Raw genomic sequence first — 57,671 nt, 5'->3', positions numbered from 1 at the left:
CGGCCACTCGGCGGGGGCGCCCGGGAGCTCGGCCATCTCGGTGGGGAGCTTTGTGGGGTCGGTGACTCGCTGGTCGACGATGTCGGCCACCCAGTGCTGGGTCTGGCCTATGTGGGCTACCAGGTCGGTGACGGTCCACTCGGGGGCGGTCGGCACGGGGGCTCCGGGGCCTGCCTTGACGGCCGAGGCGGCCAGGCGGTTGGTGTGGTCGACGATGGCTTGACGGGCACGTTCGGGGGTCAGCTCGGACATGGGATCGGCCTCTCAGGGAATCGCTGTTTTCTGGCTGACTCCGCGAGGCGCTCGAACTCATCGGTCTCGGTCAGAAACGGCCGTCCGAGGTGAACGGGCCCACCTTCGACGGGAGGGTCAAGCCGGCGATCGACAGGGCGGTCAGCAGGTCCAGCAGCTCGCGGCGGGTCAGGGCGCCAGGCGTCGCGGGCTCGGGATGGGGCACGTCCAGGGCCCGGGCGGCTTCCACGGCCCGGGTGGCGATGGCGGCCTCGATCGCCCACAGGCGGTGGGCCCGCATGGCCAGGTGGGCCGACGCCGTCAGCTCGCTGTGCAGGCGGAGCAGGCGGCGGAGGTCGGCCGCCAGCTGCTGGATGGGCGGGCCCATCGGCTGCGGCGGTGGCGGGTGGAGGACGCGCCAGCGGTCCGCCACGGCGCCGCACCATCGTGGGGCGTAGACCACCGCGGCGCCGATCAAAGTGGGGGCGGCGACTATCAGCGCCAGCTTTCCCAGGTCGAGGGCGGACACGTTTCGACGATCCGCCCGGGGCGGGGTGAGCGTCAAGGCGATAACAGTCAGCGCGAAATGTGTTGGAAGGACGACTCTCGATCTGCGGGGAACGCGCTACTTCTAGCGGGTTTCCGGAAGCTCGGGGCCCCACCATCGTGGCTATGGAACTTCCGCTGATCGGCCGCGACGGTGAGATCGAGCGTTTCGCGGCCCTGCTGCGCCGGGCCGCGCCGGGACGTCCCACGGTTCTGATACTCGACGGGCCGCCGGAGATCGGGTGCGGCCGTCTCCTGCGGGAGCTCGCGGTGGCCGGGCGGCGCCTCGGCGCGGCCGTGGCCACCTCGCCCGACCGGATCGTGCTGGTGCGCGACCGGGAGGCGCTGCGGCCGGGCACGGCCGACCCGCACTTCCCCGAACGGCTCGCCGCGTCGGCGCCCGTGCTGGTGGTCACGGCGCGGCAGCCCGTGCTCGCGACCACGCCGGCCGAGGTGCACCGGGTGGTGCTGGCCCCGCTCGGGCGGGCCGACGTCCGGCGGCTGATCGCGGCCCGGCTGGGCGGCCCGCCCGGCGACCGCCTGCTCGACCTGGCCCGGGTCGCGGCGGGCCGCCCGGGCGCGATCCTCGACCTGATCGCCGGCCTGCACGAGGAGAGGCTGATCGGAAGGCCGCACGACGAAAGGCTGACCGCGGGGCCACGCGAGCGAAGGCCGCGCGAGCAAGGGCTGCGTGAACAAACGCCAAGCGAGCAAAGGCCGCGCGAGGAAAGGCCGCACGCCGGGACGCGTGAGGAAGGGCTGATCGACGTCCTGCCGGGGCGGCTGCCCGAGCGGACCCGGGCGCGGCTCGCCCACCGCGTGGCCACCCTGTCGGCGTCGGCTCGGCATCTGGTTCAGGCGGCGACGGCCGTACGGTCGCCGGTCTCGCCGGCCCGGCTCAGTGAGCTGCTCGGTGGCAGCGTCGTCGCGCTTCTGCCGGACGTCGAGGAGGCGCTCGACTCGGGGCTGCTCGTGCCCGCCGGTGACGCGCTGGCGTTCAGCCACGAGCTGGTGCGGGCGGTCGTCGAGGCGTCGATGCCGCATGCCGTGGTCGCGGCGCTGCGGCACGAGCAGGGGCACCATCGGCCGCGCGTGGCCCGGCCACCGGCCGGCGCCGGATCCGCTGCGGCGACCCGGGCCGTGGCGCCGCATCCGCGGACGAGCCCGCGCACCGCCGACTGGAGTCTGCTCAGCGAGCGGGAGCTGGAGATCGCCGAGCTGGTCGGGCTGGCCCTGACCAACCAGCAGATCGCCAGCCGGCTCGGCCGCTCGCCGCACACCGTGAACTATCACCTGCGGCAGATCTTCCGGAAGTTCGGGCTCGCGTCGCGGGTGGAGCTGGTCTCGCTGCTCCGCCTGCGGGAGCAGCCGGAGTTGCGCGCCGACGCCGGCTAGGGCCCCGGACGGTACAGCCAGTCGAGGGCCCCGGCCGGCGCCGCCGCCAGCTCCCGGTCGCGCCGCCGCTGGTCCGGGCCGTCGGGCAGGTGATAGGAGACCAGGCCCGCGCGGGACATCGCGAACACCTTCCCGACCCGGGGACGGCGCGCCGCCTCGAAACGGGCGAAGGCGTCCGGGTGGCGCAGACACTGGGCCAGCGCGACCGCGTCCTCGATGGCCTGCCCCGCGCCCTGCGCCACGAACGGCAGCATCGGATGGGCCGCGTCGCCGATCAGGACAACCCGGCCACTGTGCCAACGCGGCATCGGCGCCCGGTCCCGCAAGGAATGCGCGACGAAACCACCGCCGGCCACCAGGCGGCGGGGCTCGGCATGCCACTCGGCGAAGCCGTCTTCGAGCCCCGCGCCGTCGTCGGGGACCACCGCCACCACGTTGACGCCCGTGCCGATCGGGTAGGCGACCAGGTGGCGGTCAGGTCCCAGCCACACCACCACCCGGTCGAGGTCCGCGGGCACGACCGCCCGGTACGCCAAGTAGCCGCTCTCCCGGGGCGGATCGCCGGCGATGGCGGTCCGGACCGCCGAGTTCAGGCCGTCGGCGCCGATCACCACATCGGCGTCCAGGTCACCGGCCGAGCACACCGGCGCGCCGAGGCGGACGGTGGTGGTGGCCAGCGCGGCGATCAGGTCGCCCCGCCGCATCGTGCAGTACGGGGTGACGTACCGCTGAAGGCCGATCCTGGAGATCACCGAGTCGTCGCGCCAGCGGCGCAGCTCCCGGTAGGCCGGCCGCGCCGCCGACGCGAACATACGCTCGTCCAGCAGGGCGGCCGCGTTGGGCGAGATCTGGATGCCGTACCCCTCGTACGGGAGAGCCGCCTGCCGTTCGTACACCGTGACGCGGGAGAAGCCCTCCCGCCGCAGGGCGGCGGCGGCCGCGAGGCCACCGACCCCCGCGCCGACGACGGCGATGTCAGTAGTAGCGCAGCGCACGGTCCCAGTCCTCACCCGAGGCGAACACGCTGCGCGGCTTCATGATCTCCGGAGGCGCGGTCAGCGCCGCCACCGGCACGAGCGTCCCTGGCGGCACCGCCTCGACCAGCGCCTCCGCCGGAAGAGCGGCCGTCAGATCACGAACTGCCGCGTACCGGTAGCGGGCGGGCACCTCGATCTGGACGTACAACCCCCGCTCGGACTGACGGGCGCGCCAGAACATCACCCCGTACGAGATCGGCAGCCGGAACACCGCCTCCTCGAGCTCGCCCTGGAGATGTCCGCGCCCCAGCACCCGGACGACCGGCAGCTCCGAGCCGCACGGGCATTCGCCGTGGGCGACCTCCACCCGGTCGCCGATGTGATAGCGCAGCAGCGGCATCGCCTCGCGGGCCAGCATCGTCACGACCAGCTCCCCGGCGCCGTCCGCCGCGCAACGGCCGGTCGTGGGGTCGTACACCTCGAAAATGGCCCGATCGGCCCAGAGATGAAGCCGCCCGTGCGGGCATTCGCCCGCGAGGCCGCCGGTCTCGCTCGAGCCGTACTCCTGCACGACCGGCACCCGCCAGATCTCCGAGATCCTTCGCCGCCGGGCCGGTCCCAGCGGCTCACCCGCCACCAGCATCGCCCGCAGCGCCGGGAACCCGCGCAGGCCCGCCTGAGCGGCCGCCGCCGCCCACAGCAGCGTGTCGGTCGGGAGGGACCAGGTCAGGGTGACGTCCAGGTCGTGCATCAACTTCACGACCTTGCTGTACGGCGTGGCGAGCGACCGGTTGTCGGCGGGAACCACGGTCGCCCCGCGGGCCAGCGCCGCCGCGTGCGCGACGTGCCCGGTCAGCATGAGGGCGTACGGCGTACGGACCATGAACGTGTCGTCCGGCTCGATGCCGACCCGCACCCGCGCGTACCGCTCGATCAGGTCCTCCCAGTCACCCTTCGTGTAGTAGGAGGCCGTCGGCGTTCCCGTGGTCCCGCTCGACTCGTGATAGGTCGCCAGCCGCGACCGGTCCACCGCGAGCATCCCGAACGGATAGGCGTCGCGCAGGTCCGCCTTGGTGGTCAGCGGATAGGCGGCCAGCTCGGACCGGTTCGCCGGCACCCCGTCGCGCCGCGTGCGGTAGAACGGCGACCTCGCCGCCGCCGCCAGCGTGGCCGGCAGCAGCGAGTCCTGGATCTTCAGCAGGTCAGAGCTCATGGCACAGCTCGTCGATCGGGTAGCCCACGTGCCGTTCCCGGCCGGGCAGATAGCCGAGGACCTCGTCGCCCGGTTTCAGCTCGGTGGAGTTGAGCACCGCGCCGCCCGGCCCGAGCACCCGCACGTGCCAGTCGTCCTGCACGATCAGGTTGACCCGCTCGCCGGTGGGCGCCACCGCCTCGATGGACAGCAGCGGCCGGGTCTCGATCTTCACCCGGCCCACCGTCACCGGCCGGGTGCGGCCGTCGGCCCGTACGGCCAGGACCGTCGCCCCCGCCTCGAGCTCGCACAGATAGCGGGTGCGCTCGTGGTCGGCCAGCGTGTACGACATGATCGCCCCGGCGTTGACCCGGAACGGGCGCATCGGCATGTACGGCAGCGGGTGCGTCTCGCTGACACAGAGGATCAGCCCTTGCGAGCGGGAGCCGACCAGGATCCCCTCGTCCTGGTTGAGATAGGAGCACGTGTCCACGCAGGCCCGCTCGCCCGAGCCGCTGTGCCGCACGCCGGTGACGGTCAGGGTGACCAGGTCGATCTCGGGCGAGCTGCGCCGCACCACCTCGGTGAGCTTGGTGGCGTCGCCGGGCCCGCCCGGGCGCAGCAGCACGCCGTCGGGACCGCGTTCGAGCACGGTCAGGTGGACCGAGGCCTCGTCGATGTCGCCGACCTCGGTGATGATGCGGCCCAGCGAGCCGTCGGCCGCGGCCAGCACGATCTCGAGCGGGATGTGGGTGGGGTCGTGGAAGCGCAGCACCGTGATCTCGTCGGTCCGCACCCGCTCGCAGGCCAGGTCGAGACTGGCGGCGTCGGTGACGTCGACCCGGCTCCCGAACCGCACACCCGGGCGGTCCTGATGCCGGGTGGGATCGGTCAGCACGAGGTCGGCGTTGCCGAGGTCGCCGGGCAGGCCGGCGCCGGCCACGGCCAGCACCCGGGTGACGGTCGGCGGCAGATCGGCCAGGTCGGCCGGATCGTCCGCCACGATCGCCTCGAAACGCAGGTGGACCGCCTCCTCGGCCGCCTCGCGCCGCCACGGCCCGGCCCCGCGCAGGTCCAGCCAGCATTCGCGTCCCCGGCTCATCGGGCCACCGCCGGAGTCCGGTCGTGCACGACGGCGGCCAGCCGGCGCAGCATGGCGCCCGGGTCGGCCGCCGTGAACACGAGCCGTCCCACCGCCACCCCGGCCGCGCCCGCGCGCATCGCCGCGGCCATCCGGCCCAGCGTCGCGTCCCCGGCCGGATCGGGCGCTCCCCCGGCCGCCAGCACCGGCACCGCCGCCCCCGAGATGATCCGGGCCGCCGCCACCGGGTCGTCCGGCAGCGCGGTCTTGACCAGGTCGGCGCCCATCTCGGCGGCGACCGCCACGGCGTGCGCGACCAGCTCGGGCGAACGGCCGTCGCGGACCGCGGGCCCGCGCACGTACATCATCGCCAGCAGCGGCAGCGACCACCGGTCGCACTCCCCGGCCACGGCGGCCAGGTGGGCGATCTGCGCCGCCTCGGTGCGCGAGGCCGCGTTGACGTGCACGCTGACCGCGTCGGCGCCGAGCCGCAGCGCCTCCTCGACGGAGGCCACCGGATATTTCGCGTCCGGGTCGGCCGCCATGCGGGTGCTCGCGTTCAGCTGCACGATCAGCGACAGGTCGTGGAACCGGGCCGGCCGGATCCGGCGGGCGGCGCCCTTGTGGACCACCACCCCGTCCGCGCCGTGCTCGGCCAGCTGGGCGACGAGCGCGTCCAGGTCGCCGTCGGAGCGCAGCGGGCCGGCGCCGACCGCGTGGTCGAGCGGCACCAGCAGGAGGCCGGAGCCACCCCGGCGGCCGAGGTGCCCCAGCCTCAGCCGCCGCCCGAAGGATTCGTTTCCGTACATCGCGGAACCCCCCTGATCAGGTTTTTCTGACGCCCGGAAGCTATCGGCGGCCGGTCGCGGCCCGACACTGCTCGACCGGGTGGCACCCCGGCGGGTGCGGCGAAATCGCAGGTCGGCTCGCTTCGTGGCCATTGACCTAGCCGAATGGGTAGTTGACCCGCGACGGGTACCCGCGCCCGATGCGCCGGGCACCGCTTCGTGGTACGTATGAGGCGCGATGAGGACCCCCGACATGATCCGGCGACTGGTCGGCCGGGAAGCCGAGGTCGAGTCGCTGACCCGGCTCATGGACGACACCGCGGCCGGCGCCGGCGGCTGCCACGTGGTGACCGGCGCCCCCGGCATCGGCAAATCGGCGCTGCTGCACGCGGCGGCCCGGCTGGCCGCCGAGCGCGGCATCGCGGTCGCCGCCCGCGAGGCGTTCCGGCTCGACCAGGCGGCGCCGCTGGTCACCCTGGCCGGCGCGCTGCGCGAGTGCCGGCCCCCGTCACCCGCGTTCGCCTGGCTGACCCGGCAGGAGCCGGCCGACCCGCTGCGCGCGCTCCAGCGGCTGCGGGCGTCGCTGGAGGAGGCGGCCGGCGAGCGGCCCCTGCTGATCGTCATCGACGACGCGCAGTGGATGGACGAGCTGAGCGCGCTCGCCGTCCGCGAGCTGATCCCGGCCCTGGCCTCCTCACCGGTGCGCTGGCTGTTCGCGCACCGGCCGCCGTCACCCGACGACGGCGAGACCCCCGGTCACCAGCTCATGAGCTGGTTGCGGCGCGAGGGCGTACGGCCGGCGCGTCTCGGTCTTCTGAATGAGAAGGCCATCGCCGAGCTCAGCGAGGACGTGGTCGGCGCCGAGGTCGACAACACCGTGGTGGCGCTCGCCGCCTCGTGCCTGGGCAATCCGCTAAAGACCGAGCAGCTGCTCAAGGCCCTGGTCGCGACCCGGCAGCTGGTGGTGGCCGACGACGTCGGCTCGGTGGTCGGCGACGACCTGCCGTCCAGCTTCGTCGACTCGGTGCGGGAGAACGTCGAGACGCTGCCCGACCAGGCGGCCTGGCTGCTGCGCTCGGCGTCGGTGCTGGCCCGCCCGTTCACCTTCGACGAGGCGGCCCGGCTGACCGGGCACAAGCCGGTCGAGCTCTATCCGCTGATCGACGAGGTGATGCCCGACTTCCTGGTCGAGGACGCCGGCGGCGGCCTGGCCTTCGCACACGACCTGGTCCGGCAGGCTGTCTACAACACCCTGCCCCGCACCATGCGCGAGCAGCTGCACCGCGAGGCGGCCACGCTCGACCGGCCGGCCCTGGAGGTGGCCGAACACCAGCTGCGCAGCGGCCGTTCCGGCGCGGCCGGCGCGGTCCACATGGTCCGTTCGATGGCCCGCGAGATCGCCCGGGTCGCGCCCGGCGCCGCGGCCGACGTCATGCTGCGCGCGCTGGCCGCGGCCGAGCCGGGCGATCCGGGCCGGCCCGCGCTGATCGCCGACACCGTCGGGCTGCTCGCCGCCGCGGCGCGCCTCGGCGAGGCCCGCGAGCTGGGTGGTGAGGCGCTCGGCGCCGGCCTCGACGCCGAGACCGAGGCGCTGCTGCTGCTCGGCCTGGCCGAGGCCTGCAAGCACGGCGGCCTCAACGAGATGACCGTCCGGTACGCCGATCAGGCGCTGCGGCACGCGGGCATCTCGCTCTCCGTTCAAGCCCGGCTTCATGCCGTACGGGCCCACGCGCTCTGCTATCTCGGTGAGCTGGCCCGGGCCGACGAGTCCGGCGCCCGCTCCGACGAGCTCGGCCGGCGCGGCGGGGCGTACGGGGCCGCGGTGTTCGGCCTGGCCGGGCGCAGCCTGGTCGCCTTCACCGAGGGACGGCTCGGCGATTCCCTGGCCCACGCGCGCGCCGCGACCGCGCTGGCCGACGAGGCGGGCGGCGAGGCGGCCCAGCGCCATCCGCGCATCTGGCTCGGCGGGGCGCTGACCGTGCTCGACGAGTTCGACGAGGCCGAGCAGGTCATCCGCGACGGGCGCCGCGAGTCCGACCGCTCCGGCTCGTCCTGGGCCGAGCCTCTCTGGCATTACTTCCAGACCTCTCTGCTGTACGCCCGTGGGCGCCTCGAGGAGGCGGCGGTCGAGGCCGAGTCGGGCCTCACGGTGGCCGAACGGCACAACGCCCACGCCCTGGCCATGCCGCTGCTGGGCATGCTCATGCGGATCTCCGTGCTCCGCGGCGACCTGCGGGCGGCGCAGGACCACCTCGACCATGTACGCCGGTTGGCCGACGGCGGCGTGACGGCCGTGCCCGAGGACGTGCTGTGGGCCGAGGCCGTGCTGATGGACGCCCGCGGCGACACCCCGGCCGCGTTCGCCCTGCTCGGCGACTTCTACCGGGAGCTGCCCGAGCGGCCCGCCCTGCTCGCCAACGACCCGGCGGCGGCGGCCGGACTGGTCCGCATCGCCCGCGAGGCCGGCCACCCGGACGAGGCCGCCACCGCCGTGCGGGCGGCCGAGCGGCTGGCCGCACGCAACCCCGGCTCGCGCGCGGCCGCGGCCGCCGCCGACCACGCCGGCGGTGTCCTGACCGGAAGCCTGGACAAACTCCTGGCCGCGGCCGGCCGGTACCGCGAGGTCGGCCGGCCGCTCGCCCTGGCCGCCGCGCTCGAGGACGCCGCGATGCTGGCGCCCTCCCCCGACCGGGCCTGGTGCGAGGAGGCGCTGGCCCTGCTGACCGCGGCCGGCGCCGACCGGGCCCGCCGCCGCATCGAGGACATGCTCGGCACGTGGGTGGCCCCGGCGCCGGCCGAGACCTGCCTCCCCCAGCTCACCCCGGCCGAGCGCAAGGTGGCGCTCGAGGTCGGCAAGGGCAGCACGAACATCACGATCGCGGAGACCCTCTTCATCTCCCGGCACACCGTGGACGCGCATCTGCGCAACATCTTCACCAAGCTCGGCATCCGGCGGCGGGTCGAGCTCGCCACCCTCGTCGCCCAGGAGTGCGGCGCCCGAACCACGTGAACACGTGATGTACGGACGACCCGTGCGGCCGAGGATGGCGGTGTAACCCGCCCATCACCCCCACCGCCAAGGGGACGCCGATGCCGACAGCCGCGTTCCGGACGCCGGTGCTCGTGGCCGGAGCCGGTGTCACCGGCTCGCTCACCGCACTGGAGCTGGCCCACCACGGTGTGCCCAGCATGGTCGTGGAGCGCTCCGGCGGTCCACCCCGGATCCTCGAGCCGTTGCTGGTCAACGGGCGCAACATGGAGCTGCTGCGCCGGCTCGGCCTGTCCGGCGGCCTGCGCCCGGCCGGCGTCGACCCGGACGGCCCGGTCGACGTGGTCTGGGCCCGCGGCGTCGACCGGGAGCCGCTGCTGGTGTGGCGGCTGCCCTCGGTCACCGAGCTGCGCGGCTCGTACGCGGCCTCCGCCGACGGCACCGACCCGATCGAGCCGTACCTGCTGATCGCGGGCTCCCGGCTGGCCGGGCGGCTGCGCCGGGCCCTGGACCACCCGCTGATCGACCTGCGCTCGCGCTGGACGCTCACCGACCTGCGCAGCGAGCAGGACTGCGTGGTCGCCACCGCGATCGACGCCGAGTCCGGCAAGCGGCACGTGATCGAGGCCGCCTACCTGGCCGGATGCGACGGCGCGGGCAGCACGGTGCGCCGCTGCGCCGGCCTGGAGATGGAGGAGCTGGGCACGGCCGCGACCTATCTGACCGTGGCCTTCCGCAGCCCCGAGGTGGCGGCCCGATGGCCGCATCCGTCGGCGGTGATCACCGGCGGCAGCACCCTGCTGACCGGGCACGACGGCGACCTCTGCGTCGCACACCTGCCGCTGGCCGAGGGCGACGAGGCCGCCGTGGCCGACCCGGCCGGGCTGCTCGCGCGGCGGCTCGGGCTGCCCGGCGAGCCGCCGGAGATCTGCGGGGTCGTGCAGCGGGCGGGCACCCCGTCGGTCGCCCGCGCCTATCGCCGTGGCCGCGTCTTCCTGGCCGGGCAGGCCGCCCACCAGGCCGAACCGCCCGGCAACGACGTCGACACGTGCATCGGCGACGCCGTCGACCTGGGCTGGCGGCTGGCCGCGGCCGTGCACGGCTGGGCCGGCGAGCATCTGCTGGCCGGCTATCAGGCCGAGCGCCGCCGGCAGGCCCTGCTCGACCGGGAGCTGGGCCGCCGGGCGGGACAGACCCGCAGCCGGTTCCAGCGGCTGGTGGCCTCGGGCGCCGACCGGGAGGTGCTCGTGGAGATCCTGCGGCAGGAGGCGCCGCAGGTCGACGCGGCCGGCACCGGCCCGGCCGGCATGACCGGTGCTCCCGGGTTCCGCCCGCCCGCCTTCCGGCTGGCCGGCGGGGAGCAGTTCTTCGACCGCCTCGGCCCGCAGCTCACCCTGGTCGACCTCACCGACGACCAGGGCGGCTGGCCGCTGATCACGGCGGCCAGGGCCCGGGGCGTGCCGATACGGCACCTGCCGATGGCCGGGGCGCCGATGCCGGCCGCGTGGTGCGGGCGGCTCGTGCTGATCCGGCCCGACCAGCAGGTGGCCTGGCGCGCCGACGGGCCGCCGCCCGACTGCGACGGCGTGCTCGACGAAGTGACGGGCGTACGACACCAGTTATACGAGAACGCGTGATGCGAGGGCCGGATCACTCCGGCGACGCTCGACATCTCCCAGCGGATCAGGGATGGGACAGAGGGACGATGTCAACAACGATCATCGACGACCTGGGGCAGACCACAATCGCCGGCTGGTACACCCGGCTCGCCGACAACCCCTGCCCCCGGCGCAACCACTGGCAGACGAAAATCATCTACTACGAGGCCGTGGCCGAGCTCCTGGCCGGCCGGCCGGAACGCCCGCTGACCTGGAAGACGATCGTCGGCGCGGCCCGCCCGCGCGGCTGCCGCAGCACGTTCTACGAGGTCACCGGCGTGCGCGCCCGGCACGCCATGGTCGGCGAGCTGATCGCCGAGGGCAGCATGCGCTCCATCGAGATCGCCATGCGCTATCAGCGGCCCGACCCGGTCGAGCAGCTCATCGACGAGACGAAGGTGTGGTCGTTCTGGCCGTACCGCCAGCATTTCGCCGAGCGCGCCTCCGACCCGGGCGACTCGCCCGAGCCGGTGCTGCCCTCGCTGCGCGAGGCGCTGCTGGCCTGGGCCGGCCTGCACCCGGCGCTGGCCGCCGCCAACTCCTATCGCCCGCCCGCCTGCGCGGTCGAGGACCTGGCCGTGCTGCACCGGGGACGGCTGGCCGCCACCCGGGCCGAGAGCCGGCTGACAGAGGTTCTCCGCCACGCCTGGTGAGGCCATTATGGACTCATGGCCGACCGGTTCCCGAGGCGCACCGGCACATGGCCGCCCGGCACGTTCCTGGGCGGCCTCGCGCCGGCCGCCGCCGACGAGCTGCTCGGCCTGAGCGCGCGGCACCGCTACGAGAGCGGCCGGCCGATCCTGCGCGAGGGGGCCCTCGGGTCGCACGTGGTGGTCCTCGAGAGCGGCTTCGTCAAGGTGACCACGGCCGACTTCGGGACGCTGCTCGGCATCCGGCTGCCCGGCGAACTGGTCGGCGAGATCGGCGCCCTGACCGGCAGCCCCCGCAACGCGACGGTCACCGCCTGCGGCACCGTCCACGCGGGCGTGGTCACCAAGGCTGCCTTCGAGGACTTCCTGCGCCGCCACCCGGCGGCCTCGACACTGGTCATGGCGATGATCGCGCGCCAGCTGACCTGGGCCAACCGGCGGCGCAGCGACTTCACGGCGTTCCCGGCGCCGGTCCGGCTGGCCCGCCTGCTGGTCGAGATCGCCGAGACGTGCGGGCGGGACCGGCCCGGCGGCGGCGTCGAGATCGCGGTGCCGCTGAGCCGCCCCGAGCTGGCCGCGATGATCGCGGCCTCGCGGGCGACGGTGCAGAACGCCGTGCAGGAGCTGCGGACGGCCGGGCTGATCGCCACCGCCTATCGGCGGATCGTCGTGCTCGACCTCGCGGCGCTCGCGGCCTTTCCCACTATCGCGTGCGGCCCCGGGGAACCAGGCGCGTGATCGGCATCGGCGGGGACGGCAGGGGCTCGCCGTCGTAGCCGCGCACCTCGCCGAAGCGGGGCGTGCGGTCGGCCCAGTCGGCGCGCATCTGCACGATCTCGTCGTGGTCGCGGGCGACGAAGTTCCACCACATCACCAGGCGCTCCTCGAAGGGCTCACCGCCGAGCAGGAGCAGGCGCGACGCCGACGACGTGGCCAGTGGCAGTGACCGGCGGCCCTCACCGGCGTACAGCAATGGGCCTGGCTTGAGGGTTGTCGCGTCGACCGTGGGAGCGCCGTCGAGGGTGAGGAGCGCGTATTCGAAGGTGGGATCGAGGGGCAGGTCGATCTCGGTCCCGGCCTCGAGGGTGAGCTCGGCCCCGATCAAAGGCGTGTGAGTGGCGGCCGGAGAGGTCACGCCCTCGAAGGAGCCCATGAGGACGGTCGCGGTGAGACCGTCGCGGGAGACGACGGGAAGGTCGGCGTGGTGGGCGAAGGCCGGGGCCATGTCCCGTACGGAGGAGGGCAGCGCGACCCAGAGCTGCACGCCGTGCAGGATCGGCGAGTGGACAGCCGGGGTCTCCTCGGAGTGGGCGATGCCGCGGCCGGCGGTCATCAGATTGAGCTGGCCGGGGCGGATCTCCTGCACCGAGCCGAGGATGTCGCGGTGGAGCACCTCGCCCTGGAGCAGCCAGGTGACGGTCTGCAGGCCGGTGTGCGGATGAGGGGCGACACGCATGCCGGGCCCGCCGGAGATGTCGACCGGGCCGTACGCGTCGAGGAAGCACCAGGCGCCGACCATGCGGCGGCCTTTGGCGGGCAGCAGGCGGGTGACGGCGAAGCCGCGGGGGCCGCCGAGCGCTACGGGTGTGCCTTCGAGCAGTTCGCTCATGGACCGAGTTTAAATGCGTGACGGCGGTGGGGCGCGCTCCCACCGCCGTCACTCCCGGCCACGCCGCGCAAAAGTTCCCTCACACCGTCATGGGGGGCAAGTCGGTGTGAGAGCCCTGGGTCAGCGCGGTGGCGACCGTTGGAAACGGGGGCGTGGTCGCCGGCCGGGGAGTTGGAGGTCCGTCTGTGTTGCTCCTCCACCGTGACATTCCGTAGCACCAAGATCCGTGGAAAGCCATCGTGGCCTTCGCCACTTTGTTACCTGTGGGTAGCTCTAAAGGGGTCCTCAATACGTGTTTAAGAATGACTTAAGTTGAGCGATCTCCTTTGAACCACATCGCGAGGTTCTCCGTACTCTCCCTCGACGAACCACGCCCCGAGCCTCGGGGAGCGCTCCCGGGGGCGGTAGCGCTGTTCGCAAATCCGTGGTTAACCTTCCACATCCACCGCGTGGGAGGGGACGATCCGGGCACGCGTGACAGACGGGGGGCAGCATGCCGCGAGGGGTCGCCTCATGAGTTTCGAGGACGACGAATATTGGGACGAGGAGTACTCCGAATACTCCCTCGTTCCGAACGCGGCTGTGGTTCAAGAGCGTCCCTTCGTACGCCGGACCGGCCCCGAGCCGGTCATCCCGACCAAGCGCGCCGGCGAGGACGGCACGCCGGTCGACGAGCTGGCGGCCCGCCGCCAGCGCCGGGCGGGCGGCAGCGCCTTCGACACCAAGCGGCCGAGCTGGCTCGACGACCCGGAGTTCTCCCCGGTCGACACGTCCCAGCCCAACCTGGCCGGCGACGACTTCGACGACGTCGACTTCAACCGCCCCGAGCTGGGCGCCGACTTCGAGAACCCGGAGTTCCCGATCGCCGACGGCGGCGCCCGCCGGCGCGAGACGGCGCTGCACGACGACATCGACGAGCCGTTCGACCACCGCGACCTGGTGGCCTACGGCCACGGTCCGGAGCCGGGCGCCGTGACGGTCGGCTGGGACGAGGACTACGAGGAGCCGGCGGCCGAGCGCCGCCCCGGAAGCCGCTGGCGGCGGCTGGCGGGGAAGGCGAGCTCCAAGGCCGCTCCGGCGGACGGCCGCAAGAGGGGCCGGGCCCGGCCTGCGGGGGAGCCCGCTGACCGGCCCGCGTCTGACCGGCCCGCGTCTGACCGGCCCGCGTCTGACCGGCCCGTCTCCGATCGCACCGTTTCGGATCGGCCCGCCTCCGACCGGCCTGCTTCTGGCCAGCCCGCTTCTGGTCGGCCGGCTTCTGGCCAGCCCGCTTCTGGTCGGCCTGCTTCTGGCCGGCCCGCTCCTGGCCGCGGTGATGGCGCGCCGGTCGATCGCGGGACGGCCTCGCCCTACCCGGACCCGCGCGGCCCCGGCGGGGATCGGCGCGGACCGGCCCCGCGCCCGGCCCCGCCGGGCGACATGCGGCCCGCGGCCAGCGGACGTGCCCGCGTGCCGGAAGCGCCCGGCGACCCGATGGACCTTTACCGCCGCCCCGACCAGGAGCGCCCACGGCGCGCCCCAGACGATCACCGTCCCCGCCCCGCGGACTCCTTCGAGGACGACCGGCGCCGCTCTTACGACTCGTACGACGAGCGCTACACCCCCGGCTTCCCCACCGACGAACGTGGGCGCCGCACCGGCGAGCGCACCGCCATGATCTGGGACGAGCCGCCGCGCCGCGACGACGACCCGCGCGACCGCCGCCGCTCCCCCGAGGACGACTACCGCGGCCCTTCCCGCCGTCGCGGCGACCGTGTCAGCTACGACCTCGACGCCCGTTTCGAGCTCGACGAGCGCTACCCCGCCGACCAGTACCCGGCCGACGACCCGCGCGACCAGCGCCGCCGCCCCGCCGACTACAACGACCGCCGCCAGTCCCCCGCCTACGACGACCGCCGGGCCACCGCCTACGACGACCGCCAGGCCCCCGATTACGACCGCAGTCGGCCTCCCGTCTACGACGACCGCGGCCACGCTGCCGTATACGACGACCGCGGCCACGCTGCCGTATACGACGACCGCGGCCACGCTGCCGTATACGACGACCGCGACCAGGCTGCCGTATACGACGACCGGGGCCAGGCTGCCGTATACGAGGACCGCGACCAGGTCTCGGGTTACGACGACCGCGGCCAGGCGGCTTTCTACGATCAGGCGCCGGACCGCTTCCCAGCCGAGATCCACGACGAGCGGCGCCCGGCCGACGCGTACGACGAGCGGCGCCCGGCCGACGCGTACGAGGGTCGCCGTCCCGACGCGTACGACGAGCGCCGCCCCTGGCCCGCCGACCGCGACCCGCTGGACGAGCGCTGGCCGGTCGAGGCCGCCGACGCCCAGACCTGGGCCACGGACGAGCCCGCCGCCCGGCCCCCGCGCACCATCGACGGCGAGATCCTCGACGAGCGCCCCGCCCGCACGATCGACGGCGAGATCGTCGCCGAACGCCACCGGCCCACCGCCGAGCCGACCCCGGAGCCCGAGCAGCAGGAGGCTTCCCGCGTCCCGGCCACAGCCGCGACCGCCGACCTGCGGCCCACCGAGCAGGACGAGCCCCAGCCCGTCCCCGCCCAGCCCGTCCCCGCCCAGCCCGTCCCCGCCCAGGCTGTCCCGGCCCAGGCTGTCCCGGCCCAGCCCGAGCCGGCACCGCACCGGCCGGAGCCCGGGGCCCAGGCGCCCAGCGACGACCCGGCCTCGACCGAGCAGGACGAGGCCCCACGAGTCATCAGCAAGGCAGCCCCGCCCACGCCCCCGAAGGTGATCGGCAAGGAAGCACCGCCGCCCACCCCGCGCGTGGTCAAGGCCGACCCACCCACGGCCCCTCGCGTCGTAGGCACCCACGCCCCGACCCCCGCCGCGCGTGTAGTCACCCCCGCCCCCGCTGCCCCGCCGCCCCCGCCGGCCCACGCACAGCCCACCGCCCCCCAGCAGCCCGCGGCCTCCCACCAGGTGCCCGCAGCCGCCCAGCCGCAGAACCACCAGCAGCCTGCCGCCGCCCAGCAGCCAAATCACCAGCAGCCTGCCGCCGCCCAGCAGCCAAATCACCAGCAGCCCGCGGCAGCCCAGCAGCAGAACCACCAGCAACCCACGGCCACCCAACCGCCGAACCATCAGCAACCGACGGCTGCGCAGGCCGGGGCCCACGCTCGACCCGAAGCCGGCCGGCCGGCGCCGGACACGCGGCAGACGACCGTCCAGCAGCCTCCTACGGTTGCCGCAGCTCCGCCGACCGCCCAGCCGCACACGGGCCGCGCCGCAGCCGAGACCAGCGGCCCTTCGTCGCCGCAGCCGAACGTGGACAGCGCCAGGCCCAACGCCACCGGGCCGACGCCGAACTCCGCGACAGTTCCGACGCAGCCCGTGCGCCCCACCGACCACAGCGCCGACGGCTCGCACGGCCAGCGCGACTCACACAGTCCGCTTCCTCCGCTCCAGGCTCCCCCGACTCCGGGCCAGGCCGCTTCCGCTCAGCCCGCCGCCCAGAACCGGCCCGCCGGTGGCGGTTCCCCCGCAACCACGAACCCCCGCCTGGGCACCCCGCCACAGCACCAAGCCGGCGGCGGCTCCCCCGCAACCACGAACTCCCGCCTGGGCATCCCACCGCGGCAAGGCGGCTCCCCCGCAACCACGAACCCTCGGCTGGGCATCCCGCCGCAGCAGCAGGGTGGCGGTTCGCCCGCGACCACGAACTCCCGCCTGGGCCTCCCGCCGCAGGACGGTTCGGGCGCGCCTTTCGACGGCGCCCGGGGCTACAGCTCGCAGGACCACCGTCCTCGCCGAAGCCCGCGGACCGCCCACGTCACTCTGTCGGAGTCCGACGGGCCGTGGTCGATGGTCGCCGACCAGGCTCCCCCGCCCTCCCTGCCGACGACCGGCCTCACGCCGCCGATCTCCCCCGCGGCCCCACGCCCGTCGTCCGACCACCTCCACCCGGCACCGCCGGCCGCCCCGGCGGCCTCGTTCCCCGGCGCCGCACAAAATCCGCAGGCCCCGGCTCCCCAAAGCCGCGCCCCGCAGACTCATCCCGCTCCTGGCGCGGTCCCGCAGGCCTACGCCGGTCCCGGACCGGTCCCGCAAGCTCACTCCGCCCCCGGCGCCGTCCCGCCGGCTTACGCTGGTCCCGGCGCAGTCCCACAAGCTCACTCCGCCCCCAGCGCTGCCCCGCAGGCCTACGCTGGTCCCGGTCCGGTGCCGCCGCCGTACCCGGCGACCGTGCCCAATGCCGCGCCGCAGCAACAGCCCCAGCGCGACGTGTCGGAGCAGTCTCACAGCGGTTCGCCCGAGCAGGCCCGGCCGGTGCATGGCGTTACCGAGCCGAGGACGGCCCACCCGTCGCAAGGTGTCCCGCAGCAGCAGGCCGCGCCTCAGCAGACGGGCGCTCCGCGGCAGCCCGCTGACGCACCGCGAACCATGCCCGGCGCTCTGCCGGTCCAGTCACCTCAGCCTCAGACGCGGCCGCAGGAAGGGGCGCCGCAGGCCTACAGCCAGCCCAGTCCCGCGCCACGGCACGGGCCCGCGTCTTCGAACTCGAGCACCGCCGGCCCTCAGAACTACGCCCAGCCCGCCGCCACTCCGCACCCGCAACAGGGTCCGGCCACGCAACAGAGCCCACCACAGCAGCGGCCCGCCACACAGCAGGGCGCACCGCAGCAGGGCGCGCCGCAGCAGAGCCCGGCTACGCAAAGCGGCGCACCGCAGCACGCCGCGCCGCAGCAGGGTCCGGCCACGCAGCGCGCTGTACACCAACAAGACCCGGCCACCCAGCACGGCGCGCACCGGCCGGGAGCGGCCCGCGACGCCGGGCAGTTCCAGGGGCAGCCCGGCGAAACCTCGCAAACTGGGGCACCAGCCGGGGCCTCGCCCTGGGCACCGCCGAACACCACGCCGCCGTCAGCGAGGCCTCAAGGGTTTGCGGACACGCCCGTGCCTGGTGGCCCTATCGCGCCGACGTCCGCGCCGCCCGGTATCGGGGATCAGCCGGTGGACCATCGGCTCGGGTCGCCGGGTGCGCCGAGCGGTCCGCTGCCGTCCGTTCCGAGTACGCCCGCCGCGTGGCCTCCGCCGCCGTCCTCCTACGCCCAGAGTCCCGCCAGGTCCGGCCAACCGGTGCCCGGTCAGACAGGGCCGGGTCAGACGCCACCCGGCCACGCAGCGCAGAGCAACGCGGCGACCGGTCAGGCGGCTCAAAGCCAGGCAGCGCCCAGCCAGGCCACTCCAGGCCAGACGGCGCCCAGCCACACGGCGCCCAGCCCCACGGCGCCCAGCCCCACGGCGCCCAGCCACACGGCGCCCAGCCACACGGCGCCCAGCCACACGGCGCCCAGCCACACGGCGCCCAGCCACACGGCGCCCAGCCACACGGCGCACGGTCAGACGGCGCACGGTCAGACGGCGCATGCTCAGACGGCGCCGGGCCAGGCGACACCTGACCACGCGGCGCCCGGTCAGACGGCCCACGCATCCGGTCAGACGGCCCACGCACCCGGTCAGACGGGCCGCGCAACCGGCGAAACGGCTCCTGCGGCGCACGGTCAGGACCCGAGCGGTCACGCGGTCGACGACCAGACCATGACGGGGTCTCAAGCGCCCATGCCCTCGGCCCGGCCCGGGTCGCTCGATGATGCGCGGCCGGTTTCGGGTGGGGACGGCACTCCTCGGCCCACCTCGCTCGCTTCGGCGCCGGTCAGTGCCCCCGCCTCCGGGCAGTCCGGTGCGCCGGGTGAAACCGGGGCGGCCGTACGGGCCGTTCCCGCGCCGCGGACGCCTTCCGACGGGCCCCCTCCGCAGTGGCCCAGCGCTGGGCGGCGGCCGGATCCGGCCGCCGCCGAGCACACCGCTCAGCATGCCGGGCCCGATCAAGCCGCGACGCCGGGTGAGCAGCGTCTCGGGGCGCACGCCGCGCCGTACATGGATCCGGACGGCACGCTGCACAACCTGCGGCCCATCGCCCGGCTCGAGGTCTCGGGGCCCGACACGCAGCCCGCACGGCCCGCCGACACTGATTTCGGTGGCATGTGGTTCACCTCCAAGGCCGAACCCGAAGATGAGCCGGCCGACCAGAGCGAACAGCCGAAGCGCACCACCACCGACGGCGTCGTCATCGACCTTGACGTCACCGGTCTCTTCCGCGCCATGGCCCTGGCCAACGGCCCCGACGCCGCCGCGCCGGCCGAGGTGGAAGAGGACACCACCGACGGTCCTTCGACCATGGACGCCGAGGCTGTTCGGCGGCGGATCGAGCAGCGCATGCTCGCCGAGGCCGCTGAGCGGCCGCGTGAAGCCGAACCCGAGCCCGAGCCCGAGCGGCCCAGCCTGTCCGCGGCCGATCTCGAGGCGATTCGCTGGCGGCTCGACGGCGGGACCCTCCGGGAGGTCGTCGAGGACCGGGAAGCTCTGCGGGAGCTCGGCGAGAAGCTCGACGGGCCGCTCGCCGACGAGGTCGACAACGTCGCCAAGGCCGGCCTGCTCAGCGTCCGGGCCGAGGTCTACCGCCTGCTCGGCGAGCTGGGCATGGCCGCCGCGGCCAGCCGGCTCGCTCTGGCGCACGCCGAGTCGGCCCGGGACGTGCAGTCGATGGTGATCGCGCAGGCCGAGCTGGCGCACATCCTGCGGCTGCGGCGTGACTTCAAGGAGGCCGACCGCCTCTTCGCCAAGGCCACCTCCGACGACGTGCCCGAGCTCCTGCGCAGCGTCGTTCACGAGAACGCCGGCCGCAGCTGCTACGACCAGGGCCGTCACATGGAAGCTTTGGACCATTTCGCCAAGGCCGTACGTCTCGGGAAGCCGGACGACAGTGAGCTGGCCGCCCGCATCGGCGTCTGCCTGGAGGCCGTCTACATCCATGTCCTGCGCGACGGCTGGGGACCGTATCCGCGCAGCCGTGAGGACATCCTCGGGGTCCAGGCTCCACCAGAGCCCGCACAACAGAACGACGCCTTCGACGAGCCCACCGCCGAGCAGCTCATCATCCGTAAGAGCTGATCGACGACGGCTTCACCCGGTCCACGTTCTGCCGGGCCGCCGCCGGGTGGGCCATGGCCGTCCGGCCCCGGCCGCCCGTTTTGGCCTCGTACAGCGCCGTGTCCGAGGCTTTGATCAGCTCGTCGCCGGTTTCGGCGTGGTCGGGCAGCAGCGCGATGCCGATGCTCAGGCCGGGCGCCCCGCCGGGCAGGCCGGTGTCGTCCAGGGCCGCCCGCGCGTCGTCGGCCGCGCGCCGGGCCGCCATCCGGTCCGTGCGGAGCAGCACCATGAACTCGTCGCCGCCGAGCCTGGCCACCACGTCGTCGGGACCTGTCGCCGTACCACACAAAGCCTTTGCCACCTGCTGGAGCGCGCGATCGCCGACCGCGTGCCCCCAGGTGTCGTTGATCTTCTTGAAGTAGTCGATGTCGACCGTGAGCAGGGCGAGCGGGCTGTCGGTGCGATGGGACCAGGCGACCGCGCGGGCGATCTCGCTGTCGAAGGAGCGGCGGTTGGCGACGCCGGTCAGCGGATCGGCCAGGGCCTGCGTCTCCAGCACCTCGCGCAGCGTGTCGTTGCGCCGGCGCAGGCTGTAGACGACGACCATGGTCAACCCGAACGCCACGGTCAGCGAGAACGCGTCGGAGATCGCGTGCCCGATCTCCAGCACCCGGAACGCCACCGAGGCGTGGGCCAGGGAGATCGCGGCCAGGGTGACGCCCATGAGCCGGCGGCTGAGGAAGTTGGCCGAGTAGAGCACCGGCCACAGGTAGAACAGCTGGGCGCCGGTGCTGGCGTCGTTCGAGAGCTGGTTGAGGGTCGTGATCAGCGCGGTCGCGAAGAACGGCGCGATCAGCCACCAGGCGTGCGGGACCTTCTCGGGCCGGCGCAGGCACATCAGGCCGCCGGCGACCAGGAACGCGCAGATGGTGACGGTGGCGATGACCCAGCCGAGCGGCCGGGAGCTGGGCAGGATGATGCCGGTGACGAAGTTGGCGGGCGCGGCCGCCAGCATCAAATACGCGACACTCCGGGCAGCGCCCGATTTGTCGCGGATCCGAAACGGCAACTCACGTCCTCCTCGTGTCCCCTGACTTTTCGGCGAGGACCACCTGTTCCTGAGCCTTCTCCCGCCCGGCCAGCGTCACCCCGGCGCTGGCCAGTGTCACCAACACCAACGCTACGATCTCGGCGCCACCCAGCCGCTGACCGAGAATGATCAGCCCGGCCACGGCCGCCGCGGCCGGCTCGAGGCTCATCAGGATCCCGAAGACCTGCGTCGGGATCTTGCGGAGGGCGTGGATCTCCAGGCCATAGGAGAGTACGGACGAGAGCAGCGCCACCGCGGTCGCGGCGATCAGCAGCGACGGGTGGTCGATCACCGCCGCCGCGCCCTCGCCGCCGAACGGCAGGGCGATCAGCGCCGCGACCGACAACGACACCGTGAGCCCGCCGGCGCCGGGCACGAGCCCGCCCAGGCGGGCGCTGCCCACGATGTATCCGGCCCAGAACAGCCCGGCCAGGAAGGCCAGGAGCAGCCCGGTGACCGGGGCCGAGCCGCCGCTGTCCAGGCCGAGCAGCAGCACACCACCGGCCGCCATCAGGGCCCACAGCAGGTCGAGCAGCCGCCGGGTCTGCACGAGGGCGAGCAGCAGCGGCCCGAGGAACTCGACCGTGACCGCGATGCCCAGCGGCACCGTGCGGATCGCCTGGTAGAAGATCAGGTTCATGCCGGCCATGACCACGCCGAGCAGCGCGGCCGCCATCCAGGCCGACCGGCTCCACGACCGGATCCGGGGCCGGGTCACCAGGGCGAAGATCACCGCGGCCAGGGCCAGCCGCAGGAACGTCACCCCGTTCGCGCCCAGGTCGTCGAAGAGCCCGTGCGCGATCGAGCTGCCCACCTGCACCGAGGCGATCGCCGTGATGACCAGCAGCGGCGCCGGTGGTTCCCGTCTCATGGGCCTCAGCTTTCCCGACACCTCCGACAGAAAAGCGGCCGCCCGGTCACTCTGTGCGCAACGCGACAACGGGGTCGAGCCGGCCCGCCCGCTGCGCCGGCACCACGCCGAAGATGATGCCGACCGCCGCCGACACCCCGAAGGCCAGCGCCAGCGACCACCAGGTGATCGCCGCCGGCACCGGCGACAGCCGGTCCACGACCAGGGCGGCGGAAATTCCCAAGGCCATTCCGAGTACGCCTCCGAGCGTCGTCAGAAGCACGGCCTCCAACAGGAACTGCACGCCGATGTCACGCGGCCGGGCGCCGACCGCCTTGCGCAGCCCGATCTCCTTGGTCCGCTCCCGCACCGACACCAGCATGATGTTGGAGACACCGACCCCGCCCACGAGAAGGCTGATCCCGGCGATCGCGGCCAGCACGCCGGTGAGCACGCCCAGGATGTCGCCGAGCACCCCGAGGATCTGCTCCTGGGTGACCGCGCTGAAGTCCGTCTCCGGATGCCGGTCGCTGAGCGCCGCCACGACCGCCGTCCCGAGCGCACCGATCCGCTCCCGGTCCGGCGCCCGGATGGCCAGCCCGTCGATCCGGTCGGTGCCCAGCAGCCGCTGCGCCGCCGTGACCGGCACGTGCACCTCGCTGTCCCGGTCGACGCCGAGGCTCTGCCCGAGCCGTTCGAACGTCCCGATCACCCGGAACCGCACCCCGCCGATGGTGACCTGCCGCCCGATCGGATCGCGGTCGCCGAACAGCGACGACGCCACCCCCGCACCCAGCACGGCCACCCGCCGCCCGGTCGTCACGTCCGTACGCGTCAGGTAGCTCCCCCGGTCGAGCTTGCGCACGAAGACGGTCGGCGTGGTCTCCAGCACCCCCTGCATGCTGGCGAAGGCCGACTGCGACCCGGCCCGCACGGTCTCCCCCGAGCTGATGGTCACCGCCACCCGGTCCCGGTCGCCCACCACCCGGGTCACCGCGTCCACGTCGTCCATGGTCAGCGTCGAGGCGGTGGGCGCCGCCCCCGCCTCCAGCCGCCCCGGCACGACGAGCAGCAGATTGCTGCCGAGCCCTTCGACCTGCTGCTCGATCTGCCGCTTGGTGCCGGTGCCGATGGCCACGAGGGCGACCACGGCCGCCACCCCGATGACCACCCCGAGCATGGTCAGCACGCTGCGCAGGCGGTTGGCCCGCAGCGCGTCGATGGCCACCCGCCAGGCCTCGGCCAGCCTCATGCGGCCGCCGTCCCGGCCACGATCAGGCCGTCCCTCATCACGATCTGGCGGTGGGCCCGGGCGGCGACGTCCCTGTCGTGGGTGACCAGGACGACGGCCACGCCGTCGGCGTTGAGGGACTCGAGCAGGGCCAGCACCGACTGGCCGGTGGTGGAGTCGAGGTTGCCGGTGGGCTCGTCGGCCAGCAGGACGGACGGGCCGGTGACCAGGGCCCGGGCGATCGCCACCCGCTGCTGCTCGCCGCCGGACATCTGGTTGGGCCGGTGGTCGAGCCGGTGTCCCAGGCCCACCCGTTCCAGCATCTCCGCCGCCCGGGACCGGCGTTCCCGCCGCCCCACCCCGCGATAGACCAGCGGCAGGGCCACGTTGTCCCGGGCCGTGGTCCGGGCCAGCAGGTGGAACGACTGGAAGACGAACCCGATCGTCTCGTTGCGCAGCCGGGCCATCTCGGCCGGGCTCAGCGTCGCCACGTCACGCCCGCCGATCAGCAGCGTCCCGCCGCTGGGCCGGTCGAGCCCGCCGAGCAGGTGCATCAGCGTCGACTTGCCCGAACCCGACGTCCCCACGATCGCCACGTAGTCGGTGGCCGACACGATCAACGACACCCCGCGCAGCGCCGGCACCGAGACCCCGTCCAGCTCGTAGGTCCGGCTGACGTTCTCGGCCACGATCGCCGCCGGGGCGCCGCCGGCGGAGGCGGGGGCGGTCACGGGGCCTTGTCGCCGGGCTGGATCTCGTCGGCGCCGGAGACGGCGATCCGCTGTCCGGCGTCCAGCCCGCCGGTGACCTGGACCACGTCCTCGCCCTGGACGCCCAGGGTGACCGGGACCCGCTCGTAGCGGTCGCCCTTCACGGCCCAGACGGTGTCCTTGCCGTCGACGCTGATCACGGCCGAGGCGGGGACGGTCACCGCGTCGTCGGCCTCGCGGACCTGGAGGCGGACGACCGCGCTCATCCCGGGGCGCGGGTCCGGGGCGTCCGTCCCGCCGGTCAGGTCGAGCCGGACCTTGTACGAGACGCCACCGCGGGCCGACGTTGTCGGCAAAAGGTCGATCGAGCGGACCTTCGCCTCGTAGGAGGCGCCCGGAGCGGCGTCCAGCTCCACAGCCGCGGTGGTGCCCGCCTTGACCAGCAGGACGTCCGTCTCGTCGACCTCGGCGGTCAGGCCCAGGCGGCTCACGTCGACCACGGTGATCAGGGGCGTGCCGGCCGCCACGAAAGCGCCCCGCGGCACGGCCTCGTCGACGCCGGGGAGCGCCCCACCCGATGACGCGGAGCCGGCCGGAGACGACAGAAGATCGGTGAGGGAGCTCCCGCCACTGGCCACGCCGCCCAGCTGCACCACTCCGGCCACCGGGGCCCGCACCGTGAGCGCTTCGACCGCGGCGTCGGCCAGATCGTATGCCTGCTGGGCCTGCAGCCGCTGGGCCGACGAGAGGGAGCTGACCGCCTCACCGAGCGACGCCACGCCCTGCTGGACCGAGCGGAGGGCGGCCGCCGCCGCGGCCGAGGCCAGGTTGTACTGCCGGCGGGCGGTGTCGACCTGCTGCAACAGCGTCTGCCGGAGGGCGGGATCGGTGATCTGAGCGGCCGCGGCCCACGCTTGCTTGTACGCCTTTTCGGCGTCGGCGTCCGTCTGGTGACGTACCGCAAGGAAGGCCGAGGAATCACCCACCGCGACCGAACCGCCGGAACTTTGATCGAGGGCCCGTTCCGCGGAGCGGCGGCGGGCCTCCAGCTCGGGCGAGTCGATCACCGCGACCACCTGGTCCTTGGTGACCCGCTGACCGGGCTCGACGCGCAGCTCGGCGAGGGTGCCGGAGGCGGGAGCGCTGATCGTGGCGGCGGCACGGGCCGTGACGGAGCCGGGCGCCTCGACGATCTCGGCCACCGTGCCCCGGGTCGCCTCGCCGAGACCGACCCCGCTTTCGTCGTCGCCGCACGAGGCGGCCGTGGAACTGACCAGGAAGATCATCGCCGCGGCGATCACCAGGGGTCGTGAGCGGGTCACGCTCGCCACTCTATGCCGCGGCGGGAAATGAACCGTCCGGGCCGCCGGATCCGTAAAGAACGAGGCACCGCCGACCGAAGAACAAGGGGTGGAAATGATTAGCGCCGACGAGCTGACCGTCGTTCATCACGATGACACGGTGAGCCGGTTCACCGACGTGCGGTACACGCTGAGCCGCGACGGCCTCTGGCTGGTCACGGCCGGCGGCGTCGAGCGCCACTTCGGGGCCAACGAGGTGCTCACCACCCACGCGCGGAGGCGGGCCGCGTAGCGCGACCCGCCCCCGGGCGACATCAGGTGCCGGGGCGGCGGCCGAAGGTCTTGACCGTCATCCCGATCTTGCCGACGCTGTAGTACGCCTTGGCGTCGACCGGCAACAGGTTGACGCAGCCGTGCGAGCCGCGCCACTTGTCGTGGATGTACGTGGTGGTCTGGTGGAAACCCATACCACCCTTGAAGCGCTGCCAGTAGGGGAGCCAGACCTCGTACGGGTCCGACCACTCCTTGATGGTCCGCTTGTTGATCTTGAAGGTGCCGGCCGGCGTGCGGTAGCCCTTCATTCCGGTGCGGACGACGGTGAACGGCGTGATGCGCTTGCCGTTCTTCATCACCCACGCGGTCTGCCTGGTCAGGTTGACGCAGAACGTGACCCCGGTCTTGGCGGCCTTGCAGTCGGCGATCTTGGTGCCCGCCAGGCGCATGACCACGTCGTAGGTGGTCGGGCCGGCGAGACCCTGAGCCGGCTGGATGCCGTACCTCTTCTGGAACTTCTTGATGTTGGCGCAGTCGGTCGCGGACTGCTTGCCGTCGACCGACATCTTGCCGAAGCCGCCGAGCTTGTTGAGCAGGATCTCGACCGACTTCTGGTACTTACCCGTCGCGCAGCCGGCGGCTGCGGCCTTGGTCACAACGACCGCGGCCACAGGCTTGCTCACGACGGCGCCTGCTCCGGCCGGTGACAGCGCCACGGCGCCGAGACCCCCGCCGACCAGGACCGCGATAGCAGTCCCGGTGAGGCGGGCGGCCACCCGTCTCACTCCCAATGTGGTTCCTCCCCAGGAAATGTGTTCGCATATCGAAGCACAGACGTGCGACACATAGATCCCGGGGAAGCGCCGTGGCACAAAACCGGTATTCAGTTAGGTGTGCAAAAAGGACTATTTTCGCGGAGTAGCGAAGTCCTGCACCCAGTACGTGGTCCGATCGCGGTCGAGGGCGAGGCCGATGCCCATCTCGTGCAGGCCGCAGTCGAGGATGTTCTCCCGGTGCACACGGCTGTTCATCCAGCCGTCGACGACCTCCCACGCGCTGTCCGCGCCCCGCGCGATGTTCTCGCCGTAACGCTTCCAGTCGTAACCGGTGCGGCTCACCCGGTCACCGGCGCTGTCGCCGTTCGGCGAGTCGTGCTCGAAGTAGTCACGCCGGGCCATGTCGGCCGCGTGCCGGTTGGCCGCCTCGATGAGACGCCGGTCCAGCTCCAGAGGTCCGCAGCCACCCTTGCGCCGGTTCTGATTGACCAGGATCAAGACCCTTTGCTGTACGGGCGCCGCGGGGCTGCCCGAGATGTCAGCCGCCGTGACGTTGCGCCGGGCGGCGTCGAACGCGGTCGCGCCGCGCTGGGCGGCCGGACGCTGCGCCTGCTGCCGCTGGCCCTGCTGCCATTGACCCTGCTGCTGCCGCTGACCCTGCCCCTGCTGCCACTGCCGCTGGCGCTGCTCGCGCTGGGCCGCGGCCCGCTGAGCGGCCGCGCGCTGAGCCTGCTGCCGCTGCGCGGCCTGCTGGGCCGCCTGCTGCTGGGCCGCCTGCTGCTGGGCCGCCTGCTGCTGGGCCTGCCGTCGAGCGGCCTGCTGCTGAGCGTCCGGCTGCTGAGCGTCCGGCTGCTGGACCGCGAAGCCGGGCTCGTCGCCCGAATTGTCGTAATCGTCGATCGAGTTGTCGTCGTCACCTACGTTCGGGCGGTCGTCGGAGTTCCGGTAGTCGTCCGGCCCCTCGTCCACATCTGAATACCGGCTGTCATCGGAGTGATCCGCCCCGAAGAACGGCCACCCGGGGAAGGCGAACCCACCCCACCCCTGCGTGTCCGGCCTCTCGCCGGCATCCGCGGTGGTTGCCGCGACACCGCCCGCGAGCAACAGTGCCGACGCCGCCGCGCAGACGACCACTACAGGTTTCCGCATGCCCCGTTAACCCCATCGATTCCCGGGCGCCCGGCCTTCTCCGGTGCGCCGCTCGCCGGGGATCAACGTCACGACCCGGCCACGGTCACTGATCGACCGTACGGCCGTATCGCCGCACCGATCGGCCAGGATGCCTTCGACCCGCGGCGCCAGCAGGGGAAACACCTCGTTGGAGGGCAGCACGGGTGTCGCACAACCGCACAGACAATTCGGACAGTTCATTCGTACGGGGTAAGCCTGCGAGGTCGTCTTGGCAACCGGCCGGACGGTCCCGCCACAGTGGCCGGACTGGCAAGGTCTTCGCGGTGCGTAACCGATACCTGGATCTGCTTCGCGCCGCCGCCATCGTCCGGGTGATCGTCTACCACCTGTACGGCTGGCCCTGGCTCTCCGTCCTGCTCCCCGCCATGGGCGTGATGTTCGCGCTGGCCGGCTCGCTGACCGCCGCCTCCCTGGACAAGCGCCCGGGAACCAAGGTGATCACCTCCCGCCTGCGGCGCCTGCTCCCCCCGCTGTGGCTGCTGGGCCTGATCGCCGTCCCGGTCATGCTGGTGACCGGCTGGGCCGCCGAGAGCGACGGCGAGCACCCGTTCAGCGTGCCGAGCCTGCTCTTCTGGCTGTTCCCGATCGGCGACCCGCCCGGCAGCGACCAGGCCCTGGACGCGTGGGAACCGCTCTGGTACATCCGCGCCTACCTCTGGTTCGTGCTGCTCTCGCCGATCCTCTACTTTCTCTACCGCAAGGCGGGCTGGGCCGCGGTCGCGCTGCCCCTGCTGATCATGGCGGCGCTGGACGTCACGGGTTTCACGCTGCCCGAAACGGCCGACGCGGCCCTGTGGGACTTCGTCACCTACGGCGCCTGCTGGATGGCCGGCTTCGCCCACCACGACGGCCGGCTGGCCCGGCTCAAGCCGTGGATCGCGGGCCCGGTCGCGCTGGTGCTGGCGGCCGGCGCCTACTACTTCATGCGCGACGAGGGCACGTACGACCTGAACGACATCTCGGAATCGCAGGCGCTCTGGTCCCTGGCGTTCGTGCTGATCGCGCTGCGCTGGCAGCCCTCGATGACCTGGCTGTCGAAGGTGCGCCCGCTGGACCGCACGGTCACCCTGATCAACAACCGGGCCGTGACCATTTACCTGTGGCACAACATCGCGATCGCCGCGGTGTGGCCGGTGCTGACCTTCCTGGCCCTGGACGACCTGGGCGACAGCATGGGCCACGCCGGCGACCTGCTGGCGGCCTTCCTGCTGACCATCATGGCCGTGCTGGCCTTCGGCTGGGTCGAGGACCTGGCCGCGAAACGCCGCCCGCGCCTCTGGCCTTCGGGGCCGTCAGCCACCGGGTCCGACCACCCGCCCCTCGGCACCATCGCCAACCCCGCAAGCCCCACCGCCCCCGCCGGCCCCACGCTCGCCGCGCCGGCTCCCGTCCAGACCAGGGCCTCCCGGGTCAGCGGAACGGCGTCCGCGATGGCCAACCTGGGCGACGCCAAGCGCCGCCAGACGGCCGCCGCCGCGATGAGCCGCCTACCGGCCAACTGGCCACCGATCCCCCGCACCGACGACGCCACCCCGCCGCCCAGCCCCACCACAGCCCCGACCCAGCCCATGACACCGGGCCAGCCGGCAACCGGCCACGCGACAACACCAGGCCAGCCGACAACCGGCCACGCGACAACACCAGGCCAGCCGACAACCGGCCACACGACGACACCCAGCCTCCCGGCCACCGGCCACGCGCCGGCCCCTCCCCAGCCCGACGATCTCGGCTTCCCCGTGGCGGGCCGCCGCGCCGATCCGCTCAGCGGGGACGCGGAGGCCAAACCCGCCCTTCCCGCGGGCTGGGGCGCCTCGGAGGAGCCCCGGCAGTCCGGCCCCGAGGACGCCACCGAGTGGTTCCGCGGTCATCACGCCCGGGACTGAGGCCCGGCCGGCCCGGACCGCGTGGTCGTGTCGATTCCGCGCTGGGCGGCGCCGACCCGAGGAAATCTCGGAAATGACGGATGAATCACTACTAATCTGACGGAATGCGGCAGTACGGACAAGCGCCGGTGCTCTCCGAGGAGGAGGGCGCCGGAGTCCCGGCCCTCGTCTTCCGGGCCGGGCCCCTGCTCTGCGCGCTGCGGCTGGACGAAGTCATCGAGACCATGCGGCCCCTCGAGACCCGGCCCCTCGCCGGGACGCCGGCCTTCGTGCGGGGTATCAGCGTGCTGCGCGGCGTGCCCACCCCCGTGATCGACGTGTCGCGGCTGCTGGGTGGTGGGTCGGCCGAGGCCGAACGGTACATCGCCGTCAGCACCGACCGGGGCGCCGTCGCCTTCGGCACCGGGGCCGTTCTGGGCGTTCGCAACGTCGAGGCCGAGCCCTCCGGCGGGCACCCGGCCCTGCTCGGCGGGGGCAACAGCCGGCTCGTCGCCGGTGTCGGCACGCTCGGGGCCGAGCCCCTTCTGCTCCTGCAGAGCATGCGGGCCGTGCCCGACGAGGTCTGGGAAGCCGCGGCCGCCGCGGGCGTGGCGACATGATCGGGGCGGCGGAGCTCATCCGCTTCCGGGAGCTGCTGGCCCGCCGGCTCGGCTGGACCTTCGCCGACAACGACGCCGGGCACCTCACCGGGACGTTGCGGGAGCGGTCCGGCGCGCGCGGGATGAGCGCCGTGGCGTACCTCGACCGCCTCGCCGCCCGGCCCTGGCCCGAGGAGCTCACCGTCCTGGTCGAGCGGCTCAGCATCACCGAGACGTACTTCTTCCGGCACGGCGAACAGTTCCGGGCGCTGCGCGACGAAGCGCTGCCGGAGCGGGTGGCGGCACGGCAGGGGCAGCGCGTGCTGCGGATGCTCTCGGTGGCCTGTTCCTCCGGTGAGGAGGCCTACTCGCTGGCCATCACCGGGCGGATGGTGCAGCCGGCCGTCGACTGGATCATCGATGTGACCGGCATCGACGCCAACCCGGCGGTGCTGAGCCGGGCCGAGGCCGCCCGCTATTCGGCCTGGTCGCTGCGGGAGACGCCCGACGACGTACGGCGCAGATGGTTCCAGCAGGAGGAGGGCGGCTACCGGGTCGCCGACGAGGCCCGGCGGCTCGTGCGGTTCAAGCGGCACAACGTCGCCGAGCCCGACCCGGAGTTGTGGACCGCCGGGCGGTACGACGTGATCTTCTGCCGCAATCTGCTGATGTACCTGACCCCGGATGTCGTGTCGTCGCTGGTGGAGCGGATGACCACCGCCCTCGCCCCGGGCGGCTTCCTGTTCCTGGGCCACACCGATTCGCTCGGCAGCCGGGCCGACGGCCTCGATCTGCGCCAGAGCCATCAGGCGTTCTACTACTGCAAGGCCGACAAGCTCGCGCCCGAGCCGGCGCCGGCCCCGGTCGCCGCCAAACCCAGCGAACCCGTGAAGACCGGCACCGACACCTCGTACAACCAAGCCCTGGCCCTTCTCCGCGAGGAACGCTTCGCGGAAGCCCTCGACGTGATCGACGGCCAACGCGGCACCCTGCTGCACGGCATCCTGCTGGCACAGTCCGGCCGCCTGGGCGAGGCGATCACCCTGGCCCGCCGCCTGATCGAGGAGAACGGGCTCGATCCCGACGCCCACCAGCTCCTCGGCCTGTGCCTCGAAGGTGGATCGGCGGTGGCCGAGGCGATCAGCCAGTACCGCCTGGCCGCCTATCTCGATCCCGGCTTCGCCCTGCCCCGGATGCGGCTGGGGCAGCTGGCCCGGCGCCACGGTGACGAGCGGACCGCCGCCGGCGAGCTCGAACGCGCCCTCGACCTGCTGACCCAGGAGAAGGAGGAGCGGATCACTCTGTTCGGCGGTGGCTTCGGACGGCTGGCGCTGACCGTGCAGTGCCGCTCCGAACTGGACGCGTGCGGGGCTCGCCGATGAGCACGGTCGCCAGCCGCCTGGCCGAGCTGCGGGAGGATTTCGACCGCTCGTTCATCGACCCGGTCCGCCGCCACGACGACGAGCACGTCGAGCTGCTGACGATCCGGGCCGGCGGCCGCCCGTACGCCATCCGCCTCTCGCAGACCTCGGGCCTGCACCCCGACCGGCCGGTCACCCCGCTGCCGGGCCCGCAGCCGGCCCTGCTCGGCCTGGCCGGCTTCGCCGGTCAGGTGGTGCCCGTCTACGACCTCGCCGCACTGCTCGGCCACCCGGTGGCCGAGCGGCCGCGCTGGCTCGTGCTGGCCGGCGGCGACCCGCCGCTCGGCCTGGCCTTCCACGACCTCGACGGGCACGTGCGGGCCGCGAACACCGACATCGTGCGGGAGGCGGGTGACAACGCGGCCGCCGGGAGCGTCCGCGGCATGGCCGGCCTGCCCGGGGGCGTACGGCCGATCATCGACGTCCCCGCGACGCGCGCCACCGTGCACGCGCTGACCGGACACCACACCGACCAGGAGGCCGCACGATGATGGCGGGACGCACCTTCGGCACCAAGCTGGCGGCCGGTTTCGGCCTGACGCTGTTCCTGACCCTGCTGATGACCGTGACGTCGGTGGCGGCGCTGCGTTATGTGCTGCACACCAAGAACGCGGTGATCGACTCGGCGCGGGTGAACCTGGTCGGCGCCGAGGCGCTGAGCGCGCTGATGGAGTCGCGGATCGCCGACTATCGCGGCTACATGCTGTCCGGCACCGACGAATATCTGAACGCCACGAACACCGACCGGTCCAAGTTCCTGGCCCAGCTCGAGTCGTTGCGCGGCACCATCGAGAACCAGACGTCGAAGCAGATGCTGCAGAAGGTGGCCGACGCCGAGGCCATCCACGCCGGTCTGGTCTCGGGGCTGATCGCGCAGCGCGCGAAGATCACCAGCCTGACCAGCGTGGCCCAGTTCAGCGGCAACGAGGCGGTCAAGGCGGCCCGGCAGTCCGTGCAGAAGACGATCTCCGATCTGATCGCGCAGGTGCAGACCACGGTCAACGCCAAGAGCGACGACTCGTCGGAGCGGGCCATGTGGGCGATGATCTTCATCATCCTGATCGGCCTGCTGCTCATCGGCGGCGCGGCCGGCGTCGCGTGGAAGCTCAGCCGCGACCTCAAGCGCGAGGTCGGCGCGGCCGTCGGGCACATTCAGAGCTCGTCGGCCCAGCTCGAGGCGGCGGCCGCCCAGCAGGCCGCGGGCGGCCGGGACCAGGCCAGCGCGATGAGCGAGATCACCACGACCATCAGCGAGCTGCTCATCACCTCGCGGCAGATCGCCGAGAGCGCCCAGCGCGTCTCCAAGGTCGCCGAGGAGACGGCCGAGGCCGCGCGCAACGGCGACGCCACGATCGACCAGACCCGGGCCTCGATCACCGCCATTCGCACCCAGGTCGACCAGATCGTGCAGCACATGCTGGCCCTGGGCGAGAAGTCGCAGCAGATCGGCGGCGTCGTCGACCTCGTGGCGGAGCTGGCCGAGCAGACCAACATCCTGGCCATCAACGCGACCATCGAGGCCAGCGGGGCCGGCGAGTGGGGACGCCGGTTCTCGGTGGTGGCCGAGGAGATCCGCAAGCTGGCCGACCGCACCGCGGCCAGCGCCAAGGAGATCCGCGCCCTGATCGACGACGTTCGCGGCGCGGTGAACACGACCGTCATGGCAACCGAGATCGGCGCCAAGGCGGTCGACTCCGGCTCCCGGCAGTTCGACGACGCCACCAGCTCGTTCCGCCGCATCGTGGGCCTGGTCTCCACCACCAGCGACGCCACCCGCGAGATCGAGCTGTCCACCAAGCAGCAGACCACCGCGGTCGAGCAGGTCAACGTGGCCGCCTCGGACACCGCGCGGATCACCCGCGAGACCGAGGCCAGCGCCGTGCAGACCCGGCAGACCGCCACCCACCTGGCCACGCTCTCCAGCGAGCTGCTCGACCTGGTCGGCACCGGACGCCACTGATGGCCGACCGCGATCCGCTGCGCTACTTCCGGATCGAGGCCGCCGAGCTGGTCGAACAGATCAGCACGGGCGTCCTCGACCTGGACCAGCAGCCCGGCCCCGAGGTGGTGGCCCGGCTGCTGCGGTACGCGCACACCCTCAAGGGCGCGGCCCGGGTGGTCAAGCAGCCGGAGATCGCGGAACAGGCCCACGCGTTCGAGGAAGTGCTGGTCCCGCACCGCGAGGACGCCGGTTCCCTGCCGGCCGACGAGATGCGCGAGCTCCTGCGCCTCAACGACGAGATCGCCGGGAGGGTGGCCGCGCTGTCAAACCCTCCGGATGTACGCGGCGACGCCGCGCCACAGACGCCCGCGGCACCGACCGCGGCGCCTCGTGCCGATCCCGCGCCCCCGGCACCAGGACCGGATCCCGCGGCACCGGGACCGGATCCCGCGGCACCCTCCTCGCCGGACCGTGCCGCCACCGAGGGCGGACCCTCCGGCGCCGGCGTCCCACCGGATCGCGCGGCCACCGCCGAGGGCGGCGCCGCGCCCGAGCGCGCGGTCACCGCCGACCTCGACGAGCTGCTCGACGCCATCGGCGAGGCCAGCTCCCGGATCGCCCCGCTGCGCGAGGGCAGCCGCACCCTGGCCACCATCCACCGCCGGGTGGAGACGCTCGGCGACCGCCTGCGGACCGGCCGGATCGGCGGCGGCGACGCCGTCACCCGCAGCAGCGTGCAGCGCCTCGCGGGCGACCTGGGCGCCCTCGGGCGCCGCCTGATCGACGCCGTCGACCAGGTCGAACGCGAGCTCGACGAGGTACGCGGCCGGGCCGAGGGCCTGCGCCTGGTGCCGGCCGGCACCATCTTCACCGCCCTGCGCCGGGCCGTGCGCGACGCCGCCGACGCCGACGGCAAGCGGGTCCGCTTCCACGCCACCGGCGCCGAGGTGCGGATGGGCCCGCAGCTTCTCAACCAGGTCAGCGGCGCCTTCCTGCACGTCGTGCGCAACGCCGTGGTGCACGGCATCGAGCGCGAGGAGCAGCGCCTGGCCGCCGGCAAGCCGGCCGAGGGCACGGTCACCGTGCACGTCGAGCGGCGTGGCCGCTGGGCCGAGTTCCGCTGCTCCGACGACGGCCGCGGCTTCGACCTGGACGCGCTGCGCCGCACCGCCCTGGAACGGGGGCTGCTCTCCCCCGGCGCCGATCCGGACCCGCGCACGCTGATCGACCTGGTGCTGCACGGCGGTATCAGCACCTCGCCCGCGGTCACCGACGTGGCCGGGCGCGGCATCGGCATGGACGTGGCCCGCGACGTGGCCGACCAGCTCGGCGGCAGCGTCTCGATCGACAACCGTCCCGGGCTCGGCGCCACCGTGCTGCTGGTCGTGCCGCTGACCCTGCTCAGCATGAACGGCCTGCTGGTCGAGGCGGGCGAGCACACCGTCACCATGCCGCTGGACGCGGTCCGCCGGTGCGTGCGGATGTCGGCCGAGGAGATCACCGCCGCCATGGACACGGGCCGGCTCGCCCACGAGGGCCGGGTCGTGCCGTTCCTGCCGTTGTGCCGGGCCCTGCACCAGGACGCCGAGCTGACCGGCACCGGGGTGGCCATCGTGCTCAGCGCCGACGGTGAGACGGCGGCGATCGGGGTCGACCGGCTCGCCGGCACCACCACGCTGGTGGCCCGCCCGCTGCCCGACCTGGCCCCGGCCGCCCCGGTGATCGGCAGCGTCTCGATCGACCTCGACGGCAACCCCCGCCTCGTGCTCGACCCGCACGGGCTGGTCGCCGAGGCCCGCCAGGTCAGCCCCACGACCGGCGGCCCCTCCGGCGACACCGGTGGCCGGACGATGCCGATCCTGGTCGTCGACGACTCGCTGACCACCCGCATGCTCGAGCGCAGCATCCTCGAGTCGGCCGGTTACGAGGTCGACCTGGCCGCCTCCGGCGAGGAGGGACTGGAGAAGGCCCGCTCCCGCGGCTACGGGCTGATCCTGTCCGACATCGACATGCCCGGCATCGACGGCTTCGCCTTCGTGGCCGAGACGCGGGCCGATCCCGCGCTGTCCCACGTGCCGGCGATCCTGGTCAGCTCGCGGGCCACCGCCGAGGACCGCCGCCGCGGCGCCGAGGTGGGCGCGTCCGCGTACGTGGTCAAGGGCGAGTTCAACCAGGAAGAGCTCCTCTCGCACATCCGGAGGCTGATCCTGCGATGATCCGTGTCCTGCTCGTCGAGGATTCCGCGACCATGCGCCACCACCTGCGCGAGTCGCTCGCCGCCGACCCGGAGCTCCAGGTCGTCGGCGAGGCGACCGACGGCGGCGACGCGGTCGCCATGGTCGCCCGGCTGCGGCCGGACGTGGTGACCATGGACATGATGCTGCCGACGATGAGCGGCCTGGTCGCCACCGAGCACATCATGGCCGAGCATCCGACGCCGATCCTGGTCGTCTCGTCGGCCGACCGGCAGGAGATGTTCAGCACCTACAACGCGCTGGCGGCGGGCGCGGTCGACGTGATGGAGAAGCCGCGGGGCGACGACAGCGACGCCGACTGGGGCCGGCGGCTGTGCCAGTCGGTGCGGCTGGTCTCGCGCATCCGCGTGATCACCCATCCCCGGGCCCGCCTCGACGGCCGTCCCAGGAGCGTCCCGCACCGCGAGGCCGCGCCCGTCCCGGCCCCGGCCGCGCCGATCGCCGAGACCTTCCGCGCGGTGGCCCTGGGCGCCTCCACCGGCGGTCCGGGCGCGCTCACCGAGCTGCTGCGGGCGCTGCCGGTGGGCTTCCGGCCGCCGGTGCTCTGTGTGCAGCACATCGCGGCCAGCGAGCCGTTCGCGGTGGCGTTCTCCGACTGGCTGGCCGGGCAGACCGGCCGCGACGTGGCGTACGCCCGGGACGGCACGCCGATCGGCGCGGTCACCGGCCGGGTCGTGCTCGCCCCGCCCGACCGGCACCTGTTCGTGCGCGACGGCCTGCTGCGGCTCAGCGACGCCCCGCCCCGGCACTCGTGCCGGCCCTCGGTGGACGTGCTGTTCGAGTCGGTGGCGGCCGAGTTCGGCGCGGCGGCGGCCGGTTGCCTGCTGACCGGGATGGGCCGCGACGGCGCCGAAGGCCTGCTGCGGATGCGCTCACGGGGCGCGACCACCTTCGCCCAGGACGAGGCGAGCTGCGTGGTGTACGGCATGCCGCGCGAGGCGGCCCTGCTCGGCGCGGCCGCCTACGTCATGTCACCGGCGCGGATAGCGGCCCGCCTCGCGGAGCTGCAACCCACCGGGGGCCGGCGATGACCCGGCAGGTGCTGATCGTCGACGACAGCCTCACCGTGCGGATGGACCTGCACGACGCGTTCAACGCGGACGGGTTCGCCACCATCCTGTGCGCCACCGGGGCCGAGGCCCGGGCCGCGTTCGTCGCCGCCGAGTTCGACGTGGCCGTGCTCGACGTGATGCTGCCCGACGCCGACGGCCTGGAGCTGCTGACCGAGCTGCGCGGCATGCCGAGCCGGGCCGGCGTGGTGACGGTGCTGCTGTCCAGTGAGGACGAGGTGGCCGACCGGCTGGCCGGGCTGCGGACCGGCGCGGACGAATACGTCGGCAAGCCGTACGACGCCGGTTACGTGGTCGCCCGCACCCGGCAGCTGCTGGGCGACGGGCCGGCCCGGGCCGACGACCGCACGACGATCCTGGTCATCGACGACAGCATGACCTTTCGCGAGCAGCTGCGGGAACTGCTGGAGGGCGAGGGCTACGCGGTGCTGACCGCGCCCAGCGGCGAGGACGGCCTGCGCACGGCGGCCGACCGCCGCCCGCAGGCGATCATCGTGGACGGGGTGATGCCCGGCATCGACGGGGCCACGGTGATCCGCCGGGTGCGCCTGGACCCGGCGCTGCGCGACATCCCCTGCATCCTGATGACCGCGGCCGACGACTACGCCACCGAGTTGCAGATGCTCGACGCCGGCGCCGACGCGTTCGTCCGCAAGCAGCAGAACCTGGCGATCGTGCCGGCCAAGCTCAACGCGGTGCTGCGGCAGAGCTCCGAGCAGCTGCCGATCGAGGTGACCGGCAGCCTGCACGGGCCGAGCAAGGTGCTGGCGCTGACCCCGGACAAGGAGCGGCTGTCCGATCTGGCCCACGCGCTGCGGGCCGACGGCTACGACGTGGTGCCGGTCGCCGGCACCGAGGACGCCCTCGACCTGCTGGCCGAGCAGCCGGTCGACTGCATCGTGCTCGGCATGGGGCTGTCCGGCGACCTCGGGCGCGACGCGTGCCGGCGCATCAAGGAGGTGCCGGTGATCGGCGAGACGCCGGTCGTCATGACCGGCGCCACCGACGAGGACATGCTCGAATGCCTGGCCGCGGGTGCCGACGACTACGTACGGACGGAGTCCGGCGCCGAGGCGTTGCGGGCCCATGTCCGTACACAGATCCGCCGTAAGCAGTCGCACGACGAGAGCCGCCGCATCCGCGAGGAGCTGATGCGCCGCGAGCTGGACGCGGCCGAGGAGCGCTCGGCCCGGCAGCTCGCCGAGACCCGGGCCGCCCTGGTCGAGGAGCTGGAGTGGCGCAACCGCGAGCTGGAGGCGTTCTCCGGCTCGGTCTCGCACGACCTGCGCGGCCCGCTCCAGGTGATCAGCAGTTTCGCCGAGCACATGCTCGACGACGAGGACGACCCGCTCAGCGAGGAGGCCCGCCGGCGCCTGGGCCGCATCCAGGCGGCCGCGCTGCGGATGGCCGACCTGGTCGAGTCGCTGCTGATCCTGGCCCGGGCCAGCCGCGGCGACCTGCGCCGGGAGCAGTTCGACATGACCGCTACGACGTGGTCGGTGATTTCAGAGGTGGAGGCCCGCGACCCGGGCCGGTCGGTCGGCTTCACCGTGCACGACGCCATGACCGCCGACGCCGACGAGGGCCTGGTCCGGGTCATCCTGGAGAACCTGATCAACAACGCGGTCAAGTTCACCCGCAAGGTCGAGCACCCGGCCATCGAGGTGGGCCGCACCCCGGAGGGCTTCTACGTCCGGGACAACGGGGCCGGCTTCCCGGCCGGCAAGGCGGGCGAGCTGTTCCGCCCGTTCGCCCGGCTGCACAAGGCCGAGGACTTCCCCGGCACCGGCATCGGCCTGACCACCGTGCACCGGGCGGTGGAGCGCCACGGCGGCGAGATCTGGGCCGAGGGCGAGGACGGCCGCGGCGCCACGTTCTGGTTCACCCTGCCCCCGTCACCCACGCCCGACCCGCCGGCTACGGAGCGCCGGAGCCAGCCGCGGCGTCACGGTTAGCCGCCACCTCGTCCATGTGGGTCTCGGCCCAGCGCTTGAGCGAGCGCATCGTCTCGTGCAGGGACAGGCCAAGATCGGTCAGCTCGTACGACACGGTGACCGGGACCGTGGGAACCACGGTGCGGCTGACCAGGCCGTCGTGTTCGAGCGACCGCAGCGTCTGGGTGAGCATCTTCTGGCTGACCCCGGCCAGCAGCCGGGCCAGCTCCGAGTAGCGCATCGCCCGCGGCGGCCCGGCGCAGTCCGGCCCGCTGCCGAGCGCGCTCAGAATCAGCGTCACCCACTTGCCGGAGACCCGCTCGAGCAGCTTCTGGCTCGGGCACACGGCCAGGTACGCGTTGTACTCGGCCTTGGCCGCGGCCCTCTTCTGCGCCGCCGTCGTCGTCGCCATGCCCACCCTCCGGTGCCCAACGCACCCTGAGGTGCCTACTTCCCGATAGAGAGTTACCAGCTCAGAGTAGAGGGCATGTCAATCACTTCCCTTCCCGGCGGCACCTGGCAGCTCGGGGATCTGACCGTCACCCGCTTCGGCTACGGCGCCATGCAGCTCGCCGGCCCATGGGTGTTGGGCCCGCCGGCCGACCACGACGGGGCGCTGGCCGTGCTGCGCGAGGCCGTGTCGCTCGGCATCACCCACATCGACACCAGCAACGCCTACGGCCCCGGGGTCACCAATCGGCTGATCCGGGAGGCGCTGCATCCGTACCCGTCTTCGCTGCACGTCGTCACCAAAGTCGGCGCCGACCGCGACGCCCAGGGCGGCTGGCCGCCAGCGCGCGATCCGGAGAGCCTGCGCCGGCAGGTCCACGACAACCTGGACAGCCTCGGCCTGGAGACGCTCGACCTGGTCAACCTGCGGCTCGGCGACGCACAGGGCCCTCAGCCCGGCTCCCTCGCCGAGGCCTTCGCCACGCTCGCCGAGCTCCAGCGGCAGGGCCTGATCCGGCACCTCGGCGTGAGCAACGCGACCGCCGGGCAGGTCGCCGAGGCGCGGTCCATCGCCCCGATCGTGTGCGTGCAGAACGCGTACAACCTCGCCCACCGGCACGACGACGAGCTGATCGACGCCCTCGCCGCCGACGGCATCGCCTACGTGCCGTTCTTCCCGCTCGGCGGCTTCAGCCCGCTCCAGTCGGACGCTCTGTCGGCCGTGGCCACCCGGCTGGGCTCGACACCGATGTCGGTCGCCCTGGCCTGGCTGCTGCGGCGCTCGCCCAACATCCTGCTCATCCCGGGCACGTCGTCCGTGGCCCACCTGCGCGAAAACGCCGCCGGCGCCGCCCTCGAACTTTCCGAGGACGACGCCGCCGAGCTGGAGAAGATCAGTTCGCGTACGTGAGACCGTCCGCGATGACCTGCGGGCGCCCGGCCGTGCCGGCGACCACGATCGAGATCGTGTGCACCTTGGCCGGCATGTTGCGGACGTACATCGTCTGGCGGTACGCCGTCGTGGTGGCCTTGGTGTCGAGCGTGGCCACCTTGGCCCCGTCCACGTAGACGTAGACGACGCCGGTCAGCTTGGTGCGGGCGAAGGTCAGGGCGGCCGAGCGCCCGTTGAACGTCCACGACAGCTTCGCGTTCTTGGCGCTCGCGGCGAGTGCCTTGCCGCCCAGGTAGGCCGCGCCGGCCCGGGCGCTCCAGGCGCCGGTCCTGCCGGCCGAGGTCTCCGGAACCTGGGTGATCTTGCGGGTCACGGCGGCGGCCCGGCTGTTGCCGCTGAGGTCACGGGCGGTGATCGTGTACGTCAGCGCGACGTTCGGCCGGACCGCCGTGTTCCAGGCCGTGGCCGTGGTGGCCAGCGTCGCCGACCCGGGCGAGGTCGTCTTGCCGGCCTGCCCGGACACCTTGACGTTGTCGGCCGAGCGCCAGACCACCGACACCGGGACCGAGGTCGCCGAGTAGGTGCCGGTGCGCAGCATCACCGACGGCGGGCCGGGAAAGGTCGGCGGCGCGACGTCGGAGACGACCTTCACGGCCGCGGTGGTGTCGTAGATGTTGCTGGCGTGCACGGCCCGGACCGCGATGGTGTGGGTTCCGGGGGTGACGGCCACGGTGGCCGTGCGCACGGTGCCGGCCACGGTCGCGACCACGGCGCCGTCCCGCAGGATGTTGAACCGGTTGACGTTGCCGCCGGCCAGGGTCCAGTTCACGGTGGCGGTGTTCTTCACGTACGTGACGCCGGCCGAGACCGTACCGGCCACGTTCTTGAGCGCCAGGCCCTGCAGCGCGGCCTTGCCGCGGATGTAGCCGAGCAGCGGGTACATCATGGCGCCGGGGCACTCGGTCAGATAGCCGGAGCTGGCCGTGCTGGTGGGCACCTTCTCGCCGTCCTTGTGGCCGGAGACGCGCGGGAAGGTCACCGTGGAGCCCTTGGGCCAGATGCGGCCGTCCACGCCCTCGATCATGTCGGCCGTGGTCGCCGGGTCGAAGCCGTACGCGGTGAGCCGGGCCGCCGCGAGCTGCGAGATCTTGTTGAGCGCGTTGTCGTAGGGCCGGACCGACGTGTAGTCGCCGAGCAGGGCCACACCGGCCGAGGCCGTGTTGAAGCCGACCGTGTGGGCGCCGATGACGGCCTTGGTCGCGCTGCCCTTGCGGCCCTCGTAGAGCGTGCCGCACTTGTCGACGATGAAGTTGTAGCCGATGTCGTCGAAGCCCTCGGCGATGTCGGCGGCCATGATGCTGCGGATGATCTTCGGCGAGTTGGCGCAGGTCTCGTTGTTGCCGAAGCCGCTGTGGTGCACCCAGACCATCTTGACGCCCTCGGTGGCGACCTCGGCCGGCGCCTTCACGGTCGACTCGTCGGCGCCCCACTGAGCGCGGGTGACCATCGCCGGCATGGCCGCCTTGGCCCCGACGGGGTTGGCGGTGGCGGCCGGCGTGGCCGAGGGCTCGGCCAGCATGCCGCCGCCGGCGCCGCCGGTCTGCGGGGCGTCCGGGTCGATCAGGTTGAGCCGCAACCCGGCCGGCAGGCCGGTCGCGGACGCGCCCTGGATGCGGGCGGCCACGCCGTCGGACGGCCCGGCCCACAGCGGCTCGGTGCGCCCGCGCGCGCGGGCCGCCTCGGACGGCCGGTCGGCCGCGGCCTCGGCCACTTCCAGGGACTCCCAGCCGCTCCAGGCGCCGGTGGCCGAGCTGCGGGTGCGCACCTCGACCGTGCCCTTGGGCGCGGCCTTGGGGTCGGCCCAGCTCACGGTGACCATGCTGAACTTCTTGGTGGCCTGCTGCGGCAGATCGACCTGCCCCGGCGAGGAGGCCGCGAGCTGCACCTTGTTCACGGCCGTGCGCACCGGCGCGTTGGGCAGCACCGGGGCCTGCGTGGGCTCGGCCGTCGCCACGACCTTCGCCGCCGCGGCGTCCGCGGCCGCCGCCGTCGCTGTCGCCGCCGGCTCGTCGAAGGCGAGCACCGGCGCCGCCTTGTCCGGCCACGTCAGCGCGGCGATGCCACCGCCCGCGGCCAGCACCGCCACCGCGGCCCCGATCGAAATTGCCACCTTGCGTTCCACGCGATCCCCCGTCGATCTGCAATTAGCGGCGTGAGAGTACCGAATCGGTCAAACCGCGGCCATCCCGAACCAGGGGCGGCAGGGATCGAAGCCCTCGACCGTGACCTCGGCGCCGGGCCAGCGGTCGGCCGTGAGGCGGAAGTGCCGCAGCTCGACGACGTCGCCCGTGGTGTCGACGATGCGGCTGGTGCCGTTGTCGGCGTACCCCAAATGTCTCGAGACCCCGAGCGACGCCGCGTTGGACGTCGTCGCCGAGCTGATCGCCGCGACGGCGCCCAGGCTTCCGAAGGCGAAGCCGAGGACGGCCGTGCGCATGGCGACGCCGACGCCGCGCCCCCGGACCTCGGGCACCAGCCATGACGCGGTGTCCACGGTGCGCAGCGCCGGGAAGTTCTCGCCCTCCAGGGTCTGCACCCCGGCCGGCCGGCCGCCGTACGACACGGCGAAGTGCAGCACCCAGGACGCCGGATCCCAGGTGCCGTAGGCCTTCCAGTAGCTCTGGCGGAACAGCCGCCGCTCGTTCTCGGCGAAGCTCTGCCCGGGCCACATGGGCAGGCGCGGATCGTGCCCGACGTCGCCGGGCAGCACGGCGGAGAGCTCCGGCAGGTCCTCCTCGCGCATCGGCCGCAGCACGACGTCGCGGTGGACCAGCCGGAGCCCGAACAGCGGCCAGGTGTTATCCATGCACCGCTTTCTACTCCGTTCCGAGCGCCGCCACGGGACTGACCTTCGCCGCCCTGCGCGCCGGCAGCACCCCGGCCAGCGCCGTCAGCGCGACCAGCACCACGAAGACGATCGCGAGCTGACCGGCCGGCACGGTCAGCGGCGCGTTCACGCCGAGCGCCTTGACGGCCAGCATGGCGTACGGGACACCGAGCACGAGCCCGATCGCCGCGCCGATCACGCCGTACAGCGCCGACTCGGTCGTCAGCATGGCCCGCAGGCCGCCCTGCGACAGGCCGACCGCGCGCAGCACCCCGGACTCGCGGACCCGTTCGACGACCGACAGCGCCGTCGTCGTCCCGACGCCGACCACCGCGATGGCCACGGTGAGCCCGACCAGCGCCAGCGCGATCACCAGCAGCAGGGTGAGCTGGCTGTCGATCTGGTCGCGCTGGTCGGCCAGCACGTCGACGCTGAACGTCCCGCCGGTGGCGGCCTCGTCGATCGCCCGTTTGCCGTCGGCCCGGCCCTTCTCGCCGCTCACGGCCTGGTCCATCAGGACGCCGTTGTACGTGGCGCCGGCCCCGAGCCTGGTCAGGTCGGCCGGGTCGAGCACCACGGCCGAGCCCAGCGGGCCCGAGTCGGGCAGCTGCGCCACGATCGTGAACGTGCCCGTGTGCTTCCCGGCGTGCATCGTGATCTTGTCACCGACGTGCAGCCCGGTCGTGTCGGTGGTGAAGCCGGAGATGATCGCCTTGCCCGGCCCGAGATCGCCCACCGAGCCGGCCGCCACGTCGAGCTGGCTCAGCCGCGGCACCGCGCTCCACGACAGGTCGGTCACGTTCAGCCCGTCGACCTCACCGATCTTCACCGGGATCCGGCGGTACGGCGCGACGTGCGTGAGCTCCTTGCTGGCCCGCAGCCGCTCGACCAGCGAGGCCGGCACCGGCGACTCGTCGGTGCCGCTCAGCTCGTAGTCGGCCGGGGCCGACCCGGCCGACTCCCGGTCGGCCAGCACCCGGATCGACGCGCCGCCGACCAGTGTCCCGGCGATCAGGGTGACGCCGAGCGCGACCACGACCGAGACCGCGGCGGCCCGGCGCGGCGCCGCTCCTACGCCACCGGCGGCCAGCCGGCCGACCGGCCCGGAGCGGCGGATCGGTGCACCCAGCAGGGCCAGCACCGGCCGCACGATAACCGGACCGAGCGCGACCAGCGCGAAGAAGGCGAGAGCACCGGAGCCGACGACGGCGAACAGGTTGGTCGACGGGTCGTAGTTCTCCGGGTCGCGGCCCGGAAGACCGTTCACCACGTACGCGGCCAGCAGGCCCGCCCCGGCCGCCAGCACCAGGCCGATGACCCAGCGCGGGGCGCCGATGTCGCGCCGCGCCCCGGTCGTGCCCGAGCTGCGCAGGGCCTCCAGCGGCGACACCCGGGCCGCCGAGGCGGCCGGGGCCAGCACGGCCAGGACGGTGATCAGGACGGCCAGCGCGACAGTGGCCAGCGCCCACAGCACCGGGAAGCCGGGCGAGTCGATGTGCGGGCCGAACCACCCCGCCACCACCGGCACGAGATGTCCCGCACCGAGCGCCAGCAGCACCCCGGCCACGCCGGTGACCAGGCCGGTCAGCGCGCCCTCGGCGGCCAGCGACCGGGTGATCGAGCCACGGCCGGCGCCGACCGCCCGCAGCAGGGCCAGCTGGCGCATCCGCTGGGCGAACATGATGCGGAACGTCGAGGTGGCGACCAGGCCGGCCGCGACCACGGCGATCGCGACGAACATGGCGATCACCGCGAAGACCGCGTTGATGTCGGACGCCTTCTGCTCGGCCTCCTCGAAGCGCACGTCGGCGCCCGTGGCCACCTCGGCCCCGGTGGCCAGCGCGGCGACCCGGTCCCGGACGTCGCCGGCGCCCGGCGCGTAGCGGATGTCGACCTGGTTGACGAACTGCGCGCCGCTCATCGCGACCACGGCGGCCGTCGGGGCGTACGCCTGGAAACCGAAATCGTCGCGGGCCTGGACCAGGCCGACCACCGTGACCCGCGTCGGCGCGAGGGGTTTGCCGTCCTCGGTGTAGCGCAGCTGCACCTTGGCCGAGCTGCCCAGCTTCAGGCCCATCCGCTCCACCGTGCGCGGGGTGACGGCGATCTCGCCGGCCTTGCCCGGATAGCGGCCCTGGGTGATCGAGGCGACGGCCAGCGGCCCGCTGCCCGGATCACCGGTGATCTGCAGATAGTCGCCGTTGACCTCGCCGCCGGTGTCGACCCGGGCGACCGCCTCGGCCACGCCGGGCACCTTCGCGATCGCGGCCGCCTTCGCGGTGGTGATCTCGCCGTTGCGCACGACCAGGTCGACCGCCTCGGGCGTGCCGCTCAGGCCGTTGAGCACGCTGCGCTCGGTGATCTGCTGGGCCAGCACCGACGCGTAGACGACGAAGGAGACGACCAGGACGGCCAGGCCGGTCAGCAGCAGCCGGGCCGGGCGGCGGAGCACGCCGCGCATCTGGGTGCGGAGCACGCTCATCGGGCGGCCGCCAGAGACTGCAGCGCGTCGGTGACGCTGGCCGTGTCCGGGCGGTCGATCTCGCCGGCCACCCGGCCGTCGGCCAGCAGCACGACCCGGTCGGCGTAGGCGGCCGCGCCCGGGTCGTGGGTGACCATGACGATCGTCTGGCCGAGCTCGCGCACCGAGTTGCGCAGGAAGAGCAGCACCTCGGCGCCGGAACGGGAGTCGAGGTTGCCGGTCGGCTCGTCGGCGAAGACCACCTCGGGGCGCGAGACCAGCGCCCGGGCCAGCGCGACCCGCTGCTGCTGGCCGCCGGAGAGCTCGCCCGGCCGGTGGTCGAGACGGGCGACGATGCCGAGCGTCTCGGTCAGGTGCGTGTAGAGGTGGTGGTCGGGCTTGCGCCCGGCCAGCTCCAGCGGCAGCGTGATGTTCTGCGCGGCGGTGAGCTGCGGCAACAGGTTGAACGCCTGGAAGACGAAGCCGATCCGCTCGCGGCGCACCTTCGTCAGCACCTTGTCGGACTGCTTGGTCAGGTCGGTGCCGCCGAGCAGGGCCTGCCCGCTGGTGGCGGTGTCGAGGCCGGCCAGGCAGTGCATGAGGGTCGACTTGCCGGAACCGGACGGCCCCATGATCGCGGTGAACTGAGCGCGGGCGAACCCGACGGTCACGCCGTCCAGGGCCCGTACGGCGGTGTCGCCGCTGCCGTAGACCTTGGTCAGGTCGACGGCGGCGACGGCCGCCATCGTGTCTTGGAGTACGGGCGTCTGCATGGAATCTCCACGTGGCGTCGTGACGTTGTTGACGCCGGAAATGCTGGCGTTAGCCGGTGGCCCGGCACATCGGCCCGTGGCCGGGGATCCGGATCTGTCTTTCGGCCGATGAAGGCGCGCTCACCTGCAACTACGCTGGGTCACGATGCAGACGAACACGAACCGGTTGATCCTTCTCCGCCTCGGGCAGTTCCTGGCGCTGGCCGCCATGACCGTGCTGGGATTGTTCGACGTCGCGCAGGGGCTGCTGCGCGATTCGGAGCTCCTGGGCCTGCTCCAGGTGCTGCTGGCGATCGCCGCCGCGATCGTCTGGCTGCCCGCGCACAAGCAGGGGTCCACCGCTCTGCCGAAAGTCGCAGTCGCGCTCGGCCTGGCCTCACTGGTCATGACCCTGGCCGTGGTCTTCGGCTACCGCAACGACTACAGCTATCTGAGCTGGGGCCTGGCCGAGTCGACGGCGCTGCTGGGCGTGCTGTTCGTGCTGGCCCGGCGGGCCTCGCCGGGCTGGGCGGTGGCCGGCGTCATCGCGGTCGGCGCGGCGGTCAGCCTCCAGCCGCTGCGCGGCGGCCAGGGCGCCGAGTTCGTCATCTTCGGCCTGATCCAGGCCCTGGCCGGCGCGGCCGCCATCGGCGTCGGCATCTACCTGCGCATCCTGGAGAGCTCGCGGCAGCGGGCGGTCGACGCCGTACGGGCCGAGCAGCGCGCCGAGTTCGCCCGCGACCTGCACGACTTCATCGCCCACCACGTGACCGGCATCGTCGTGCAGGCGCAGGGCGCCCGGTTCATCGCCGAGCAGGACCCGAAACGCGTGCTGCTCGCCCTGGAACAGATCGAGGAGGCCGGGGCCGAGACGATGGCGTCGATGCGCCGCATGGTCGGCGTGCTGCGCGACCCCTCCTCCTCACCGGACGCGCCCCTGGCCCCGGTGGCCGGCCTGGGCGAGCTGCCGGTCCTGCTCGACCAGTTCAACTCGGCCGGCGGGGCGACCGCCCGCATCCACGTCGACGGCGACGCCGAGGGCCTGCCGGTGGAGGTGTCGACCTCGGCCTACCGGGTGGTGATGGAAGCCCTGACGAACGTCCGCCAGCACGCCCCCGCGGCTCAGGTGGCCGACATCTGGGTCCGCCGCACCCCCGACTGGCTGCTGGTGCGGGTGGCCAACGACGGCGTACCGGCGCGCGCCGCCACACCCCGGGACCGCCCGGGGTACGGTCTCGTGGGCCTCACCGAACGGGTCCGCGCGGTCGGCGGCCGGATCACCGCCGGTCCCGGCATCGAGGGCGGCTGGGTGGTCGACGCCGCCTTCCCCATTCCGTAAAGGCGGTTCTTCAGGTGATTCGCGTGCTTATCGCCGACGACCAGGCGATGGTCCGTACCGGTTTCGGCATGATCATCGGCGCCCAGCCCGACATGGAGGTCGTGGGCGAGGCCGCCGACGGCGTCGAGGCGGTGGCCCTGGCCCGCAAGCTCAAGCCGGACGTGGCGCTGTTCGACATCCGCATGCCGAAGATGGACGGCCTGGAGGCGCTGCGCCTGCTGGCCGGCCCCGGCGTCGCCGATCCCCTGCGCATCGTCGTGGTCACGACGTTCGACCTGGACGAATACGTCCACCAGGCGCTGCGCAACGGCGCCGCCGGCTTCCTGCTGAAGGACTCGGGACCGGCGCTGCTGATCGAGGCGGTCCGGGCCGCCGTGTCGGGCGACGCTCTGATCAGCCCGTCCATCACGGTACGGCTCCTGGAGCACCTGTCCGCCCCGGCCGCCGCCACCGACGAGGGCAACCTGTCCCCGCGCGAGCTGGAGGTGGTGAAGCTGACCGCCCGCGGCCTGACCAACGCCGAGATCGCCGCCCAGCTCTTCATCTCGGTCGGCACGGTGAAGACCCATCTCGGCAGCATCCACACCAAGCTGAACACCCGGAACCGCGTGGAGATCGCCGCCTGGGCCTGGGAGCGCCGGCTCGTAGGCTGAGGGCATGACCTCACCCGCCTCATTGCAGCCCGTCGACGAGTCCTGGCAGCGCGGCCTGGCCATCGTCGCCCACCCCGACGACCTCGAGTTCGGCACGGCGGCGGCCATCGCCCGCTGGACGGCACAGGGCAAGGACATCACGTACGTCCTGCTGACCAGCGGCGAAGCCGGCATCGACGGCATGGACCCGGCCGAGGCCGCCCCCGCCCGCGAACAGGAGCAGCGCGCCTCGGCCGCCATCGTCGGCGTCAAGGAGGTCGACTTCCTGGGCCTTCCCGACGGCGTGCTCGAGTACGGCGTACCCCTGCGCCGCGAGCTGGCCCGGGTGATCCGCACCCACCGCCCCGAGATCATCATCACGAACAACTTCCGGGAGAGCTGGGACGAGGCCGGACAGGCCCTGAACATGTCCGACCACATCGTCACCGGCCGCTCCGTCCTCGACGCGGCCCGCGACGCCGCCAACCGCTGGATCTTCCGCGACCAGGACCTGGAGAAGTGGTCGACCCGCCAGGTGTGGGCGGCCGGTTCCCCCCGCGCCACCCACGGCGTCGACACCACGGAGACGTTCGGCCTGGGCGTCCGCTCGCTGGAGGCCCACGCGGCCTACCTGAACGGCCTGACCTCGGGTTCCTTCGACGCCGAGGAGTTCCTGGAGGGCTTCTCCCGCCAGGCCGGCACCCGCCTGGGCGTCCGCTACGGCGCGTCCTTCGAGGTCTTCAACCTCGGTCTCCTGTAAAAGATCAGCCCCGGGCCATCGCCCGCAACGCCACATGCGTCAACTCCTCCGGCATCGGCAGCGGTCGGCGCGCGGTCACCAGCAGCGCCGAGCCGGGCGCGGCCGGGATCAGCGGCCGGCCGATGAACGGGCGGGATCGCCGGGACCTCATCGCCGCGGCGGGCGGCGAGGCTTCCGTGGCGGCGTACTGCGGCACGGCAACCCCCACCGAGCCGGCGAAAAGGGGTAAGCCGGCCAAATCGAAGAAGCCCAAGTCAACCGGGAAGGACTGAGCGTCAGCCCTTCACCGCGCCCGCGGTGAGGCCCTCGGTCAGGAAGCGCTGGCCGAAGGCGTACATCGCCACCACCGGAATGCTGACGAGCAGGGAGGCGGCGGCCAGCTGGCCCTGGGGGACGACGTCGCCGGCGATCATGGACTGCATGCCGACCGGGAGGGTCTTGTACTCGTCCTTTGTGATGAACACGAACGCGAACAGGAACTCGTTCCACGCGTTCGTCAGCGTGAACAGCGCCACCGCCAGCAACCCCGGCTTGGCCAGCGGTAGGACCACCCGGCCGAACGCCTGCACGCGGGAGCAGCCGTCGACCAGCGCCGCCTCCTCCAGGTCGGCCGGGATCGACGAGAAATAGCCGGCCAGCAGCCAGGTGGCGAAGGGAATGGTGAAGGTCGGGTACGTCACCACGAGCGACCACAACGAGTCCGTCAGCCTCGCGCCGATGAGCAGCTGGTACAGCGGGATGAACAACAGCGCGCCCGGCATCACGTACGTCAGCAGCACTGTCACCGTGAAACCCTGCGCACCCCGGAACCTCAGCCGGGCCAGCGCGTACCCGGCCAGCACGGCGCACACCAGCGCCACCACTGTGGACGCCGCCGACACCAGCAGCGTGTTGAGATACCAGCGCCCGAACGGCTGATTGGTGAACAGGGCCGTGAACTGCTCCAGGCTCCACGGCGCCGGCCACAGGTCGTTGACCCTCGTGACCACCTGCCCCTCGGTCTTGAACGCGGTCACGGCGATCCAGTACATCGGGCCCAGCACGAAGACCAGCAGCCCGGCCAGCCCCAGACCCGACACCGCCGGCGAAGCTCGCCGGCGGCCCGCGATCACCCGGCCGATGGCCGTGGCGATCAGCAGGATCACCGCGAGGATCACCGCCGCCTTCCAGAAGATCCCGGGTGAGGCCCAGGCCAGCAGGACGGTGAACGCCGCGGCGAGGCCCCACGGCAGCGCCCTGCTTGTGGTCAGCGGCTCACGGTCCTCGCGCAGGAGCCGGACCAGGAAGAACACCAGCGCCGCGATCACCGGCAGCATGACCAGGGTGACCGCCGCCCCGGCGCCGTACTGCAGTTGCAGGATCGCCTTGGAATACGCGACGAGCACGTACGGCGCGGTGACGTCGCCCGGCCCGCCCTGCGTCAGCAGCCAGACGAGGTCGAAGTTGTTGAACGTCCAGATCGACGACAGGGTCACCGTCACGGTGATCACGTGGCGCAGGCCGGGCAGCGTCACGTGGGCGAACCGCTGCCAGGCCGACGCGCCGTCGATGGTCGCGGCCTCGTACTGGTCGGCCGGGATGGCCTTCAGACCGGCCAGGAAGCAGACGGTGAAGAACGGCACGCCCTTCCACACGTTGACCAGGATCACCGACGGCATGGCCAGCGACGGGTCGGACAGCCAGCCCGCCGGCCAGCCGTCGACCAGATGCACATCGGCCAGCAACGGCCCGATCCCCGAGGCCGTGAGCAGGGTGTTGACGCTGCCGAAGATGGCGTCGAGCAGCGACCGCCAGCTGAACGCCGTCACCACCGTGGGCACCACCCACGGCACCAGCAGGAGCCCGGTCAGCACGGCCTTTCCGCGGCGCAGGTTGTGCAGCAGCAGGGCCGCGGCCAGACCCAGGACGACCTTGAAGATCTCGGCGTACGCCGTGAAGACGAACGAGTTCACCACTCCCGTACGGAACTGGTCGTCACCGGCCAGGGCGAGGTAGTTGGCCAGGCCGACGAACACGTTGCCGGCACCGTGCCGTTCCGTGGTGCTGGTGATCACCGATTTGGCGATCGGCAGCAGCACGAGCACCCCGACCAGCACGGCCGTGGGAGCCAGGAACACGATCGCCAGCCGCCAATCGCGGCCCAGCCGCCGCTGGGTCGTCGTGAGGGAGCCGGGCCCCGGCGGCTTCTTCACCGGGGCCGGCGCCGGCCGTACGGCTGTCACTGGGGCAGCCCCTGCTGCGCGAAGATCTGCACCATCTTCGCGTGGGCCGCCGTCACGGCCTGCGCGGGCGGCGTTCCCTGCACGACCTCCTGCATCATGTCGGTGAGGACGTACGCCGCGACCACCGCCTGCTGCCCGGCGCTGGCCTTCTGCGGGAACTTCAGGCCGTTCTTCGTGGTCAACGGCAGCGGCTGCTGCGACATCGCGCGCACCATGGGGAACGCCGGGTCGCCGCCGCTGAAGTACGGGTCGGCGTCCCAGACCTTCTCCCAGGCCGGCATCACCAGGCCGGGCGCCTCCTTGGCCACGCCGACCAGCGCGGGCGCGCTGACCAGGTACTGCGCCAGGAGCTTGGCCAGCGGAGCGTTCTTGGCGCCCTTGAAGACCACGAAACCCTGCGACTGCCCGAGCAGCAGCGACTTGTCCGTCGCCGGTCCGACGCAGTCGGAGAAGACATGCGTGTTGCCGTACACCGGATTCTTCTTGGTCTTGGAGTCCGCGTAGATGCTGAAGCTGTTGCGGGTGTAGCCGAGGACGCCGGCCAGCCAGTTCTCGTTGTTGCTGGTGTCGGTCCAGCTGGCCACGCCCGGCGGCAGCATCGGCTTGTACTGGGGATTGGTGTAGATGTCGCCCAGGAAGGTCACCGCCCGCACGGTCTCCGGCGAGTCGAAGGTGACCTTCCGGCCGTCGTTGGCGGCGATCGCCCCACCGTAGGAGTTGATCAGCGCCTCGATCATGCCGTTGCCGTCGCCGGACCGGTTCACCGACATGCCCCAGCCGAACCGCCGCTTGCCCGGATCGGAGATGGCCAGGCACAGGTCGCGCAGTTCCTCCCAGGAGTAGACGTCCTTGGGCGCGATGCCCTTTTCCTGCATCCAGTCCTTGCGCAGGAACGAGCCGATCCCGATGAAGTGGTACGGGATCGCGTACCACTTGCCGTCGAAGACGCAGAAGTTCTTGGCCTCGGCGCAGGGTTCGCCGTACTTGGCCGTCAGCGCCTCGACGACGTCGGTCACGTCCTCCAGGTCGCCGAGCGCGTGGAACTGCGCGATGAACCGGGAGTCGGTCATGAAGGCCAGGTCGCGGGCCACGCCACCCTTCACCTCGGCGTCGATCTTGGCGACGACGTCGCCCGCGTCGGCCTGGACGAGACTGTTCTCGATCTTCGAGCCGGTGGCGTCGGCGAACTTCCTGATCGAGCTGTCGAGTGCTTCGTTGGCCGCCGTCGAGTACAGCTTCTGCGACAGCAGCCCCATCGAGGTGCCCTTCATCGACGCCGCGGCGTCGAGCAGTTCCTTCGGAACGTCCGGTTGCACGCTCGTGGACGACGTCGAGGTGCCGCCGCACGCGGCCAGCCCGGCCGCGCCGAGCACCCCCACCCCCATCCCCAGAAATTCGCGCCTGGTCCGCATGGAAAAGTCACCATCCCTCGTTGTTCGAAATCTCGAACCGTGGTTCGATATTTCGTATGGAGTGGACGCGACGCTAGAACAGGAGCGTGAAAAGTGTCAATGTTTCGATGTCGGCTATCGAGGTTGCCGCGGATATCCCATGCGCGCGGACAGCCTGGCCGCCCCGTCCTGGACCAGCGCAGTCCACTCCCCGTGCGCCTCGGGGGTCCAGCGGATGATCGGCGCGGAGACGCTCATGGCCGCGATGACGGCGCCGGAGTGGTCCCGGACGCCCGCGGCGACGCAGCGCATGGCGCCGTCGGACTCGCCGACGTCGACGGCGACGCCCGCGGCCCGCACCTGGTCGAGATGGTCCCGCAGGCGGTCCGGGTCGGTGATGCTGTCCGGCGTCATGCCCGGCAGCTCCCCCTTGAGGACGGCGTCCAGGGCCACCCGGTCGAGCGCCGACAGCAGCACCTTGCCGACCGCCGTGCAGTGCGCCGGCAGCCGCAGGCCGACACCGGAGACCATCCGGACCGGGTGCGTGCTGTCGACCTTGACGAGGTAGACGACATCCGCTCCGTCGAGCACCGCCACGTGGACCGCCTCGTTGCACACGGCGGCCACCTCCCTCGTCACGTTCCGCGCCTCGTGCACCAGGTCGAGCCGGCCCGCGAAGGCCGCGCCGAGCTGGAACAGGGGCAGGCCGAGCCGGTACTCCACCGGCTGACCGGGCACGGCGATCAGGTACGAACGGTCGACGAGCGTGACGAGCAGCTCGTGGACAGTGGTACGCGGCAGGTCGAGCCGCTCCATCACCTCGCGGGCTGACAGCTGCGGGCGGTCCAGGAACAGTTCGAGGATGTCGAGCGCACGGCTGACCGCCGGTACCACACGAGGCATCTGAAGAGAGTATCTCCGCACTTAGGATGGGTGAATGTCGATCTCCATGTACCGCCTGCGTGACGGCCACGGGACGCGCTGGGCGGTGCGCTCGGGCGACGGATGGCGCGAGCTCGGCGGCACGCTGGCCGGGCTGCTCGCCCTCCCCCTCGACCAGGCCCGGGCCTCGGTCGAGGCCGCGGCGGCCCACGGCGACGCCGGCGCCATGCCCGGCGAGGAGGTGCTCGCTCCGGTCGACGAGCAGGAGGTGTGGGCGGCCGGGGTCACGTACAAGCGCAGTCGCGACGGGCGCAAGGAGGAGTCCGGCCACGGCTCCCTCTACGACGATGTCTACGACAGCGACCGCCCCGAGCTCTTCTTCAAGTCGAGCCCGTGGCGGATCGTCGGGGACGGCGACGCCGTCGCGATCCGCCGCGACTCCGGCTGGGACGTCCCCGAGGCCGAGGTCGGGCTGATCCTCAACGCGGCCGGCGAGATCTTCGGCTACACGTTGGGCAACGACATGAGCAGCCGGTCGATCGAGGGCGACAACCCCCTCTACCTCCCGCAGGCGAAGATCTACGACCGCTCCTGCGCCCTGGGCCCGGCCATCGTGCCGAGCTGGGCGATCCCGCCGGGCCCGTTCGAGATCGGCCTCCAGGTCCGGCGCGAAGGCCGCGAGGTGTACGCCGCGACGACCACGACGGCGGCCATGGCGCGCGGCTTCGACGACCTGTCGGCCTGGCTGTTCCGGGCGCTCACTTTCCCCACCGGGGTGGTCCTGCTGACCGGAACCGGCATCGTGCCGGACGCCGACTTCACCACGTGTCCCGGCGACACGATCGAAATGACCTCCCCGGCCCTCGGCACCCTCACCAACCACGTGATCGCCGTCGGCTGATTGACGCGCCGCCCGTTCGGGTAAAACACCGCGCCATGCCCCCCGAGACATCGAGCTGGGCCGCCTGGATCGGGCAGGTGGCCAAGCGGATCCTGTTGCCTGTCAGCGTGCTCTTCGGCGTCATGGTCGTCCTCGGCCTGCTCGTCACCAAGGTCTGGACGCACGACTGGCCGTTCACCGCCGAGGACACCGTCAACCGGGACTTCGCCGCGCACCGGGATCCGATCCTCAACAACGTCTCGGAGTTCTTCAGCCTGCTCGGCAGCACACCGGTCGTCGTCGGCATCACCGCGGCGGTGGCCATCGGCCTGCGGCTCACCACGCACCGCTGGCGGGAGCCGCTCTTCCTCTGCGCCGCCGTCAGCGCCCAGGCCCTGGTCTTCCTCTTCACCACGCTCGTCATCGACCGGCAGCGGCCGGCCGTGCAGCATCTGGACGACTCGCCGCCCACCTCGAGCTTCCCGTCCGGGCACACGTCGGCCGCCGTCGCCCTCTACGTCGGCCTGGCTGTGCTGCTCAGCGTCATGCTCAAGAGGACCTGGGCCAAGCGCCTGGCCTGGCTTCTCGTGCTCGTCCCGCTGCTGGTCGCCACCGCGCGGCTCTACCGCGGCATGCACCACCCCACCGACGTGACCGCCTCCTTCTTCAACGGCGTCACGTGCGTGGTCATCATGTTCCGCGCCATCCTCGACCGGGCGGTGCGCTGGGCCCGCCCGGTCACGGCCAAACCGGTGGCGGCCTAGAGCGCGCCGGCCATGAGGGCTTCCAGCGTCGCTTTCGCTCCGCGGGTGTTCAGGCTGTTCAGGACCGAGGTGTACGCCGCCACGAAGCGCTCGTTGTCGGCCAGGTCCCCGAACAACTCGCGGTTCTGGATGAACGCCAGCGGCTCCGGCCGCCGGGCCAGCGACACGAGCTGATCGCGCAGCCGGTCGACCACCTCGATCGGCTGCCCGTGCTCGTCCACCCCGGTCGCGTAGCGGGCCCAGGACGCCACCACCGCCGTCGACAGCAGGATGTCGCCGCCATGGGCCAGATTGTGGCGGATCACCGGCAGCAGCCATTTCGGGATGCGGTCCGAGCTCTCCGCGCACAGCCGCGCCACCGTGTCCTTCACCTGCGCGTTGGAGAACCGGTCGATCAGCTGGTGCTGATATTCGCGCAGGTCGACCCCCGGCACCGGCTCCAGGGTCGGGGTCGCCTCCCGCTCCATGTACGCCAGCAGGAACTGCGCGAACACCGGATCCCGCGTCACGTCGTGCACGAGCCGATAGCCCGACAGATATCCGAAGTAGCACAGCGCCTGATGCGAGGCGTTCAGAAGACGCAACTTCATCAGCTCGTACGGCTCGACGTCGGCCACGACCTGAACGCCGGCGTCCTCGAAGGGCGGCCGCCCCGCGGAGAACTTGTCCTCGAGCGCCCACTGCGTGAACGGCTCGCACACCACCGGCCAGCCGTCCTCGACCCCGAAGTGCTTGCGCACCTCGTCCCGGTCGTCGTCGGTGGTCACCGGCGTGATCCGGTCGACCATGCTGTTCGGGAACTGCACGTTCTCCTCGACGTACGAGGCCAGCGCCGGATCCCGCAACTTCGCGTACGACACGAAGCTCCGCCGCGCCGCGTCCCCGTTGCCCTGAATGTTGTCGCAGCTCATGATCGTGAACGGCGCCACCCCACGCTGCCGGCGGCGCTCGATGGCCGCCGTGATCAGCCCGAACGTCGTCCGCGGCTCCCCCGGCAGCGCCAGATCGTGTTGAACGTCCGGATTGTCGGCCATGAACTCGCCCGTGACGGCGTTGAAGTTGTACCCGCCCTCGGTGACCGTCAGCGAGACGATCCGCACCTCGGGCTGCGTCATCTTCTCGATCACCGCGTCCGGCGAGTCCGGAGCGAACAGATATTCCTTGATCGACCCGACGACCCGGGCGTCCAGCGTCCCGTCCGGCGCCTTCACCACCAGCGTATAAAGGCAGTCCTGAGCGTCGAGCACCTGCTGCATGCGCCGGTCGGCCGGCATCACCCCCACCCCGCAGATCGCCCAGTCGAAGGCGGTCTGGGCACTCATCAGCCGATCCAGGTACATGGCCTGGTGGGCGCGATGGAATCCACCGACTCCGAAGTGCACGATCCCGGTACGCAGCCGCGACCGGTCGTAGTTCGGCACGGCCACCCCCGCGGGCAGCGACGTCAGGTTGGCTTCAGTGAGGGGCAGCATGAGGTGTCCTCCCAGCGGCGGTTCAGGGATCACCTCAGCATCGCACCGCAACCCGAAGAACACCGGCCCAGGGCGCAAAACCTCTACTTCACCGTCACCGTCTGCTTGATCACGTCCTTGCCGTCCCCCGGCCGCACCACACCCCCGTACATCAGCGCGACGAGTTCCTTGTCCAGCGCCGAATACCGCGTCGGCGTGGTGCCGTAGTCCTGGTAGAAGACGCTGTCCGGATATTTGGCGGACTGGTTCGACAGACCCATGGCCCCGGTCAGGCCCATCCGGATCAGATGGCAACGATCCCTCTCGCTGATACCGGACGACCGAACGAACACGTTGGCGCTGGTGATCTCGTGTTTGCCCGACCAGTACAGGTAGTAGAACCCGTCGTTCCCCGGCTCATAGTGCGGCTCGAGGACGCGGAACTTCGACCCGGACCCGAAGAAAAGCTCGATGTCGGGCGCACCCGATACGACCTTCAGATCCGTCCGCGCCGTGAGCCCGTTGAAGTCGGCGATCACCTGGTTCAGGCAACTCCGGCTCTTCGCCGAAGCGCCCCGAACCCGAACAGTGACCACCGGCTTGTCCCACATGGTGATGACCTGGTCGTTGTCCCCCAGATCGGCCCCGAAAGCAACCTCGAGAAAGTAGGCAAGCCCCGCCTTGCTGATGCTGGCCTTGACCGGAGCGACAACAACGTCAGGCGACGGCGCGACCACAGGCGCGGACGCCCTCATCCGAGCCGAATAGTCATCCCCCGGCCTCCCGCAGCCACTCACCACACCGGCGACCAGCAATATGGACCCCACGAGACGCAGTACCCCACCACCGAAGCCACTCATCGAACGCCCTCCCGGAGCCTTCACGCGCAGCCCCCGCAGCGTCGCGCCCAAGATCGTACGACGCCCACTCCCCCGGCGGATGCCCCGGTTCAGACCCCCGCAAGGGCACCACGTGGCCGGCGCTCCGGGTCATCAGCGCCGCACTGGCCCGGCCAGCCGCCCTTGTCCAATCCGGCCCAGCCTGGCCCAGTCCACACCGCCCAACTCGCATGGGCCACGCCACGGCCAGACCCGGCCAGGACGGCGGCAGGAAAGGACGGCGCGGCCGGGCGGCGGGACGGGTGCGGGCGAGCGGGACCGAGTGCGGGCGAGCGGGACCGAGTGCGGGCGAGCGGGATCGGGCGGCGCGGCCGAGCGGGGTCGAGCGGCGCGGGCGAGCGGCGCGGGCGAGCGGCGCGGGCGAGCGGCGCGGGCGAGCGGCGCGGGCGAGCGGCGCGGGCGAGCGGCGCGGGCGAGCGGCGCGGGCGAGC

General features: G+C 72.7%; 46 protein-coding genes (1 of these 46 running past the window's edge). 21 read left to right on the top strand and 25 right to left on the bottom strand.

Features of this window, described 5'->3' with window-relative positions; genetic code table 11:
- On the bottom strand, positions 1 to 252 hold the start of the coding sequence (locus ACFY36_RS48260) for a maleylpyruvate isomerase family mycothiol-dependent enzyme (protein ID WP_499752663.1). 528 nt of this gene lie to the left of the window's left edge; the window shows 252 of its 780 coding nt (coding positions 1-252); it begins with the start codon at positions 250 to 252; the stop codon falls past the left edge of the window.
- Between the two features lie 70 nt (positions 253 to 322).
- Positions 323 to 760, bottom strand: a complete 438-nt coding sequence (locus ACFY36_RS48255) for a hypothetical protein (RefSeq protein ID WP_499752662.1) — start codon at positions 758 to 760, stop codon at positions 323 to 325.
- Positions 761 to 903: 143 nt separating this feature from the next.
- On the opposite strand from ACFY36_RS48255, the gene ACFY36_RS48250 reads away from it, so the two are divergent.
- Positions 904 to 2,172 (top strand): helix-turn-helix transcriptional regulator, encoded by a 1,269-nt coding sequence (locus tag ACFY36_RS48250; RefSeq protein WP_499752661.1) that lies wholly within the window; start codon positions 904 to 906, stop codon positions 2,170 to 2,172.
- On the opposite strand, the gene ACFY36_RS48245 is transcribed toward ACFY36_RS48250, so the two are convergent.
- Genes ACFY36_RS48245 through ACFY36_RS48230 form a run of 4 tightly spaced genes read right to left on the bottom strand, consistent with a single transcriptional unit; the run spans position 2,169 to position 6,231 of the window.
- Positions 2,169 to 3,167, bottom strand: a complete 999-nt coding sequence (locus ACFY36_RS48245) for an FAD-dependent monooxygenase (protein ID WP_499752660.1) — start codon at positions 3,165 to 3,167, stop codon at positions 2,169 to 2,171. The two genes, ACFY36_RS48250 and ACFY36_RS48245, sit on opposite strands and share 4 nt — an antisense overlap.
- Entirely contained in the window at positions 3,148 to 4,362 is a 1,215-nt protein-coding gene (locus ACFY36_RS48240; RefSeq protein WP_499752659.1) for a phenylacetate--CoA ligase family protein, read from the bottom strand. The genes ACFY36_RS48245 and ACFY36_RS48240 overlap by 20 nt, the downstream gene beginning before the upstream one ends.
- Positions 4,352 to 5,443 carry a 3-dehydroquinate synthase II family protein gene (locus ACFY36_RS48235; RefSeq protein WP_499752658.1) on the bottom strand — a complete coding sequence of 364 codons (1,092 nt, stop codon included), beginning with the start codon at positions 5,441 to 5,443 and terminating at the stop codon, positions 4,352 to 4,354. The genes ACFY36_RS48240 and ACFY36_RS48235 overlap by 11 nt, the downstream gene beginning before the upstream one ends.
- Entirely contained in the window at positions 5,440 to 6,231 is a 792-nt protein-coding gene (locus ACFY36_RS48230) for a 2-amino-3,7-dideoxy-D-threo-hept-6-ulosonate synthase (protein ID WP_499752657.1), read from the bottom strand. Before ACFY36_RS48230 ends, ACFY36_RS48235 begins: the two co-directional genes overlap by 4 nt.
- Positions 6,232 to 6,463: 232 nt before the next feature.
- On the opposite strand from ACFY36_RS48230, the gene ACFY36_RS48225 reads away from it, so the two are divergent.
- From ACFY36_RS48225 to ACFY36_RS48210, 4 genes are all read left to right on the top strand, one after another.
- Positions 6,464 to 9,220, top strand: coding sequence for an AAA family ATPase (locus ACFY36_RS48225; RefSeq protein WP_499752656.1), 2,757 nt, complete (start codon positions 6,464 to 6,466; stop codon positions 9,218 to 9,220).
- An 80-nt stretch (positions 9,221 to 9,300) separates the two neighbouring features.
- A complete protein-coding gene (locus tag ACFY36_RS48220) occupies positions 9,301 to 10,836 on the top strand; it encodes an FAD-dependent monooxygenase (protein WP_499752655.1) in 1,536 nt (511 codons plus the stop codon).
- A 68-nt stretch (positions 10,837 to 10,904) separates the two neighbouring features.
- Entirely contained in the window at positions 10,905 to 11,510 is a 606-nt protein-coding gene (locus ACFY36_RS48215) for a hypothetical protein (RefSeq protein WP_499752654.1), read from the top strand.
- Between the two features lie 15 nt (positions 11,511 to 11,525).
- Positions 11,526 to 12,245, top strand: coding sequence for a Crp/Fnr family transcriptional regulator (locus ACFY36_RS48210; RefSeq protein ID WP_499752653.1), 720 nt, complete (start codon positions 11,526 to 11,528; stop codon positions 12,243 to 12,245).
- On the opposite strand, the gene ACFY36_RS48205 is transcribed toward ACFY36_RS48210, so the two are convergent.
- Complete coding sequence (locus tag ACFY36_RS48205; protein ID WP_499752652.1) at positions 12,211 to 13,116, bottom strand: pirin family protein; 906 nt, start codon at positions 13,114 to 13,116, stop codon at positions 12,211 to 12,213. The two genes, ACFY36_RS48210 and ACFY36_RS48205, sit on opposite strands and share 35 nt — an antisense overlap.
- A gap of 513 nt (positions 13,117 to 13,629) precedes the next feature.
- Here ACFY36_RS48205 and ACFY36_RS48200 point away from each other — a divergent pair.
- On the top strand, positions 13,630 to 20,094 hold the full coding sequence (locus ACFY36_RS48200; RefSeq protein ID WP_499752651.1) for a hypothetical protein: 6,465 nt from the start codon (positions 13,630 to 13,632) through the stop codon (positions 20,092 to 20,094).
- On the opposite strand, the gene ACFY36_RS48195 is transcribed toward ACFY36_RS48200, so the two are convergent.
- The 5 genes from ACFY36_RS48195 to ACFY36_RS48175 are packed head-to-tail and all read right to left on the bottom strand — an operon-like array spanning position 20,078 to position 25,276.
- Positions 20,078 to 21,142 (bottom strand): GGDEF domain-containing protein, encoded by a 1,065-nt coding sequence (locus tag ACFY36_RS48195; protein WP_499752650.1) that lies wholly within the window; start codon positions 21,140 to 21,142, stop codon positions 20,078 to 20,080. The two genes, ACFY36_RS48200 and ACFY36_RS48195, sit on opposite strands and share 17 nt — an antisense overlap.
- A gap of 1 nt (position 21,143) precedes the next feature.
- Complete coding sequence (locus ACFY36_RS48190; RefSeq protein ID WP_499752649.1) at positions 21,144 to 22,034, bottom strand: EamA family transporter; 891 nt, start codon at positions 22,032 to 22,034, stop codon at positions 21,144 to 21,146.
- 46 nt (positions 22,035 to 22,080) lie between these two features.
- A complete protein-coding gene (locus tag ACFY36_RS48185; RefSeq protein WP_499752648.1) occupies positions 22,081 to 23,265 on the bottom strand; it encodes an ABC transporter permease in 1,185 nt (394 codons plus the stop codon).
- Positions 23,262 to 23,975, bottom strand: a complete 714-nt coding sequence (locus ACFY36_RS48180) for an ABC transporter ATP-binding protein (protein WP_499752647.1) — start codon at positions 23,973 to 23,975, stop codon at positions 23,262 to 23,264. Before ACFY36_RS48180 ends, ACFY36_RS48185 begins: the two co-directional genes overlap by 4 nt.
- On the bottom strand, positions 23,972 to 25,276 hold the full coding sequence (locus tag ACFY36_RS48175) for an efflux RND transporter periplasmic adaptor subunit (RefSeq protein WP_499752646.1): 1,305 nt from the start codon (positions 25,274 to 25,276) through the stop codon (positions 23,972 to 23,974). The genes ACFY36_RS48180 and ACFY36_RS48175 overlap by 4 nt, the downstream gene beginning before the upstream one ends.
- Before the next feature lie 94 nt (positions 25,277 to 25,370).
- Between ACFY36_RS48175 and ACFY36_RS48170 the strand changes: the two genes are divergently transcribed.
- Entirely contained in the window at positions 25,371 to 25,547 is a 177-nt protein-coding gene (locus ACFY36_RS48170) for a hypothetical protein (RefSeq protein ID WP_499752645.1), read from the top strand.
- Between the two features lie 22 nt (positions 25,548 to 25,569).
- Here the strand turns inward: ACFY36_RS48170 and ACFY36_RS48165 are convergent, their stop codons facing one another.
- Positions 25,570 to 26,313: a L,D-transpeptidase family protein gene (locus ACFY36_RS48165; RefSeq protein WP_499752644.1), complete on the bottom strand. Its 744-nt coding sequence runs from the start codon at positions 26,311 to 26,313 to the stop codon at positions 25,570 to 25,572.
- Positions 26,314 to 26,433: 120 nt separating this feature from the next.
- On the bottom strand, positions 26,434 to 27,453 hold the full coding sequence (locus ACFY36_RS48160; protein WP_499752643.1) for a CAP domain-containing protein: 1,020 nt from the start codon (positions 27,451 to 27,453) through the stop codon (positions 26,434 to 26,436).
- A gap of 305 nt (positions 27,454 to 27,758) precedes the next feature.
- Between ACFY36_RS48160 and ACFY36_RS48155 the strand changes: the two genes are divergently transcribed.
- From ACFY36_RS48155 to ACFY36_RS48120, 8 genes are all read left to right on the top strand, one after another.
- Entirely contained in the window at positions 27,759 to 29,378 is a 1,620-nt protein-coding gene (locus tag ACFY36_RS48155; protein ID WP_499752642.1) for an acyltransferase family protein, read from the top strand.
- A 104-nt stretch (positions 29,379 to 29,482) separates the two neighbouring features.
- Entirely contained in the window at positions 29,483 to 29,977 is a 495-nt protein-coding gene (locus ACFY36_RS48150) for a chemotaxis protein CheW (protein ID WP_499752641.1), read from the top strand.
- Positions 29,974 to 31,338, top strand: coding sequence for a CheR family methyltransferase (locus ACFY36_RS48145; RefSeq protein ID WP_499752640.1), 1,365 nt, complete (start codon positions 29,974 to 29,976; stop codon positions 31,336 to 31,338). The genes ACFY36_RS48150 and ACFY36_RS48145 overlap by 4 nt, the downstream gene beginning before the upstream one ends.
- Positions 31,335 to 31,868 (top strand): chemotaxis protein CheW, encoded by a 534-nt coding sequence (locus ACFY36_RS48140; RefSeq protein WP_499752639.1) that lies wholly within the window; start codon positions 31,335 to 31,337, stop codon positions 31,866 to 31,868. The genes ACFY36_RS48145 and ACFY36_RS48140 overlap by 4 nt, the downstream gene beginning before the upstream one ends.
- The gene (locus ACFY36_RS48135) at positions 31,865 to 33,337 is read left to right on the top strand and encodes a methyl-accepting chemotaxis protein (RefSeq protein ID WP_499752638.1); all 1,473 of its coding nucleotides are present in this window, start codon (positions 31,865 to 31,867) and stop codon (positions 33,335 to 33,337) included. Before ACFY36_RS48140 ends, ACFY36_RS48135 begins: the two co-directional genes overlap by 4 nt.
- The gene (locus ACFY36_RS48130; protein ID WP_499752637.1) at positions 33,337 to 35,535 is read left to right on the top strand and encodes a hybrid sensor histidine kinase/response regulator; all 2,199 of its coding nucleotides are present in this window, start codon (positions 33,337 to 33,339) and stop codon (positions 35,533 to 35,535) included. The genes ACFY36_RS48135 and ACFY36_RS48130 overlap by 1 nt, the downstream gene beginning before the upstream one ends.
- Positions 35,532 to 36,605 (top strand): chemotaxis-specific protein-glutamate methyltransferase CheB, encoded by a 1,074-nt coding sequence (gene cheB, locus ACFY36_RS48125; protein WP_499752636.1) that lies wholly within the window; start codon positions 35,532 to 35,534, stop codon positions 36,603 to 36,605. The genes ACFY36_RS48130 and cheB overlap by 4 nt, the downstream gene beginning before the upstream one ends.
- The gene (locus tag ACFY36_RS48120) at positions 36,602 to 38,599 is read left to right on the top strand and encodes a response regulator (RefSeq protein ID WP_499752635.1); all 1,998 of its coding nucleotides are present in this window, start codon (positions 36,602 to 36,604) and stop codon (positions 38,597 to 38,599) included. The genes cheB and ACFY36_RS48120 overlap by 4 nt, the downstream gene beginning before the upstream one ends.
- Here the strand turns inward: ACFY36_RS48120 and ACFY36_RS48115 are convergent.
- A complete protein-coding gene (locus ACFY36_RS48115; RefSeq protein ID WP_499752634.1) occupies positions 38,562 to 38,990 on the bottom strand; it encodes a winged helix-turn-helix transcriptional regulator in 429 nt (142 codons plus the stop codon). The genes ACFY36_RS48120 and ACFY36_RS48115 overlap by 38 nt on opposite strands.
- 75 nt (positions 38,991 to 39,065) lie before the next feature.
- On the opposite strand from ACFY36_RS48115, the gene ACFY36_RS48110 reads away from it, so the two are divergent.
- Entirely contained in the window at positions 39,066 to 39,938 is an 873-nt protein-coding gene (locus tag ACFY36_RS48110) for an aldo/keto reductase family oxidoreductase (protein ID WP_499752633.1), read from the top strand.
- Here the strand turns inward: ACFY36_RS48110 and ACFY36_RS48105 are convergent.
- The 4 genes from ACFY36_RS48105 to ACFY36_RS48090 are packed head-to-tail and all read right to left on the bottom strand — an operon-like array spanning position 39,922 to position 46,041.
- Positions 39,922 to 42,102: an N-acetylmuramoyl-L-alanine amidase gene (locus ACFY36_RS48105; RefSeq protein WP_499752632.1), complete on the bottom strand. Its 2,181-nt coding sequence runs from the start codon at positions 42,100 to 42,102 to the stop codon at positions 39,922 to 39,924. The two genes, ACFY36_RS48110 and ACFY36_RS48105, sit on opposite strands and share 17 nt — an antisense overlap.
- Before the next feature lie 48 nt (positions 42,103 to 42,150).
- Entirely contained in the window at positions 42,151 to 42,786 is a 636-nt protein-coding gene (locus tag ACFY36_RS48100; RefSeq protein ID WP_499752631.1) for a GNAT family N-acetyltransferase, read from the bottom strand.
- 10 nt (positions 42,787 to 42,796) lie between these two features.
- Complete coding sequence (locus ACFY36_RS48095) at positions 42,797 to 45,289, bottom strand: FtsX-like permease family protein (RefSeq protein WP_499752630.1); 2,493 nt, start codon at positions 45,287 to 45,289, stop codon at positions 42,797 to 42,799.
- A complete protein-coding gene (locus ACFY36_RS48090; protein WP_499752629.1) occupies positions 45,286 to 46,041 on the bottom strand; it encodes an ABC transporter ATP-binding protein in 756 nt (251 codons plus the stop codon). The genes ACFY36_RS48095 and ACFY36_RS48090 overlap by 4 nt, the downstream gene beginning before the upstream one ends.
- A 145-nt stretch (positions 46,042 to 46,186) precedes the next feature.
- On the opposite strand from ACFY36_RS48090, the gene ACFY36_RS48085 reads away from it, so the two are divergent.
- The 3 genes from ACFY36_RS48085 to ACFY36_RS48075 are packed head-to-tail and all read left to right on the top strand — an operon-like array spanning position 46,187 to position 48,751.
- Positions 46,187 to 47,359 (top strand): sensor histidine kinase, encoded by a 1,173-nt coding sequence (locus ACFY36_RS48085; RefSeq protein WP_499752628.1) that lies wholly within the window; start codon positions 46,187 to 46,189, stop codon positions 47,357 to 47,359.
- 14 nt (positions 47,360 to 47,373) lie between these two features.
- Positions 47,374 to 48,012 carry a response regulator gene (locus ACFY36_RS48080; protein ID WP_499752627.1) on the top strand — a complete coding sequence of 213 codons (639 nt, stop codon included), beginning with the start codon at positions 47,374 to 47,376 and terminating at the stop codon, positions 48,010 to 48,012.
- A 4-nt stretch (positions 48,013 to 48,016) separates the two neighbouring features.
- Positions 48,017 to 48,751 (top strand): PIG-L deacetylase family protein, encoded by a 735-nt coding sequence (locus tag ACFY36_RS48075; protein WP_499752626.1) that lies wholly within the window; start codon positions 48,017 to 48,019, stop codon positions 48,749 to 48,751.
- Positions 48,752 to 48,755: 4 nt separating this feature from the next.
- Here ACFY36_RS48075 and ACFY36_RS48070 read toward each other — a convergent pair whose 3' ends face one another.
- The 4 genes from ACFY36_RS48070 to ACFY36_RS48055 all read right to left on the bottom strand — a co-directional run bounded on the left by ACFY36_RS48070 (position 48,756) and on the right by ACFY36_RS48055 (position 53,267).
- Positions 48,756 to 48,947, bottom strand: a complete 192-nt coding sequence (locus tag ACFY36_RS48070; protein ID WP_499752625.1) for a hypothetical protein — start codon at positions 48,945 to 48,947, stop codon at positions 48,756 to 48,758.
- Between the two features lie 79 nt (positions 48,948 to 49,026).
- On the bottom strand, positions 49,027 to 50,973 hold the full coding sequence (locus tag ACFY36_RS48065; RefSeq protein ID WP_499752624.1) for an ABC transporter permease: 1,947 nt from the start codon (positions 50,971 to 50,973) through the stop codon (positions 49,027 to 49,029).
- A complete protein-coding gene (locus ACFY36_RS48060) occupies positions 50,970 to 52,385 on the bottom strand; it encodes an extracellular solute-binding protein (protein WP_499752623.1) in 1,416 nt (471 codons plus the stop codon). Before ACFY36_RS48060 ends, ACFY36_RS48065 begins: the two co-directional genes overlap by 4 nt.
- A 114-nt stretch (positions 52,386 to 52,499) precedes the next feature.
- Complete coding sequence (locus ACFY36_RS48055; protein ID WP_499752622.1) at positions 52,500 to 53,267, bottom strand: IclR family transcriptional regulator; 768 nt, start codon at positions 53,265 to 53,267, stop codon at positions 52,500 to 52,502.
- A 34-nt stretch (positions 53,268 to 53,301) separates the two neighbouring features.
- Here ACFY36_RS48055 and ACFY36_RS48050 point away from each other — a divergent pair, with 34 nt between their 5' ends.
- Positions 53,302 to 54,147, top strand: coding sequence for a fumarylacetoacetate hydrolase family protein (locus ACFY36_RS48050; protein ID WP_499752621.1), 846 nt, complete (start codon positions 53,302 to 53,304; stop codon positions 54,145 to 54,147).
- A 35-nt stretch (positions 54,148 to 54,182) separates the two neighbouring features.
- On the top strand, positions 54,183 to 54,890 hold the full coding sequence (locus ACFY36_RS48045; protein ID WP_499752620.1) for a phosphatase PAP2 family protein: 708 nt from the start codon (positions 54,183 to 54,185) through the stop codon (positions 54,888 to 54,890).
- Here the strand turns inward: ACFY36_RS48045 and ACFY36_RS48040 are convergent.
- Both ACFY36_RS48040 and ACFY36_RS48035 read right to left on the bottom strand, forming a co-directional pair.
- A complete protein-coding gene (locus ACFY36_RS48040; RefSeq protein WP_499752619.1) occupies positions 54,887 to 56,362 on the bottom strand; it encodes a mannitol dehydrogenase family protein in 1,476 nt (491 codons plus the stop codon). The two genes, ACFY36_RS48045 and ACFY36_RS48040, sit on opposite strands and share 4 nt — an antisense overlap.
- A gap of 83 nt (positions 56,363 to 56,445) precedes the next feature.
- Positions 56,446 to 57,252, bottom strand: a complete 807-nt coding sequence (locus ACFY36_RS48035) for a DUF2927 domain-containing protein (RefSeq protein WP_499752618.1) — start codon at positions 57,250 to 57,252, stop codon at positions 56,446 to 56,448.
- Positions 57,253 to 57,671 lie beyond the last annotated feature (419 nt).

Origin of the sequence: Actinoplanes sp. NPDC000266, from assembly GCF_042899005.1 — a bacterium.
Taxonomy (GTDB): domain Bacteria; phylum Actinomycetota; class Actinomycetes; order Mycobacteriales; family Micromonosporaceae; genus Actinoplanes.
This window is presented reverse-complemented; position numbering and strand designations above follow the sequence as displayed.

What these genes read in the sequence shown, in the direction of transcription:
- ACFY36_RS48240 (WP_499752659.1), bottom strand. Translation starts at nt 4,362, where the DNA reads ATGAGCTCTGACCTGCTGAAGATCCAGGACTCGCTGCTGCCGGCCACG.
- ACFY36_RS48090 (WP_499752629.1), bottom strand. Translation starts at nt 46,041, where the DNA reads ATGCAGACGCCCGTACTCCAAGACACGATGGCGGCCGTCGCCGCCGTC.
- ACFY36_RS48045 (WP_499752620.1), top strand. Translation starts at nt 54,183, where the DNA reads ATGCCCCCCGAGACATCGAGCTGGGCCGCCTGGATCGGGCAGGTGGCC.
- ACFY36_RS48225 (WP_499752656.1), top strand. Translation starts at nt 6,464, where the DNA reads ATGATCCGGCGACTGGTCGGCCGGGAAGCCGAGGTCGAGTCGCTGACC.
- ACFY36_RS48115 (WP_499752634.1), bottom strand. Translation starts at nt 38,990, where the DNA reads ATGGCGACGACGACGGCGGCGCAGAAGAGGGCCGCGGCCAAGGCCGAG.
- cheB (WP_499752636.1), top strand. Translation starts at nt 35,532, where the DNA reads ATGATCCGTGTCCTGCTCGTCGAGGATTCCGCGACCATGCGCCACCAC.
- ACFY36_RS48235 (WP_499752658.1), bottom strand. Translation starts at nt 5,443, where the DNA reads ATGAGCCGGGGACGCGAATGCTGGCTGGACCTGCGCGGGGCCGGGCCG.
- ACFY36_RS48130 (WP_499752637.1), top strand. Translation starts at nt 33,337, where the DNA reads ATGGCCGACCGCGATCCGCTGCGCTACTTCCGGATCGAGGCCGCCGAG.
- ACFY36_RS48120 (WP_499752635.1), top strand. Translation starts at nt 36,602, where the DNA reads ATGACCCGGCAGGTGCTGATCGTCGACGACAGCCTCACCGTGCGGATG.
- ACFY36_RS48110 (WP_499752633.1), top strand. Translation starts at nt 39,066, where the DNA reads ATGTCAATCACTTCCCTTCCCGGCGGCACCTGGCAGCTCGGGGATCTG.
- ACFY36_RS48060 (WP_499752623.1), bottom strand. Translation starts at nt 52,385, where the DNA reads ATGCGGACCAGGCGCGAATTTCTGGGGATGGGGGTGGGGGTGCTCGGC.
- ACFY36_RS48040 (WP_499752619.1), bottom strand. Translation starts at nt 56,362, where the DNA reads ATGCTGCCCCTCACTGAAGCCAACCTGACGTCGCTGCCCGCGGGGGTG.
- ACFY36_RS48200 (WP_499752651.1), top strand. Translation starts at nt 13,630, where the DNA reads ATGAGTTTCGAGGACGACGAATATTGGGACGAGGAGTACTCCGAATAC.
- ACFY36_RS48075 (WP_499752626.1), top strand. Translation starts at nt 48,017, where the DNA reads ATGACCTCACCCGCCTCATTGCAGCCCGTCGACGAGTCCTGGCAGCGC.
- ACFY36_RS48230 (WP_499752657.1), bottom strand. Translation starts at nt 6,231, where the DNA reads ATGTACGGAAACGAATCCTTCGGGCGGCGGCTGAGGCTGGGGCACCTC.
- ACFY36_RS48085 (WP_499752628.1), top strand. Translation starts at nt 46,187, where the DNA reads ATGCAGACGAACACGAACCGGTTGATCCTTCTCCGCCTCGGGCAGTTC.
- ACFY36_RS48055 (WP_499752622.1), bottom strand. Translation starts at nt 53,267, where the DNA reads ATGCCTCGTGTGGTACCGGCGGTCAGCCGTGCGCTCGACATCCTCGAA.
- ACFY36_RS48095 (WP_499752630.1), bottom strand. Translation starts at nt 45,289, where the DNA reads ATGAGCGTGCTCCGCACCCAGATGCGCGGCGTGCTCCGCCGCCCGGCC.
- ACFY36_RS48205 (WP_499752652.1), bottom strand. Translation starts at nt 13,116, where the DNA reads ATGAGCGAACTGCTCGAAGGCACACCCGTAGCGCTCGGCGGCCCCCGC.
- ACFY36_RS48210 (WP_499752653.1), top strand. Translation starts at nt 11,526, where the DNA reads ATGGCCGACCGGTTCCCGAGGCGCACCGGCACATGGCCGCCCGGCACG.
- ACFY36_RS48050 (WP_499752621.1), top strand. Translation starts at nt 53,302, where the DNA reads ATGTCGATCTCCATGTACCGCCTGCGTGACGGCCACGGGACGCGCTGG.
- ACFY36_RS48150 (WP_499752641.1), top strand. Translation starts at nt 29,483, where the DNA reads ATGCGGCAGTACGGACAAGCGCCGGTGCTCTCCGAGGAGGAGGGCGCC.
- ACFY36_RS48185 (WP_499752648.1), bottom strand. Translation starts at nt 23,265, where the DNA reads ATGAGGCTGGCCGAGGCCTGGCGGGTGGCCATCGACGCGCTGCGGGCC.
- ACFY36_RS48160 (WP_499752643.1), bottom strand. Translation starts at nt 27,453, where the DNA reads ATGCGGAAACCTGTAGTGGTCGTCTGCGCGGCGGCGTCGGCACTGTTG.
- ACFY36_RS48250 (WP_499752661.1), top strand. Translation starts at nt 904, where the DNA reads ATGGAACTTCCGCTGATCGGCCGCGACGGTGAGATCGAGCGTTTCGCG.
- ACFY36_RS48140 (WP_499752639.1), top strand. Translation starts at nt 31,335, where the DNA reads ATGAGCACGGTCGCCAGCCGCCTGGCCGAGCTGCGGGAGGATTTCGAC.
- ACFY36_RS48170 (WP_499752645.1), top strand. Translation starts at nt 25,371, where the DNA reads ATGATTAGCGCCGACGAGCTGACCGTCGTTCATCACGATGACACGGTG.
- ACFY36_RS48215 (WP_499752654.1), top strand. Translation starts at nt 10,905, where the DNA reads ATGTCAACAACGATCATCGACGACCTGGGGCAGACCACAATCGCCGGC.
- ACFY36_RS48220 (WP_499752655.1), top strand. Translation starts at nt 9,301, where the DNA reads ATGCCGACAGCCGCGTTCCGGACGCCGGTGCTCGTGGCCGGAGCCGGT.
- ACFY36_RS48190 (WP_499752649.1), bottom strand. Translation starts at nt 22,034, where the DNA reads ATGAGACGGGAACCACCGGCGCCGCTGCTGGTCATCACGGCGATCGCC.
- ACFY36_RS48145 (WP_499752640.1), top strand. Translation starts at nt 29,974, where the DNA reads ATGATCGGGGCGGCGGAGCTCATCCGCTTCCGGGAGCTGCTGGCCCGC.
- ACFY36_RS48135 (WP_499752638.1), top strand. Translation starts at nt 31,865, where the DNA reads ATGATGGCGGGACGCACCTTCGGCACCAAGCTGGCGGCCGGTTTCGGC.
- ACFY36_RS48100 (WP_499752631.1), bottom strand. Translation starts at nt 42,786, where the DNA reads ATGGATAACACCTGGCCGCTGTTCGGGCTCCGGCTGGTCCACCGCGAC.